We start from the raw sequence: 57,671 nt of genomic DNA on the forward strand, positions 1-57,671 counted from the left end.
CAAAATATTATATTTGTAATGAGAAAGAAATGTCCGGAAGAACGGCAGATAATAAATGTCTGCTGCTCTAAAGGAAAGCTTTGGCCTTTTCTATGCTAAATGACTAATATTAATCATAGGAGTATTTCCATTTCAACCGGGTTTATATTACGCAGGTTAACCATGCTATTAAAGTTCTCAAAAACCCACAACCAAATTTTACAAATTTCTCTATCTTCGCCTATCCCTCAGATTAGATCCCAAACTAAAACTTAATTTTATATGCATGCCGGAAAGAAATATTCTTTAAAAGAGTTTATCCTATGGACTCGTCGCGATATTTATCGTTTAACTATCCTCGCATTAATACCCACTATACTTTATCACTTCTGCAATTTTACATTTCTCTCTATTTCGTGGGTTCCCGTAGCACTTTTGGGTACTGCTGTATCATTTATAATCGGCTTTAAAAATAATGCCAGTTACTCGAGGTTGTGGGAAGCAAGGCAAATTTATGGTGGCATCATTAACGTGAGCAGGGCATTTGCAGTAATGGTTCGCGATTTCTTAGCAACAAAAGATAGAAAAACTGATGTAAAAGAAATTTTTTATCGCCATTTCGCATGGCTTACTGCTCTGCGTTTTCAGTTAAGAGAACCACGAGCCTGGGAAAATATGGATGATTGGAGAAACATCGAATACTCCAGAAATTATCATATTGCAGAAAAGATTGATAAGTTGGAAGTAGTATTGGCAAAGTATCTATCTCCGGATGAATTGAGCTACGTTTTAACGAAGAAAAATAGGGCAACTCAAATCATGGCTTTGCAATCTCAACATATCAATACATTATTTAAATCTGGAAATATTACCGATTTACAGCTTCAAAATTTACAAAATTCCATAAGCAACTTTTACGATAATCAAGGTAAGGCCGAGCGAATCAAAAATTTTCCGTATCCTCGTCACTTTTCTTCCATAGCAACCATTATGCTAAATCTGTTTGTGTTTTTAGTTCCTTATGGTTTGTTAAATGATTTCAATAAGTTAGGTAATGGAACTTTAATCGAAGGATATTCAATTTGGTTAAATATTCCTTTTGCTATTTTACTAACCTGGGTTTTTAATTCTTTAGATGTAGTCGGAGAAAGCTCTTCCAATCCTTTTGAGGGCAATGCGAACGATGTTCCGATTACGAATATCTCGAGAACCATAGAAATCGACATGAGAGATATGTTGGATGAAACCGATTTGCCACCTGCACTAACCCCAGAAAATTATATTTTGATGTAACATTTTATTATGGAAATAATGAAAACCATTCATCCTATTTTTATATTTAACTTAAAATAGTTATTCATTTAAAACTAGAATGATGAAAAAGAACATCCTTTACTTAGCGTTTGCAGCAGTACCGCTTATTTTTGCTTGCAGCCAGAACAAATCAGAGAATGCATCTAAAGAAAAACTCGATTCAGTAACAAATGAAACCTGTTATGCTGCAGCATTTGAAAAAGATAGCGCTGCAATGATTGTGAAAACGATGTCTTCAGGCAAAGTAACAGGTTCGCTCTTGGTTAAATATGGCGAAAAGCCTCAAAACAGAGGAACGATTGAAGGTAAATTTAGTGGTGATACATTATTGGTAGACTATCGCTTCAATACAGGCGCTGATACCACAAAAGCTTACACAAACCCTTTGGCGTTTTTAAAGAAAGATGGAAAGCTAGTTATGGGCGTGGGGCAAATAGAAACCACGTTAGGTAGATCGTATTTTGTTAAGGGCAAACCAATTAACTACGAAGCAGGTAAATTTACTTTTGTAGAAGTGCCTTGCAAATAATTCCTAATAGAAATAAAATTGATTGCTCGTCATTTGGAGGCACGAAGCAATCTCAATTATAATTGGTCTTAGCATGTTGCTAAGGCCTTTTTTGTTTGTTAATTATCAATCATTTCGACCCTGGGCATGGAATTCTTTGAATAATGTGAGATGTCTAATTTAAAAGGTCTCTCTGTTTCGCTGCGCTACAATCGAGATGACGATGTATAATTGATTTGTAAAGATTCTTGGCTTGCACCCCATTCACACTATTTTCTCTAAACTCAACTTTCACTGTCATTTCGAGCGCAGCCGAGAAATCTTTGAATTATAATGAAGCTTTAACGTATATGAATTGTCTGCTCCCATCAATTTTGAGCTTCAATGCTAATCGATTCATCAGAATGACAAAGTCAAGAACTGTCGTCATTGCGAGGTACGTAGTAATCTCCCTACTAGGGTTAAATAAAAGCCTTCCCATTAAGATTGCTTCGTGCCTCGCAATGACGATACGCACAATAAAAATTATTTTAAAATAAATTACTACAATTTCTATAGACTTTGTATATTTGAATAATTAATCATTTAAAAACGAGCTAATATCTTCTGGTATGATTTTAAGTAAAGTAGAAAAAGCGAACATTGAACCAAAAATTACATTAATAGGTGCTGGTCCTGGCGACCCGGATTTATTTAGTTTAAAAGGTGTTAAAGCATTAAAAACAGCTGATGTTGTTTTGTACGATGCAAATGTGAACGAAGCTTTACTGTGTTATGCGCCAGATGGTATTCCGAAAGTTTATGTAGGTAAACGTACTGATGATGAAGATTTCTCGCAAGATGCAGTTAATAAACTCATCATTGATTACGCTTTAAACTATGGTCATGTGGTGCGTTTAAAAAGTGGCGACCCGTTTTTCTTTGCTAAAGGTTACGAAGAAATAGATGCTGCAGAATCTTACAGCATTCCTACAGAAATTATTCCGGGTATTTCAAGTGCAACCGGGGCACCAAGTTTGCAGAAAATCCCAATGATTTACAAGGATTTGAGTGAGAGTTTTTGGGCAGTTACCGGAACCAATTCAAAAGGAGAAATTTCTGAAGACTTGTACATCGCTGCAAAAACAAAGGCTACAATTGTGGTTTTAAATGGCATTGAAAAAGTGAAAGAAATTGCAGCAATTTTCCAGGGAGAAAGTAAAGGCTTATTGCCGGTAGCTGTAATTCAAAATGGCTCCACACCTGATGAAAAAATCGCTGTTGGCATTGTAGATACCATTGCTGAAGTGGTTGAGGATAAAAAAATTACAGCACCAGCGCTATTGGTTTTTGGTGATGTGGTTTCTTTACATCCGCAGTTTCAACCCATCAGAGACTTTTACGAAATTATAGCTGAAGAATACTAAGGGTAATAGAATCATATATTTGTTTTGTTGTTAAAACCGCTGGTGTAATCCTGGCGGTTTTTTTTGTTTAGCTAAGTTTCCTATAGATTATACCAATATTCACAGATTATGAGCTAGGTGGCTAATTATAAATCTACCATTGTTTAATAAGCCTGATTGAAGTGGAAATATCCCGATTTCTCTTCGGGTATTGCAACGAAAAGCAGGGCCATACCCAGCCAAATGTGATGAACTTTCACTTTCTAAAAATCAGCAAACAATTACTTTTAAGTTTATTTTAATCAGCCATTAACTTATAAATCTGTACGATGCACTGACCCTAAAAATTAATATTGAATTATTTCCAAATCAGAAAACAATTACTAACTTAACAAAGTTATCTACACCAAATATTTGATGGAAATTATACATATAAGCGCCGAATGTTACCCTGTTGCGAAAGTTGGCGGTTTAGCTGACGTGGTAGGGGCCTTACCAAAATACCAAAATAAAATAGGCCACATTGCCAAAGTGGTTGTTCCTGCCTATGAAACCAAGTTTGTTCGGGAGAGTGAATTTGAGGTGGCTTACGATGCTTGGTCAAACTACGGGAATCACCATTTTTCCTATCGCGTTTTAAGAGAAAAGACCAATAAACTAGGGTTTGATTTATACATTGTTCATATTCAGGGCTTAACTGATAGACCAAATGTTTATGGCTATGCAGATGATACCGAACGTTTTGTTGCATTTCAAATTGCTACATTAGATTGGATTGCCCAGTGGGAACATCGCCCAGATGTTATTCATTGCCACGACCATCATACAGGTTTAATACCTTTTATGGTTTCTAATTGCTTAAAATATAGCGTCTTAAGTAAAGTTCCTACAGTTTTAACCATTCATAATGCACAATATCAAGGACAGTTTGGTTGGGATAAATTATATTATTTACCAGCATTTGATTTGTGGAAAGGTGGTTTGTTGGGCTGGGAAGATGCTATAAATCCACTTGCATCTGCCATAAAATGTGCTTGGAGAGTTACCACAGTATCACCAAGTTACCTGGAAGAAATGATGGATAATGCTCGTGGTTTAGAAAGCTTATTAAGGCAGGAGCGCTGGAAATCTTCTGGTATTTTAAATGGAATTGACACGGAAGTTTGGAATCCTGAAACAGATCCAATGCTTTCAAAAAGTTACAATTTAAAAACGGTTGAAGCGGGTAAACTGGCAAACAAAAAGGCGCTTTGCGATGTTTTTCAATTAGATTCATCAAAGCCACTTTTTACTTTTATAGGTAGATTGGTTGATGAAAAAGGTGCTGATTTATTGCCGGATATTTTTTACACAGCACTACAACAACATGGCGACAACATCAATGTACTGGTTTTAGGCTCGGGCGATAATTGGGTTGAAGGAAGATTAAATCAACTGAAAGATATTTTTGGTGGTAAATACAATGCTTATATCGGCTATAATGAGCAGGTTTCGCATGAGATGTATGCAGGAGCTGATTATTTGCTAATGCCATCAAGAGTGGAACCATGTGGATTGAATCAGCTTTATGCTTTGCGATACGGGACAGTTCCAATTGTGCGCAGGGTTGGGGGTTTGCGAGATACCGTAATTGATATTGGCGATGGTGGATTTGGATTATGCCATGATCAAACCAGTATTTGGGATGTTACCCATGCAATAAATAGGGCTGTAGATATATATAACGATAAAAAAACTTTTAAAGCGATACGTAAAACCATGATGAAAATTGATCATTCATGGGATAGGGCAGCGCTGAACTACATAGAATTATACCAAATATTAAAATAGCTTAACATGACTGACAAAGTTTTAGGCGTTATCCTTGGCGGTGGCCAGGGCTCTAGATTATCGCCGCTCACGCAAACACGTTCTAAACCTGCAGTTCCAATTGCAGGAAAGTACCGGTTGGTAGACATCCCAATTTCTAATTGCCTAAATTCTGGCATCCACCGTATGTTTGTGCTGACCCAGTTTAATTCGGCATCCCTAAATAAACACATTAAAAACACTTATCACTTTAGCCATTTTAGTACGGCTTTTGTTGATATTTTAGCGGCAGAGCAAACCGTACAAAATGCTGGTTGGTTTCAAGGTACGGCAGATGCGGTGCGCCAGTGTATGCACCACATTGTTTCGCATGAATTTGATTACATTTTGATTTTATCTGGCGATCAATTGTATCAGATGGATTTTAAAGATATGATCGAAAAACATATCGAAGCCAATGCCGAAATTACCATTGCAACAATACCGGTTACTGCAAAAGATGCAACCGACTTTGGTATTTTAAAAGCTGACGAAGAAAACATGATTACTTCTTTTATCGAAAAACCAAAAACAGGTTTAGAAGATTGGGTATCTGATACTGGAGCTGAAATGCAGGGAGAGGGTAGAAATTTCTTAGCATCAATGGGTATTTACGTATTCAATCGTGAATATTTAATCAACATTCTTAACGAAAATGACGATGAAAAAGATTTTGGTAAAGAAATTTTACCAAGAGCGATTACTGAAAGTCGTGTATTAAGTTATCAGTATGAAGGCTATTGGACTGATATTGGTAATATTTCATCGTTTTTTGAAGCTAATCTTGGCTTAACTGATGAAATTCCAAAGTTTAATATGTTTGATAGTAACCATACTATTTTCACTCGTGCAAGGATGTTGCCACCTTCGAAAATATCGGGAACTACATTAGAAAAGGCTATTATTGCAGAAGGCTGTATTATTCAGGCAAGCCGTATTGAACATGCTGTTCTAGGTATTCGTGCCCGTATCGGCAAACATACTGTGGTAACTAATACTTATGTAATGGGTAGCGATAGATACCAGACGCTTGAGGAAATTGAATCTGAAAATGGTAAAGGGAATTCACTTATTGGTATCGGAGACCGATGCTATATCAATAACGCCATAATCGATAAAAACTGTCGCATTGGTAACGATGTTAAGATTAATGGTGGAAACCATTTAGAAGATGGAGATTTTGATACATATGCTGTTAAAGATGGAATTGTTGTTGTGAAAAAAGGTGCCGTTTTGCCTAGTGGAACCGTAATTTAAGATTCTTTTAATTATTAAAAGGCCAGTCTGTAATCGTTCAGATTGGCTTTTTTGTTTTAACCGCTCCCTATCAAAGATTAGTGCAAGAAATTATTTTGTGCATTCCCTCCCCTAAAAGAGATGGATTTGAGTTCAGTAATTTGAACCCGAGACTAAAAGCACCAACTTTTGTTCCTCTCTTTGAGGAGAGTGATAGTAGTCATTAGCCAAATTACCTACCTTGTCAGGGAGAGGTTTTTGAAAGTGAAAGCTCAGTTATTTCATTGCCGATTGTAATCTTGCTTTCCATTGCAATTTTTTACTATTGTTATTCAAAGGCACAAGGAATCTTTTTCATCGGTTGCAGATGCATTCCTAAAACGTTAGGACGAACTCTACCATTGTCTGACAGCACATAAGATGAAGCAAAAGATTACACTCTAACCTGGCTTATTTATAAACGATCTTGCACTAAAAAAATGCTTTTCCGTTAAAATCCCGATTAATTCCAACATTTTCGGCATAGGCTTGTTAGGTTAATAAACAAATTTAAATAGCTTATGGCTGAACAGCACCTTTATCAAACAGGAATAATAGGAAACTGTGCATTTATGGCACATGTAAATAAAAATACTGATATATCATGGCTTTGCTGGCCACGTTTTGATAGCCCTTTCGTTTTTGGAAGTTTATTGGATAAGAAAAAAGGGGGAGAGTTTTCTATCTTACCTCAAGGAGAATATACTTCCATTCAATACTATATTGAAAACACCAATGTTTTAAGAACCGAAATAACTGCAGAAGATGGTGAATATCGCGTTACAGATTTTGCACCTAGATTTCATCTTTACGAACGTTATTTTAAGCCACTTATGTTCATTCGTAAAATTGAACCGTTGAAAGGTAATCCTCGTATCACCATTAAATGTGAACCTGTTTGCGAGTATGGCAAAAGTAAAATGAAATCAAGTCGTGGCAGTAATCACATTGATTATGCTGGTTGCGATGAAAATGTACGCTTAAGTACCAATATATCTATCAATTACATTCTTGATGAAAAAGCTTTTGTATTAAACGAAGCTAAATATCTGATCATGACTTATGGTCAAAATCTGGAGGCACCAGTGGTTACTACCGCCGAAAATTTTCTTCGTGATACGGTAGCTTATTGGCGAAGATGGATTAAACATTCATCTATAGCTGGATTTTACCAACCGTTTGTAATTAGATCAGCTTTGGTTTTAAAAATTCATCAATATGAAGATACGGGTGCATTTATAGCGGCGAGTACCACCAGTTTGCCAGAATCGCCGGGGAGTACCAGAAATTGGGATTACCGATATTGCTGGCTGCGTGATTCTCATTATGTATTAACTTCATTGAATCATATTGGTCATTTCGAAGAAATGGAGAAGTATTTTAGCTATTTATCAGATATTTCTCATGCGGAAGATACCCGTTATCAGCCTTTATACGGAATTGCGGGCGAAAGAGAAATCGTTGAAACGACTTTAGATCATCTTGAGGGATATTTAGGAGAACAGCCGGTCAGGATTGGAAATCAAGCTTACGAACATATTCAAAATGATATTTATGGACAGGTATTAACTTCGATGCTACCACTTTATACCGATCATCGTTTCGTGTTTTCAGAACGAAGTGATTCAATAAAATGGATTGAAAGTGTCCTATCTAAAATTGAAAGGACTATTGACGAAAAGGATGCCGGAATTTGGGAATTCAGGAATATTGCCAATATGCATTGCTACAGTAATTTGTTTCAGTGGGCGGGTGCGCAAGCAGCACTAAAAATGGCGAAAACAATTGGTAACCAAGATTTTGAAGAACGTGCACAGGTTTTGATTGAAAAGGCTGCAGCTCACATTGAAGCATGCTACGATCCTGAAAGAAAAGTTTATACAAACGCTGTTGATAGTCCGCATTTAGATGCGAGTACCTTGCAATTAATTATGATGAATTATCTTGATCCAAATTCGCAAAGAGCAAAAGATCATTTAATTGCATTAGAGAAAGAGCTTAAAACGGAAGATGGTTTATTTTATCGCTATTTGCATGCTGATGATTTTGGAAAGCCGAAAACTACATTTTTAATATGTGCTTTTTGGTATGTGGAAGCATTAGCTTGTGTAGGTAGAATTGATGAGGCTATAAAAGAATTCGAGAACATTATTAAGTATTGCAACCACTTATTGCTTTTTAGTGAGGATGTTGATGCTAAGACTGGAAGTCAGTGGGGGAATTTCCCGCAAGCTTATAGTCATGTTGGTTTAATGAATGCTGCCTACCGCATTGCAATTAAATTAGATAGACCGGTGTTTTTATAGTCAAAATCTGATTTCGGGGGAGGTTGTCACATTGAGCTTGTCGAAATGCTTTTTAAGAAGTTCTTCGACAGGCTCAGACTGACAAATCACTTAATAATTGTATATCTATTATTTATTGCGATTCATAAGAATACGAACAGATGCATTAGGCTATAGTTTGAATTACTTTTCCCACAGATTAAGATGATTTACGCTAATTGTTTCTAGCGGTTATCTTTTTAATCTGCGGGATTTTTTTGCTTTTAATATAGTTAGCAATTGATCATTCTCACTTGATTGGGAATCTTAGAGTTTAATTGAGTTAGCCCCTCTCCACGAATTCTTCCTTAACCAAACTCCAGAGTAATTTTCTTACCTCTCTAAAATCATTAAGATAATACTTCGCTTCAGATAAGTTATTTCCAACTTTTACGGTTATCGCATCATTAGGAAGTGCCTTAAAAATATCTTCATCGGTATGGTCGTCGCCAAGCGCCATGATAAAATCAGGATGTTTACCGTAAAGCCAGTTCAACGCTGCTTTTCCCTTATTCACTTCAATATTTTTAAATTCAATAACTTTATTTCCCGGCATTAGTTGTAAACCTTTATCAGCAGCTAAAATCTTCATGTGACTTACAATTTCATTTGCCCTTAAATCACCCAATCCTTCTTCCGCTTTGCGGTAATGCCACACCATCGAGTAACTTTTTTCTTCGATAAAAGAACCTGGAGTTCGATCAGTATAGGTTTCTAAAAGTGCTCTTATTTCACTTTTCCACTGGTCGGTTAATAATGGTAAACAATTCCATTTTTCGCCTTGGGTTTTCTGCCATGCACCATGTTCGGCAATTAAATCAACCTTTAAATGGCCGAACCAACTTTCTAAAGTTTCATTTCTCCGTCCACTAATAATCACAACTTTATTCGAAGAATCGAGTGTAAGGTTTTCAATCAGATCATATAATTCATCATCAGGTGAGGCATCATCGATATTGCCGGTAAAATCTACTAGCGTTCCATCATAATCTAAAAACAATACTCTATCGTTAGTATTTGCATATTGTGCGGCGATAATTTCGTTAACAGAATTTACCGCATGTTTTGTCTGTAATGATTTTTGAGAATCTTTCACTTCGTTTAATCTTAAAATAAAATTGTTTACCCAATGCTTAACATTGAATTTTTTTACAGTTGCACGCATGGCCGTCATGCGTTGTTCTTGTTCATCTAAAGGCATTTTTAAGGCTGCAACAATTGCCTCTATAATATCACCAAGGTTGTTCGGATTAACCAATAATGCATCAGTTAATTCCTTTGAAGCACCCGCCATTTCACTCAAAATGAGTACACCATCATTATTATTCCGGCTAGCCACGTACTCTTTACTTACCAGATTCATTCCATCACGCATAGGTGTAACAAGGCAAATATCAGCTGATGCGTAAAGTGCCGATAAAACTTCAATAGGGAAAGACCGGTAAAAATAATTTACAGGAATCCAGTTCATCGAACGGTAACGGGCATTTAGATTTCCAACAAATTGGTCAATCTGATCGCGGAGTTCGCTGTATTGTGGAACGGTATCTCTCGATGGAACCACAATCATAAATAGCTCGATTTTGCCAATGTATTCGGGATGAATTTGCAGCAATAATTCCAGGGCTTTTAAACGCTCTAAAATGCCTTTGCTATAATCCAATCTATCGATAGATAGAATGATTTTCATGTCTTCTTTCCCATCTCTGAAATAGGCAATCTCCTTTTTTACTTTATCTGTCGAGGTTAATGAAGAAAATTTATCATAATCAATTCCCATTGGAAAAGCTTCGATTACGATTTGCCTTTCGTTACTATTTAAAACATTTGATGATGAATTGACAGGGAGTAAACGCGTTGCCGTGCTGATGAAATGGCGAACATCATCATAGGTATGGAAACCTATTAAATCTGCGCCGATTAAGCCATTCAGCAATTCTTCCCGCCAGGGAATTAGTCTAAATATTTCGTAAGAAGGGAATGGGATATGCTGGAAAAACCCAATGGTTGATTGAGGTAGTTTTTCTCTTAAAATGCCTGGCAACAAAAGTAATTGGTAATCTTGAATCCATATTTTATCACTTCTGTTAAGCACCTTCATGGCGCTTTTGGCGAACTTTTCATTAACTGATTTATAGCAATCCCAATAATTTTGTTCGTAATGTGCATAGGTAACGAGATAGTGAAAAACGGGCCATAAAACCTCGTTTGAAAAGCCCTCGTAGTATAAATTAATTTCTTCTTGAGTAAGGAAAACTGGGTAGAGATTAAGTGCCCCAAGTTTTTGAATAACTTCTTCTTGTCGTTCTTCAGGAACTTCGATTCCTGGCCAGCCAATCCAAATGGAATTGCCGTTTTTGTACACGTCGCCTAATCCTGTAGCAAGGCCGCCCTCGCTGGGGATAAACGTGTACTCGTTATTTTCTTCGATGATTTTAACGGGTAGTCTGTTCGATATTATAACTGTCTTCATGCTTATATTTTATGTATCCACATAAATAAAAGCCATTTAAACATCTTTTGTTTGGATTTTGTTTGAAAAGAAACATTGAAATGATTAAACGAAAATATTAATCAAATGTAAAAAGGATGAATACAGAAAAGGAAAAATTGATTTTAATGTCTATTTATCTCTAAAAATCTGGTGTTAAATTAGACATAATTAAACAACAGGGAGAAGGTTGTCTGCTCATTTGGCGTTGAAATAACTTCAATGCTTCCGCGGTGCATTTTCATAATGTTGCGACTAATGGTTAAACCGATGCCCGAACCGTTTTTTCGTGTGGTGTAAAAAGGAACAAATATCTTTTCTAAATCAGCAGTTTCTATTCCCTTTCCGTTATCGGTTACATCAATGTAGAGTTTGGTATTTTCGAGGCGATAGCTTACTGAAATATGTGGGTTTTCGTTTTCTTCGACTGAATAAATGCTATTGGTGATGAGATTAATGAGCACTTGTTCAATCAATTTTAAATCCAGCTGAACAGTAATTTTGGAAGAAGTTTGCTCCACATCCAATACCACGTTTTTAACCTTTGCAAAAGGCTGCATCAACACTTTGATATGTTTAAGAATTTCGCCGATGGTGTGAGATTCCAGATTTGGCGTTGGTAATTCTGCAATTAATCGGTAATCCTTCACAAAATCCAACAAGCCTGAAGAGCGGCGTTTAATGGTTTGGAGGGCTGTTTTCAAATCTTCCATTTCATCTAAATCGAGATTTTCTTTATTGGTTACCATACTGTTAATGGTGTCGGATAGGGAACTGATCGGCGTGATTGAATTTAATATTTCGTGAGAGATTACACCTATTAACCTGTTCCATGCTTCGGTTTCCTTTTGCTCAATTTCATCTTTTATATTTTGGAAGCTGATGATGGTATAATTCTTTCCGTAAAGATTCAAAGGAATTACTTCAGTGGATAGCTGAATCAATTTATCCTGGATTTTTAATTCCAAAAAGCGCTTTCCACCCGAGGAAATCTGGTCGACTTCGCTGGCGAAATTTGGTAGGTGTTGTTGTAAACGGTGCCAGTATTTATATGCAGGAACACCCAATAAATTTGATGCCGCCTGGTTAAAAAATGCGATTTCCTCACTATCCTGGGTGGTTTTGGTGTTGTTAACTACAATAACCCCAACAGGAACTTGTTCTAAAATGGTTTTAATTAGCTGAAACATGGCTTCTTGTTCCATCCTGATTTGTTTGTGCACCTGAAGAATCTCTCCAAAAGATTCATATAGTTCAGGAAAACTTCCTTTTGTAGCTTTGTTTTTAAAATTGAGGGTATGGTCGCGGGTTTTTACTGCTAAAATAAAACGCTTAATATCCGAGCGGATTTCGTTAATGTAATAATAAAGAGAAATAATTGAACCCAATAAAATCAAGCTTACGCCAATAATCGTAAACCATAATTGGGTATTCTTAACCAAATAAAATAATAGATAGCCCAATAAGTTAATAAGGACCAACCTCGATATTAAACGAAAAGTAAAGCGTTTATAAAACATATTTTAAGGTTAAAGGTTGAGGGTTTTGAGGTTGAGGGTTTTATGCGAAATAAACCTTTCGCCCTCTACCTTTTTACCCTTTGCCTTAAATTAAATTCCGAATTTCTCGATTCTCCTGTATAGTGCTGCTCTTGTTAAACCCAATTCTGCCGCTGCTTTTGATATATTTCCTTTGTGTTTATCAATGGCTTTTTGTACCATCATTTTTTCCATATCACCAAGCGCCATTTCGTCGGGCATGGCAATATTTTGTGCAAACCGCTGCGGACTTAATTGTAAATCTTCTTCAGAAATTTCATTTCCATCACTCATAATTACAGCTCTTTCAAGAACATGTTGCAACTCACGAACGTTGCCTGGCCACTTGTAATTTAGCAGAACTTCTTCAGCTTTATAACCTAAAATTCGGGTTTCTTTATGATATTTCGAACTGAAAACCTGCATAAAATGATTGGCCAAAAGGAGAATATCTTTTCCACGTTTTCTTAATGGTGGTAATAGCAATTCAACGGTATTAATTCGGAAAAGTAAATCCTGCCTGAAAGTATTCTTGGTCACCATTTCGTTTAAAGGCATGTTGGTTGCCGTAATCAATCGAATATTAACTTTGCGCTCTTTGCTTTCGCCCAATCGGGTAACGGTTCTGTTTTGTAAAACGCTTAATAATTTCGCTTGCAGTGGCAGGGTTAGGTTTCCAATCTCATCTAAAAATATTGTTCCTCCATCTGCCAATTCAAAACGACCCGGTTTATCTTCTTTGGCATCGGTAAATGCTCCTTTTGCATAACCAAAAAGTTCACTTTCGAAAAGATTTTCATTTAGCGAACCCAAATCTACATGCATAAAAACCTGATTTTTGCGCTGCGAATTTCCATGAATTTCATAAGCAAAAACCTGCTTTCCTGTACCGTTTTCGCCCAATATTAATACATTAGCATCAGTTGGTGCAACTTTAAGTAAGGTATTTTGAAGTTGTTTTATCCCATCAGCCTCACCAACAATATGCTCGAAACCACGGGTCATGTCTTTATGGAGCGAAGTGTGGATTTTCTCTAGTTTTTTAACTTTTCTGGTCGATTCTCGAAGTTTAGAAGCCGCAGATATAGTAGCAAAAAGTTTTTCATTTTCCCAAGGTTTAAGAATAAAATCTGTAGCACCTTTCTTAATCGCTTTAACAGCAAGCTCAACATTTCCAAAGGCTGTCATTAAAATAACAACATAATCTTTATCAATCGATAAAATATGTTCCAACCAATACAAACCCTCGCGACCATCGCTTGCACCTTTCTGGTAATTCATGTCGAGCAGAATGATATCAACTTCGTTTTTGCTCAATAGAACATTAATTTCTTTGGGAGATTTGCAGGTAATTACTTGCTTAACCTGTTGTTTTAAAAACAGGCGGGCACTTAAAAGGATGTCGTCATCATCATCGATAATGAGTACTGTGGCGTCTAACATGAATTTAAATTTTAAAAAACCTCACCCTGTTAAAGGTAGAGGTATTTGTTATTTTGTGCTATCACTCTCCTTGAAGAGAGGGATTTAAAGATAAAGTACTTTGAACCTATTTGCATTTATCATTTCTTAAAAACCTCACCCTGTAAAGGTAGAAGTATTTGTTATTTTGTGCTATTCTTCACCTTTAAGAGAGGGAAGTTGCGGTAATTGCTTTGAACCTATGTGTAAAGGGGATAAAGGGGTGAGGTTCTTTCTCCAAAAATACCTAAACTGTCCACTCTCGCACATAAACTGTTCGAAAATGAACAGCTTAAAATAATAAAATATTATAATTAACTGGTAATTAGTATTTTAAATGTGTTTTGTTGGTTTGGCACAAGCTTGGTTAATAAGGAATCAAACAGTACAACCGAACAATGGACAAAAAGATAGAGAAGAAAAAATTTAGCACAAAAACCTTAATTATAATAGGTGGCGCAATTGCTTTCGTGGCGATTGTAATTTATGGCTACACTTTATCATTGAAAAAAACATATAGTGCCGATGCCGAAAAATTGACCATTAGCAAAGTAGAGTACGGCGATTTTGAAGATGTTGTGTTATTAAATGCAAGCGTGGTGCCTTTAACTTCTGTAATTGTAAGTTCATCGGAAGGTGGTACGGTGGCCGAAATCTTTACGGAGAATGGTGCTTCAGTTGTAAAAGGAACACCATTGTTAAGAATTTCCAACTCGAATGCAATGTTGAGTTACACCTCAAGCCAAACGGCAGCGACAGAGCAAATTAATCAATTGCGCAAATCCAGACTGGACCTGGAACAAAATCAAAGGGTTTTAAATCAAGATGTTTTAGATGTTGAAAATAGTTTAAGAACTGCTGCCCGTCAATACCGTTTAGATAGTTCGCTTTTTGCCAAAAAAGTAATTACGCTTCAGGAATTTAATAAATCAAGTCAGGATTACGAATATTATCAAGGTAAGCTAAAGATTGTTCGCCAGGCGGTAAAGCAAGAAAATCAAAGTAGAAAAATGCAGCTTTCACAAATCGACCAATCAATGGGGCAGATGAATGAAAGTTTGGAAATGATTCGTAAAAATATCGAAAATATGACCATTAAAGCTCCTGTTTCGGGCAAACTATCATCTTACGATCCTGTAATTGGTAAATCTTACAACTCCAACGAAATGATAGGAAAGATTGATGTATTACAGGGTTATAAATTGCAGGCTGGGGTAGATGAATATTATATCAATCGTGTTAAAGAGGGACAAACTTCTACTTGTGAGTTTAATGGTAAAACTTATAATCTAACCGTTAGCAAAGTAATTCCAGAGGTTACGGCCGGGCAGTTTCAGGTAGAATTGGTTTTCAAAGGTGCAGCTCCTGATGGTTTACGACGCGGTTTATCACTTCAAACAAAATTAACCTTATCTGATAACAGCAAATCTTTATTGCTTGCTCAAGGTCAATTTTTCCAAAGTACAGGTGGTTCGTGGGTATTTGTGGTAAACAATGGTAAAGCGATTAAGAAAAACGTCAAAATCGGAAGAAAAAATTACCTGTATTACGAAATATTAGATGGTTTACAAAAAGGTGATGAGGTAATTACATCATCATACGATCAGTTTAATCAATATGACCAAGTAGAAATCAATAAATAGAAAAATGAATAAAATTTTATTAACAACAACTTTAGTTTGTTTCTCGATTTTCGGTTATTCACAGAGCATTTTTAAGAAAGAGGCTAACTGGATGGATAGTAAAAATGGCGTGAATTATGAAATGAATATTTACAGTAAATCTGCAAAGAATACCAATGCAGCGTATGCAAAAGCGAAATTCACAGCCGTTGGAGATTTATCTCTGATTGAAAAAATTCAACTGGTTAAGGATGGAAAACTTAAGTTTAATATCACATTAAAAACCGAAACAACTGAAATACAATTACAGCCCGGCGTTTATAAATTCAAAATTTATCACAAAAAACTTGGGGAAAAGGATTTTGAAGTTGAACTAAAAAATGCGCAAATAAATAACATCAAACTAACTATCAAATAAATCGCTTCATGATAAAAATAGAAAACTTAGAAAAGGTTTACAAAACTGAAGAAGTAGAAACTACGGCATTAAACGGAATTAATCTTCATGTTAAAGCTGGCGAATTTGTTTCCATCATGGGACCATCGGGCTGCGGAAAATCAACTTTGTTAAATGTAATGGGTTTATTGGATAAGCCTGAAAGCGGAAGTTATAAATTCATCGATACAGAACTTTTAACCTTGAACGATAGAGAGCGTTCTAATTTCCGTAAAAGAAATATGGGATTCGTTTTCCAGAATTTTAACTTAATTGATGAGTTAACGGTTTTCGAAAACATCGAATTACCATTGATTTACAATAAAATTCCAACAACTGAACGCAAAAAATTGGTTAACGAAATCATCGAAAGGATGAATATCGTAAACCGAAGCGGACATTTTCCTCAACAACTGTCAGGTGGTCAGCAGCAGCGTGTTGCGGTTGCAAGAGCACTGGTTACCAAACCGAAATTGGTTTTAGCCGATGAGCCGACAGGTAACCTGGATAGCTCACACGGTAACGAGGTTATGGAATTACTTTGCGAATTGAATGAAACGGGAACCACCATCGTAATGGTAACGCACTCCAGCCACGATGCAAGTTTTTCAAACAGAATTATCAACTTGAAAGATGGTCATGTGATTTCTGAAAAGATAAATAAAAGCAGAAACGAAGAATTGATTTAATTGAGTTAAAGGTTGCGAGTTATCTGTTACAAGGCTTGGCCTTTTAAAACAATATAAATGTTTCAACCATAAAAATAGTTTTAGTTTAATGATAGCCAATCGAATCTTCCTGGATGGGAAGATTCGGATAGGGCGCTTAAAGAAGCAGATAGACTAAAGCTGAAAGATTAAAGCGATTTGAAAAATCTTGATACTAACTACTTGATACTAAATGACGATAAGATTTTAAAGCGATTTGCTAAGTCTTGATACCTGATACTAAATACTTGATACTACCATGTTTAAAATAAACTTAAAAATCGCGTTGCGAAACCTTTGGAAAAATAAAGGATTTACCATTATTAATGTTGGTGGATTGGCTATTGGTTTGGCCAGTTGCATGATTTTGCTTTTGTATGTTGCATATGAATGGAGTTATGATAAACATTATGCAAATGCTGATAAAACTTATGTAGTTTATCAGAACGCACCTGCAAACGGTAAAATTTTTAGTTGGGCATGGACACCAAATGTAATGGCGAATGAGATTGCGGCTAAAATTCCCGGTGTTAAATATGCATCGCATGCGAGCTATCCAAGTCCGAAGTTAATTACCGTAGGCGATAATAAAATAAGTGCTAAGCTAAATTTTGTAGATCCAAACTTTGTAAAAATATTCGACTATAAATTTTTAAAAGGAAATCCTGAAAAGGCTTTACAAGAGGTAAATACGATTATACTTACTGAAACTTTAGCAAAGAAACTTTTTGGGAATGAAGATCCGATAAATAAAACCGTTAAGTTAGAAAACCAAGATGTATTAAAAGTAGAGGCTATAATTGAAGATGTACCTGAAAATAGCAGCATTACTTTCGAATGTTTGGCTCCGTGGTCGTTATTTTTAAAACGCGAACAATGGGCTCGTGAAGCAAACTGGGGTAATAATATGTGCCTTACAGTGGTTCAACTTAAAGACAATAAGTTTCTGGCCGATGCAAATGCCGATATGAAAGGCATTTATAAGCGTAACCAAAAAGGCAATACTGCCGAAGCACTTTTATTTCCCTTAACCAAATGGCATCTGTATGATGATTTTCAAAACGGAAAATCGGTAGGAGGTAAAATCGAACAGCTTAGAATATTCCTCTTACTCGCTTTTTGTATTCTTTTAATTGCTTGTGTAAACTTCATGAATTTATCTACAGCTCGCTCCGAACGCCGGGCAAAAGAAGTTGGTATTCGCAAAGCAATTGGTTCTACAAGAAAATCTCTCATTGGTCAATTCCTGCTCGAATCGGTATTTGTAACCATACTTGCAGGTGTTTTTGCTTTCATTTTTGTAGAAGTTAGTTTGCCATATTTTAACAATTTGCTAAATATTAAACTACAAATCGATTACAGGAGCCTTACTTTTTGGGGAACATTATTAGGTTTGATGATTTTTACAGGTTTTATGGCTGGAAGCTACCCAGCGCTATATCTCTCATCTTTTGAACCGATAAAGGTGTTGAAAGGATTGAAAATTAAATCCGATTCATCGGTTTCCATCAGAAAAGTTTTAGTTGTGGTTCAATTTGTTTTTGCTGCTTGTTTAATTGTTTGTACATCAGTTATTTATCAACAGTTATCCTATGTTAAAAATAAACCCATCGGATATGATAAATCTAATCTGGTACAAATTGCCGTTCAGGGTAAAATGGGGAACAGCAGTAAATTAGAATTGCTTAAAGCTCAAATGTTAAAATCTGGTGCAGCAACTGGGGTAACTTTTTTTAGCAAAGACATCACAGAAAGTGGCAATAATACCACAGATGTGCATTGGCAAGGTAAATCGGAAAACGAATCAATTTTATTTAATAACAGAGGAATTGGAAACGACTTTATTGCAACCATTGGAACCGATTTGGTTGCAGGCAGAGATTTAGAAACCGTATCGAAAAGAGATAGTAACAGCATTATGCTGAACGAAGCATCTGTAAAAATGATGAATCTTAAAAATCCGATTGGTGCTAAAATTAGGTATTGGGGTGTAGAAAAAACCAATGTTGGGGTAGTAAAAGATTTTGTAGTGGAAAGTGCTTACCAAAAAGTTGCTCCAATGATTTTCTATCCAAGTTATATGGATGATGTTCAAGTAATTTTAGTTCGCCTAAATCCCAATCAAAATATCAGTACATCACTTGATGCATTGGATAACTTAATCAAACAAATAGAACCTGATTATCCGGTTAAGCGAAAATTTGTTGATGAATCTTTTGAAGTTAAATTCCAAAACGAGAAGCTTTTGGGTACACTCTCAAACTGGTTTGGTGGTTTTGCCATTTTCATTTCTTGTTTAGGTTTATTAGGATTAGCCCTTTTTATGGCCGAACAGCGCAAAAAAGAAATCAGCATCCGTAAAGTTTTAGGTGCAAGTACAACGAACATCCTTGCACTTTTAAATAAAGATTTCATCAAACTGGTGGCGATAGCAAACGTAATTGCGTTTCCTTTGGCTTATGTCATTATCAATAAATGGCTGTCAAGTTTTGAATATCGGATATCAATTTCAGCTTTACCATTTGTTATCGCCATCGGTTTATCGGTGCTAATCGCCGTTTTAACCGTCAGCATTCAATCGGTAAAAGTGGCAAAAGCAAACCCAGTTGATGCCCTTAAATATGAATAAGGTTAAAGGTTTAGGGCGTAAGTTTGATGCGCTCGAGCCCTAAATCTTTTACCCCTAAACCTTAAACCTATGTTTAAATTAAACTTAAAAATCGCATTGCGAAACCTTTGGAGAAACCGGGGTATCACTTCTTTAAATATTGGTGGTTTGGCTATTGCTTTGGCTGCTTTTATATTGGTTGCAATGTATTTCACTTACGAAACAAGCTTTGATAAAACCAATCAGAATTATAAGAATATTTATGTGTTAGGGGTTACCTATCCCGAATTTAAAACAAATTATGTAGCAGCGCCACTAGCAAAAGCTATTAAGCAAACTTATCCTGAAGTTGAAGCTATTGGTTTAGTAAAGGATGGATCTTTTGAGCTAACCATTAAAAATGGGAAAAACACCCTTTTTACCAAGAATATAATAGTAGTAGACTACAATGCGGCAAAAATTCTAAATATACAGCCAGAAAATGGTCTTACAAAACCATCAGGAGAGGTAGAGAGGCTTAATTATCTAAGTAAGGAAAGTATGAAAACGCTTTTCCCAAATAAAAAGGATAACAAGCCAGAAATGGTTAGTTATGGATCGAGTAACTCAGGGATAACCGGAATTATAGCAGGTTCGATAAAAGGCAATAAACATGTTAACCTTAAATTCGATGGGGTTTCTTTGGCTGCAGAACTTGGCGAGAAGGATAACTATGATATGAATGATTATTCCATCTATCTTCAGTTAAAACCTAATGCAGATGTAGCAAGTCTCGAGCGGAAAATTAGTGAATTATATAGATACGAATTACTAAAAAGCAATACCAACAAAAAATCAATTGACGAATTAAAAGCTATTTCTACATTTTTAGATCCACTTGCAAATTTGCATCTGCGACCTAAAGCAGGCAATGATATGCCTTATAAAACATTGGTTGCACTTTCATCACTTGGGTTTTTGATATTAGTTATTGCTTGTATCAATTTCACTAATTTAAGCATTGCACAAGCAACGAAAAGAGCAAAAGAAGTTGGTGTTAAGAAAGTTATGGGCGCTTACCGTTCACAACTCACTATTCAATTTCTTGCCGAAATATTTATACAATGTATTATAGCTACAATATTGGCTCTGATTTTAGCAGAATTACTACTTCCGAATTTTAATAATCTCTTTCAGGTCGATTTATCCATTTGGCAAGTTGGTAATGATTTGATCTGGCAATTACCAGTAATTTTGCTTCTGATAACATTTATTGCCGGCATTTATCCAGCATTGGTTTTATCTGGTTTTAAACCGGCATTGGTATTAAAGGGAAACTTTTCTACCAGTAAGCAAAGTTCCTGGCTGCGTAATGGATTATTGGTTTTCCAGTTTAGCATCGCTGTTATTTTCATTATTGGATTGTTGATTATCAACTCACAACTGAAATACATGCAAAATCAGGATTTAGGATTTAATGTCAACCAAGTGGTATACATTAAAAACTTAACCCTTTTTAACAATCCTGCAAAATTTGGGTCAGTAAGTTTTGATCCGGTGAGAGATAAGTTGCTGAAAATTCAAGGAATAAAATCTGCTACTGTTGCTAGCTTCATCCCAGGCGGGCAAAACGGAATAAATAATTATGAGGTGAATGGTATTAAAGCAAATATCGATTTTGTAAATGTTGATTTCGATTATTTTGAAACACTTGATATCAAACTGAAAGAAGGACGTTTTTTTTCAAAAACATATACAACCGATACGGTAAACGCTGCTATTATAAACGAAAGCGCAGTAGCAAAATATGGCCTAAAAAACCCTATCGGTCAAACCATTAAGGGATGTGGTATCGATTATAGAATAGTAGGTGTGATTAAGGATTTTAAAACGCAGGGTTTCGAAACTATTGTACAGCCAACTATTTATACCATAAAAGATCCTTGTGGAAGTTATAAAATTCAAATTTTATTAAAAATAGAGCAAAACAAAATGGCTAATGTTTTGGCTGCTTTGAAAACGCAATGGCCTCAAATTAATCCAAAGGATGGCGAAGATTTCAGGTACGAGTTTTTAGATGAACTGTATGGCAAACTTTTTAAAAAACAAGAACAACTGCAATCGGTATTTTTTGCAGCAGCTTTGTTAACCATTTTCATTGCAATTTTAGGTTTGTTTGCCTTCGCAAAATACATTACCAATGGAAGAATTAAGGAAATCGCCGTTCGTAAAATATTGGGTGCCAGTAATGTTCAAATATTCAGGTTAATCAACAGTTCATTTTTTTTCATGGTGCTTGTGGCTAATCTCATTTCGTGGCCAATAGCTTACATCCTTACCAAAAAATGGCTCGAAACCTTTGCCTATAGAATTGATTTGCCAGTGTTACCTTTTGTCAGCAGTGCCATAATAACCATTTTATTAACAATAATTACCGTAAGCGTTCAGGCAAATAAAGCTGTAAAAGCAAATCCTGTTGATGCTTTGAAATACGAATAATGGCTTATGGTTTAGGGTAAAAGGTGTAAGGTTAATACGCCCAAACCCTAAACCTTATGCCCTAAACCTTATACCTTATGTTCAAATTAAACTTAAAAATCGCATTGCGAAACCTTTGGAAGAATAAAACATCTTCTTTCATCAATGTAATAGGTTTGGCTATCGGCCTTGCTGCCTGTTTAATGCTTTTGCTATATGTTTCGTACGAATGGAATTTCGATAAGCAAGCCAAAAACTGGAAAAACGTTTATATGGCCATGACGAATGTTCCTGGTGAGGGAAATAAAATTGCCGCCACCTTCAATGGTACTACAACTGCTTTAGGCCCGCTTTTAAAACAAAATTTGCCCGAAGTAAAATATGTTGCCCGCATGGATTATGGTAAAAAGAGCTTAATTGCTAACGGGCAAAACAGTTACAAAAGGGATTCGAAATTTGCCGAACCTGATATACTTAAAATGTATGATTACCATTTTATTTCTGGCGATGAGAAAACAGCATTAAAAAATCCGCTTTCGGTTATTTTAACAGAAAGCACTGCAAAGGTATTATTTGGAACAACCGATGTTTTAAATAAATCGGTTCGTTATCAGGATACCGAGAACCTTACCATTACAGGCGTAATTAAAGATTTACCTGAAAACAGCTCAAACCGGTTTGATTTTTTAATGCCATGGTCGTTATATGAAATGGTTGATCAAAGTGCTAAAGATTTAAACTGGAACAATTTCAGTTTTGTAACTATGGTTAGCCTCAATACTGATGCAAATATCGATTTGGTAAATCGTAAGGTCGAGGCTTTGGTAAAGGCAAATACGCCACAAAATCCGCAATCGCAACCGCATTTTTTATATCAGGCAAGCAAGTTACATTTGTTTGGCAAGTTTGAGAATGGCCAACCTTCAGGAGGTGATATTGAGCAAATCTGGCTTTTTATGGGGCTGGCATTTGGAATATTGTTAATTGCATGCATCAACTTTATGAACATGGCAACTGCTAAATCAGAAAAGCGGGCTAAGGAAGTTGGAATTAAGAAAACAATTGGTGCCAATCGCACATCATTAATTTTGCAGTTTTTGACTGAATCAATGGTGCTCACATTGGTTTCCGTTGTAATGGCAATCGCCTTAATCGAAATTTGTCTCCCTGCATTTAACCAACTTTTAAACATTAATTTGGGGATTTCATATTTCAACACAGCAAGCTGGATTGGCATATTGGGTATTGTAATCGCCACGGGTTTAATTGCTGGCAGTTATCCCGCATTTTATCTATCATCGTTTAATCCGATTCAGACATTAAAAAGGAAAATCAAATCAAGGGGCATTTTAACCATTAGCTTGAGGCAGGTTTTGGTTATTGGTCAGTTTTGTTTTGCTATTATTCTCATCATTTCCACTTTGGTAATCTACCGCCAAATTCAATATATCAAAAATAAACCAGTTGGCTTTGATGTAAATGCGTTGGTAGAAATTCCTCAAGATGGTGAATTAAAACACAAGTTCGATTTATTCAAAACTGAAATGCTAAAATCGGGTGCTGTTACGTCCATGTACCAATCGTCGGTTAGTCTTTCTCATCATGGCCGCAACTTTATGGATATGAAGTGGGATGGAATGACGAAGCCCGAAAATACAGTGATGTTTAATCAAGTAGCCACATCTTACGATTTCATTAAAACCAATGGCATTAAATTATTGGAAGGAAGAGATTTCTCTAAAAACTTTGCATCAGATACAAGTGCGGTAATGGTTAGTGCCTCGGCAGTAAAAGTATTTGGATACAAAAATCCGATTGGAAAGAAAGTAATGGTGTTTGGTTCAAATGCTTACATAATTGGTGTATTTGATGATTATGTTTGGGATTCACCCTACAAATCAAATAATCCTCAGATTGTTTATCTAACTACAGGACAAACCGGCGCTATTACCATGCGCCTTAATAATTCCAATAATTTACAAAGTAATATTGAAACCATAAACAGAATTACAAAGGCATTTAATCCTGCATATCCTACTGAAATTACTTTTGTTAATTCGTTATATCAAGAGAAATATAAATCGGAAAAAACACTTGGCATCCTTTCAAATCTATTCGGTGGATTGGCAATTTTTGTATCGTGTTTGGGTTTATTTGGTTTAGTTGCCTATAGTGCAGAGCAAAGAACCAAAGAATTTGGTGTTCGGAAAGTGCTTGGTGCGTCGGTTACTAATTTGATGCAGTTGCTTTCACTTTCATTCATTAAAATGATTATAGCTGCCATCATTATCGCTGTGCCGATAAGCTATTTTGCCATGGGTAAATGGCTCAATAATTTCGAATTTCATACCGAAATCAGTTGGTGGATCATTCCAGTTGCCGCTGTAGGAACTCTTTTAATGGCATTAATTACGGTAAGTTTTCAAGCTTATAAAACTGCAAAGGCAAATCCTGTTGATGCACTTAAATATGAATAATTGTTCAAGTTTTAAGGTAAAAGGCGTAAGGTTAATACGCCCAAACCCTAAACCTTATGCCCTAAACCTTATACCTTATGTTCAAACTTAACTTAAAAATAGCCATTAGAAACCTTTGGAAGAACAAGGGTTTTACGCTCATAAATATCGGCGGACTTGCCATTGGAATTGCGAGCTGTATGCTCTTATTATTGTATGTATCTTATGAATTTGGCTTTGATAAGCAATTTAAAAATTATAATACTACTTATGTTGCTTATACCGACATGAAAGCTAATGGGAAGATTCACAGTTGGGCTTGGACACCTGGTTTACTAGCGCCAGAACTTAAGGCTAAATACCCGGGGGTAGTTAATGCATCAAGATCTTCTTACCCATTTGAGCAACTAATAAGTTATAATGATAAGAAAATCAAGAACAAAGGTTTATTTGCCGATCCTTCAATTTTAAAAATATTAAACTATGAATTTTTAAGTGGCAATGTGACAACACCATTAAATAATATTAACAGCGTTGTACTTACCCAAACACTCTCAAAAAAATTATTTGGTAGCGAAAACCCAATTGGTAAAACCTTAAAGCTTGATAATGAAGATTTATTAAAAGTTGAGGCAGTAATTGCAGATTTACCCGCAAATAGCAGTATTAAATTTGACTACATAATGCCTTGGAAGTTAAATGAGAAAAGGCAAAAATGGATAAAAGAGCAGGGTTGGGGTAGTAACTTTTGCCTTACTCTTGTACAGCTACGAAACAGTATTTTACTTGATGAAGTAAATACCTCTGTTAGAAATATTTATAAAATCCACGACAATAAATTGGATAACAATGAATTATTTCTTCATCCGCTGTCTAAGTGGCATTTGTATAATGAGTTTGATAACGGTAAATCTATAGGCGGTAAAATTGGGCAGTTAAGAATTTTCTTTATGCTAGCCATTTGTATACTGCTTATTGCATGCGTTAACTTTATGAATTTGTCTACAGCACGATCAGAGAAAAGAGCTAAAGAGGTTGGTGTTCGCAAAGCGATTGGATCTACTCGTAAATCAATAATGTTTCAATTCATTCTAGAGAGTACTTTATTGTCCTTGATTGGAACTGTTATCGCATTTATTTTAGTTGAGATTAGTCTCCCATATTTCAATTCAATCTTAAATATTGATCTGATTATTGAATATGATAATTGGAGATATTGGCTCGTTTTACTTAGTTTGGTCACATTTACAGGATTACTTGCAGGTAGTTATCCAGCATTTTATCTTTCATCTTTCGAACCTGTAAAAGTGCTTAAGGGATTTAGTATTAAAACTGGTTCTGCAATTTCAGTCAGAAGAGTATTGGTTGTTTTTCAATTTGTTTTCGCTTCTTGTTTGATCGTTTGCACAGCTGTGATTTTTCAGCAATTAACTTATATCAAAAATAAACCGATAGGTTACAGCCAAGGAAATTTAATTCAAATGGCTGCAATGGGTAATTTAAGGCAAACAAATAAAATTGAGCTGTTAAAAAACCAACTGTTAAAATCTGGTGCGGCAGCAAATGTTTCCTTGTTGAGTATGAATATCGATGAAGGGGGAAATAATACATCAAGTATAAATTGGCCAGGCAAAAATCCGAACGACAAAGTCTTATTTAATCAAAGAGGAATTGGTTACGATTTTGTATCAACCATTGGAGCAAAAATGATCGAGGGAAGAGAATTTAAAATGGAATTTCCCGGTGATTCAAATAAAGTACTTATTAACGAAGCTGCCGTTAAAATCATGGGACTTAAAAATCCAGTGGGTACTGTAATTGGTTATGATGGATATAAGTGTACCATTATAGGCGTAATGAAAGATTTTGTTGCAGAATCTCCTTATCAAAAGGTAGCCCCCATGATTTTTAATCGAGCATATCATGATGATGGAGGCGTAATTTTGGTGCGGTTGAACGAGGCACAAAATATCAGTACTTCGCTGGCTCAAATCGATGCCTTGGTGAAAAAAATTAATCCTGATTATCCTGTAGATAGAAAATTCGTAAGTGATTCGTTTGAAGAGAAATTTGAATCTGAAAAGTTATTAGGAACGATCTCTAACTGGTTTGGAGGCTTTGCCATCTTCATTTCGTGCCTAGGTTTGCTTGGTTTGGCTTTATTTATGGCAGAACAACGCAAAAAAGAAATTAGCATTCGAAAAGTTCTGGGTGCCAGTACAAGTAATATACTCACTTTACTCAACAAAGATTTTATAAAGTTGGTTGTAATTGCTAATCTTATCGCATTCCCTTTGGCATACATTACAATAAACAAATGGTTGTCTGCATTTGAATATCGAATTTCTATATCTGCGCTTCCATTTGTACTGGCCCTCATGGTTTCTCTAATCATTGCTATTTTAACCGTTACCATACAATCAATTAAAGTAGCTAAGGCCAATGCAGTTGATGCACTTAAATATGAATAACGCTCAAAGATTAAGCGAAAACCTTTCTTAATACTCGATACTTTATACTAAATACCCGATACTATATACTTGATACTACAATGTTCAAATTAAACTTAAAAATCGCTTGGCGGAACCTTTGGAAAAACAAGGGGTACACATTCATCAACATTCTTGGGCTTTCCATTGGGATGGCCAGTTGTATTTTGATATTTATTTTTATCCGCTATCAAATGAGTTTTGATGAGGGATTTAAAAATGAAGATAGAATTTATCGCATTACAACTAATTGGACAACTCCAGATGGTTTCGAAGAATCGCAAGGGGTACCAAAGCCGGCGCCTGCTGCACTACGAAATGATTTCAAACAACTGATTGATAGAGTCGGGGCGATCAGTCAGGATGGTGGTATTATAAAAGTTAAGGATGATGCAGGAAAAGAAAAGATTAAACTCAAAGAAGATATTTTCTACGCTGAACCAGATTTTTTTCAAATAATGAGCTTTGAGTGGCTGCAAGGAAATCCTGTTCAATCGTTAAGTGAGCCAAATACGGTTGTTTTATCAAAAGATATGGCGACAAAATTGTTTGGTAATTGGAATCAAGCAGTTGGTAAAACCATCAACTATCAAAATAGAGAAGATTTTATAGTTACAGGAATTTTACAGGAAATGCCACAGAATAGTTCTTTTCCTCTAAATATTGTGGTTTCCTATAAAACTTTAAGAAGTCATAAAAATGAAGATTTTACTAGATGGGGAAATACATCATCGAATGATGAATGTTATTTTTTACTAAAAGATGGTGTATCAATAGGTGAAGTTCGCAATGCACTTATAAAGTTTTCCGAGAAATATTTTGAAAAAGATGTAACATCAAAAGAACAAATTAGTGCACAAGCATTAAGCGATATTCATTACAATGAAAATTTAGGAAATTTTGCTAGTAAAAATATGCCAAAGAAAGAGCTTTATGGTTTGGCCATAATTGGCGCCTTTTTAATGCTAACAGCTTGTATCAACTTTATTAACCTGGCTACTGCACAAGCAGTAAGCAGAAGTAAAGAGGTTGGCGTACGTAAAGTAATGGGCAGTTTACGAAAGCAATTAATCATTCAATTTCTTACCGAAACATTCACCGTAAGCGTACTTTCCTTACTTTTTGCTTGTGTTTTAACGGAAATCGCATTACCTGGAATGAAAAGTTTGTTCTACGATGATATATCTTTCAGCATCATCAATCATCAAATCATTTTGTTATTTATGATAGCATTGGTTTTGGTTGTTAGCTTTTTGGCTGGCTTTTATCCCGCTATGGTAATGTCTGGTTTTAGTCCTGCGTTAGCAATTAAAAACAAAATTACCGCAAATGCAGGTGGATTAAGCTTGCGCAAAGTTTTGGTAGTTGTTCAGTTTTCGATTACTGTAGTTTTAATTATCGGTACGCTTGTAGTTTTAAAACAAATGAACTACATGAGGGAGAAGCCATTAGGTTTCAATCCTTCGGCCATTGCAATGGTGAGTGTACGAAATGATAGTTTAAGCTTAATAAAATATCAGATTCTGCAAGAAAGAATTTCAAAAATTCCAGGTGTTATAGCCAGCAGTTTTTGTCGTAATCCACCATCTTCAAGTAATAATAACGAAACCAATTTTAAGTATAACAGTACTGAGAAGGCGAATTTTCAGGCAAATTCTAAACTTGCCGACGAAGATTATTTTAAAACTTTCGGCTTATCTTTTGTGGCTGGCAAGGCTTTCTCTAAAAGTGATACCATACGGGAAATTGTTGTAAACGAAACACTTTTAAAGAAACTGAATATTACTGATTTCAATAGTGCTTTGGGTAAGAGAATTAAAGTTTTTGGTAAAGAAGGAACTGTAGTTGGCGTAGTTAAGGATTTCAATAACTTAAGCTTGCATGAGTCAATTTCTCCTATCATCATCACATCAATAAAAGAAAATTATCAGAATTTGGCAGTGAAAATGGATAGCAAACAAATTAGTTCCATTATGCCTCGAATAGAAAAAATCTGGAATGAAACATATCCTGAAAATTTTTATCGTTCCTCATTTGTAGACGATGATATTAGCCAATATTACGAAATGGAACGCGTTATGGGTGTTTTATTCAAAGTTTTCGCAGGCGTAATTATCTTCATTTCCTTTATCGGTTTATTCGGACTGATTTCATTTGTTGCTACGCAAAGAACCAAAGAAGTTGCCATCAGAAAAGTGTTAGGTGCATCGACCATAGAATTGGTTAAAATGCTAAATGGCTCGTTTCTGATCATGGTTTTCATTGCAAATCTTGTTGCATGGCCGTTGGCTTATTTATTTGTTTCGAAATGGCTTTCGGGTTTTGCTTATCGGATTGATATCAGCATCTGGCCGTTCGCACTGGCCATGGTTATATCAATGGCGATAACTTTAATAACCGTAAGCATTCGTTCTTACAAAGCTGCGGTGGCCAATACAATTGATGCACTTAAATATGAATAAACAACCCCACCCAGCCTCCAAAGAGGGTAGGAGCTGCAAAATGTTGAAGCAAAAAGCTCAAAGCCATTTTCAATGTCTTGATACTTGATACTAAATACTTGATACTACAATGTTCAAATTAAACTTAAAAATCGCTTGGCGAAACCTTTGGAAAAACAAGGCTTATGCCGCCATTAATATTGGTGGATTAGCACTTGGTTTAACAGCTTTTGTGTTGATGCTGTTATACATTAATCATGAAGAAAGTTACGATAGCTGGTCGCCGGATTTAAAAAGCGTTTATCAGATTCGTGAGAAACACGATTTTTTTACGCCCGATAATAAAGAGCATTGGCAAGATGCTGTAAATAGCAGAATGGCTGCATTGGTAAGAAATAATATTCCTCAGGTTCAGGCGGTTACAAAGGTAGATCAGGAATGGGATTGGAATAATGGTTATTCTTTAAAAGTGGATAATGCAAACCCAGTAATGGTTAAAAAAGTTAAGGACGCTGACAGCAGTTTCTTTAAGGTGTTCGATTATCAATTTATTCAGGGAAACCCAGAAACAGCACTGAAATCACCAAAATCCATTGTAATTAAAGAAAGCATTGCTTTGAAGTTGTTTGGAACTGATAAAGTTCTAGGAAAAACAATTAAGATCGTGATATGGAGAAGTGATCCTGGTCAGCTGATGACGATTACTGGAGTGGTTAAAGAACCGAAAACCCCACAGTCCGTAGGTTTTAATGCCATTATGAGAACGGGAGATAAGGACAAAGATCCAGAAAATATCACAAATAGTAATTATTGCCAAGTTTACGCTAAAATGAACGGCGCTATTGATACGGCATTGTTAAATGAAAGCTTGATCAAGGTTTATGTTAATGCTAAAAAGGCTTCATTTGCACAACAGAAAAGAAATTTTAACGACTATTATAAAAATGGCAAACTGCCAGGTTTAAAAGCGGTACAAATGGAAGCAGTTCATGCCAATCCATCATTACAAATAAGCTGGAAAGATAAGTTGAAACCCATTATAGGAATCTCGATTTTCTTACTTCTAGTTTCGGTAATCAATTTTGTAAACTTAGCAACTGCTCAATCAGTTCAGCGGGCAAAAGAGGTTGGAGTTAAAAAAGTTCTCGGATCATACAAGGGCCAATTGCTAATGCAATTTCTACTCGAATCTGCATTACAGAGTATTGTTTCATTGTTTTTATGTGTTATTCTCGTCGAGATGATTTTACCTTCCTTTAATCATCATTTCAATGTTAACCTAAGCTTTTGGTATAATCCGCAATTATTGATGATGATTTTTCAATTATTGGCTCTATTTGCTTTTGTAACACTAATAGCTGGATTTTACCCATCATGGATATTATCAAATTATAATCCCGTTTCGGTTTTAAAGGGAAATTACGAAAACGGATTAAAGGGAATTGCATTGAGAAATATTCTTGTTGTTTTTCAATTTGTAATATCGGTAACGTTTATCATCGCCATTGGCGTAATGTACCAGCAAACACAATATGTAAGCAATAAAGATTTAGGGTTTGAAAAAGGAAATCTTATCAATATTAAATCAAATTACGAAGAAACATTTGCTGAACGATTAAGAAAAATTCCTGGTGTAAAATACATTGCCACCACCACCCAAGTGATGGGCAACGCTTTTAATGTTCCTGAAGAAATAACCTATAAAGACAGCAAAATTCCGTTGAACACAGTTACTGTATCTATAGATGCTTTGCAAGCACTCGGGGTTAAGGTTTTGCAGGGACGAATATTCGCTAAAGAATATAAACAGGACACTGTGAATTCGATAGTGTTAAACGAAAGTGCAGCTAAATTGATAGATAAAAATGCCATTGGGAAAATGTACGATGTGAAAACAGAAAAGAATAAATATTCTTTTCAAATTGTTGGAGTTATAAAAGATTACCATAACGAAGGATTTGATAAGGCCGTTTTACCAACCATTTATAAGGTTACACATTTAGGCGGTACTTCGAACACCAACAATTTACTGGTTCGTTTTGATACTGAAAATAGTGGGAATGTGATAAAAAAAATAGAGGCCGAATGGAAAGCTTTGTACCCAGATTATCCAATGTCGTACACCACAATGAGCAATGCATTTGATAAGGTTTTGGAAGATAACAAACGTTTTATGAACATGATCATCCTTTTTAGCGTGATTTCTGTATCCTTATCTTTATTGGGTTTGTTTGCGCTTTCTACATTTGTAGCTAAACGAAGAACAAAAGAAATTGCCGTTAGAAAAGTGCTTGGTGCTTCCAACATACAAATTGTAAACCTTTTAAATAAATCTTTCCTGATATTGGTTATTGCAGCCAATTTAATCAGTTGGCCAATTGCCTACATCATTATTAAAAAATGGCTCGAAGGTTTTGCTTATCGAATTGATATGCCTGTTTTGCCTTTCATTGTGGCAACCATTGTTTCCGTAATTATAGCGGTACTAACAGTTAGCATACAAGCGAGAAAAGCCGCTGTAACCGATCCTGTAAATGCATTGAAATACGAATAAGACCGAGAGTTTTAAGTTATACGTTTTACGTAGTAAGTGTATAAGCCTGCTGCAAATTTATTCGAAACTTTAAAACTTATAACCTACAACTTATAACTTACAACTTACAACTTTTATGATAGAACTAAAAAACATAGAAAAATACTACGCTACAAAAGGTATAAAAAATTACGTTTTACGCCATGTAACCACCACCATAAAGCAAGGAGAATTTGTTTCCATTATGGGTCCATCTGGTGCGGGCAAATCTACATTGCTTAATATTTTAGGAATGTTAGAAGAGCCTACGTACGGCGTTTACGAGTTTTTGGGTGAAGATGTAACTTCCTTAAACGAGCGCAAACGAATTGAATTGTACCGTAACCATATTGGTTTTGTATTTCAGGCTTATCACTTAATTGATGAAATGACAGTCTACGAAAATATCGAAGCACCATTGCTTTATAAAAAAGTAGGCAGCTCTGAACGTGCCAGCAGAATTGCGAATTTGTTGGATCGTTTTAATATCGTAGCTAAAAAAGATTTATTTCCCAATCAACTTTCCGGCGGTCAACAACAACTGGTAGGTATCGCAAGAGCTTTAGCTGCTCAACCAAGTATTATTTTAGCCGATGAACCTACAGGAAATTTACAATCGGCACAGGCAGAAGAAATTATGCAGCTTTTTCAACAATTGAATAAAGAAGATGGTATAACCATTATTCAGGTTACGCATTCGGAGAAAAACGCAACTTACGGAAACCGGATTTTACACCTCGCAGATGGCGTTGTAAAGGATGATGTAAAAATTTGAGTCAGAGGTATTAGGTTTTAAGTCAAATTTACTACTTAAAACGTATAACTTTGATTATGCAAAAATCTTTTATCGATCAAATGGGGCGGGAGATCACCATTAACTTCCCGCCCAAACGGATTATTTCGATTGTACCCTCACAAACGGAATTACTTTTTGATTTGGGATTGGATCAGGAGATCATAGGCTTAACGAAATTTTGCATTCATCCGATAGAAAAATTTGCCGGACGAACCAAGGTTGGCGGAACGAAAAAGCTAAATATTGATTTAATAAAAGATTTGCAGCCAGATTTAATTATTGGTAATAAAGAAGAGAATACGCAAAGCGATATAGAAGAATTAGCTGGAATTTTTCCAGTTTGGATGAGTGATATTTTTAACCTGGAAGATGCAAAAAAAACCATTTCGCAGATTGGGGAGTTGGTAGATAGGATGCCAGAAGCAGATTATCTAAATCATTTAATTTCTGCTGGTTTTAATGATCTTAAAACTTTGGCATTACAAAATCACATTGATAAAAGAGTTGCCTATCTTATTTGGCGCAAACCTTATATGGTTGCAGCTAAAAATACCTTTATTGATGATATACTTTTAATCAATGGAATGACAAATGTGGTGATGGTTAATCGTTATCCTGAAATTATGCTTGAGCAACTGAAAGCGCTAAGCTGTGAGCTGATTTTGCTTTCTTCAGAACCATATCCTTTTAAAGAAAAGCATATTGAAGAAATCCGAGCAGAAATACCTACTGCAAAAGTGATGCTGGTAGATGGCGAAATGTTCAGCTGGTATGGCAGTAGGTTGGTAAAGGCTGTGCAATATTTTTTTGAGTTTCAAAAAGAACTTTATTAGGCATTTAGTGTTGATCATTTATAATAAGTTATTCAGAAATAATTATGAAAAAAATACTCATACTTTCGCTTTTCGTGGCTGTAATATCAAGCTGCGGTTCCATGAGATCTGTTGCAACTGGCGAATCTATCTCAATTGAAGGAAAAATTACTAAAATGGGAATGACCACCTATCAATACGGTACACATAGTATAAATTATGCTGGTAAGCCATTCGCTTTAAGGAGCAGCAGCTTAAACCTCGATACCTACGTAGATAAACAAGTGGTCTTAAAAGGAACTAAAGTTTCTGGATACCCTTTAGAGGGCAGACCCGAACTAATCGAAGTATCGGAAGTGGTAATGAAATAATTATAGCAAATGGTGGGTTAGGGAATGTTGAATAGATGCACTGTTAAATTTTAACTAAACCTGATTGACGCGAAAAGCTCCCGATTCTTCTATCGGGACTTGCAGCAAAAGCAGGACTGATGTAACCGATAACCACAGCAATTGCTTTTCAAAAAATAATTTTAAAACTATTCTCGTTCAAAATTAACTACTTAGCAATTTCGACGAAAAATAATTTATAATTTATGGTAGATACTTTTTGATTATTCAATCTAGTTTCTATCTTTGCAGTCCAAAATAAATCCTAATTGCGGATGTGGCGTAATTGGTAGCCGCACCAGACTTAGGATCTGGCGCTTCACGGCGTGGGGGTTCGAGTCCCTTCATCCGCACAATACATGAAGCCGTTTCGATTAACATCGAAGCGGCTTTGTTTTTTAAAACATTGATTAATAGTAATTAATAATTGGTGTGCTAATTTAATTGATTGTTATGTGCCATTTGCTTCAAATCACATTACAAGCTTCAAAGTTAATTGCACATCTTAATACTCATAGCTTAAAAAATGAATATTACACAAGAAAAAACCGGCAACTTAAATGCTGTTGTAAAAATCAAAATCGCACCTGCAGATTATAGTGCAAAAGTAGAAAAAGCAATTAAAGACCAAGCAAAAAAGGCACAATTACCTGGTTTCCGTAAAGGGATGGTTCCTGCTGCTCACATTAAAAAAATGTATGGTAAAAGTATTTTGGTAGAAGAGGTTAACAACTTGTTAAACGATACACTATCTAATTACATTGCCGAGCAAAAATTAGAAATTTTAGGTCAGCCATTGCCACAAATGGATAATGAGCGTGAATTCAGATGGGATAATACAGATGAGTTTGAATTTGATTATGAATTAGGTTTAGCGCCTGCATTTGATGTAAATATTTCTTCGAAAGATAAATTTACCCAATATGTGGTTAAGGCTGATCAAGAAACTTTAGAAAGCCGAATCAAAAATATCCGCCGCAGTTATGGCAAAATGACCAACCCAGAAGTGGCTACTGAAACCGATGTGTTATATGCCGAAATGGTGCAATTGGGTGCTGATGGTTCTGTTTTTGAAGGTGGAATCACAAATACGGCTACCATCCGTTTAGATTTAATTACAGATAAAAAAGTACTTAAATCTTTAGTGGGTTTAAAGAAAGATGATGTGGCTATAGTTGATGTTCAAAAAACTTTTGAAGATAAGGCTGCAATTGCTAAAGCACTTAATATATCTGAAGAGGATGCCGCAGATTTAAAATCGAACTTCCAATTAACTGTTAAAAACGTTAATCGTTTGGAAGAATCAGATTTAAATCAAGAGTTTTTCGATAAACTATTCGGAGAAGGCACTGTAACTGATGAGGCTGGTTTTAGAGCTAAAATTCAAGAAGAAGTAGAAAGCATGTTTACCCAAGATTCGGAACGTAAATTATCAAACGATATTTATGAAGAACTTTTAAAGAAACATTCTTTTGATTTACCAGATGAGTTTTTACGTCGTTGGTTAAAAGCTACAAATGAAAAACTAACGGACGAAGAATTGGCAGAAGGTTATGATGATTTTGCTAAAAATCTTAAATGGACTTTAATCGAAAACAAAATCATTAAGGATAACAGCATCGAAATTAAATATGAAGATGTAGTTGCTGCAGCTAAAGCGAAATTAGATGCTCAATTTAGAATGTATAGCCCAAGTCCACTTCCTGAAGATCAGTTGGCGCAATATGCAGTTCAATTTTTACAAGATAAAGAAAATGCCAACCGTACTTTTGAAGAAGTAAAAGCGGCAAAAACTTTCGAGCAAATTAAATCTATCGTTACCTTGGATCAACAGGATATTGATTATGATAAGTTTGTGGCCTTGGAGAAATAGGGGATAGCATAGGGCATGGAGCATAGTGCTTTGAATGTCTTTGTTTTGTGTAGAATCAATTTAAAATCTTATTTTGTTTGATGGCAAAGTTTAGATTTCAAGACCTTTTAATATGGCAAAGAGCCATTGTTATTGGTGATAAATTAATTGACATATCTGAGCAATTAGAAGAAATAAAAAAAATTAGATTCGCAGAGCAGCTTCGAGGGGCTGCTCTTAGCATATCTAATAATATTGCTGAAGGCTCTGGTTCTAATTCCAATCCAGATTTTAAGAGATTTCTAAATTATGCTCATCGATCTATTTTCGAAAATGCCAATATTCTATTAGTATTGAATTTAAGATCGTTGGTATCTGACAAAGATTTGTCAGATTTGTTAGAAGATTTAGATATTTTAGCAAGAATGATATCAAATTTTTCGAAGAGTTTGAAATCTTGAGTGCTATATTGTCAGTGATTATGATGTGGTATACTCTTTGACTATCCAACTATAATTGAAATATTATTTATATTTTGGTTTTTTATTATTCACGAACTATGGGGACAGGAACTTCAAGCGCTATGCCCTCTGCTAAAAACCCTTAAAATGAACATAGATCCACAAGAATTTAGAAAATTTGCCGTTAAACATCAAGGAATTGGTGGGTTACACGTAGATAAATTTATAGCACAGGCTAATCTGAATCCACAAAGCATGACGCCTTATATTATTGAAGAACGCCAGTTGAATGTTGCTCAAATGGATGTTTTTTCAAGATTAATGATGGATCGTATCATCTTTTTAGGCGATGCGATTTATGACGGAAATGCCAATATTATTCAAGCACAGTTGTTGTTCTTACAATCAACAGATGCGGATAGAGATATTCAGATTTATATTAACTCTCCAGGTGGTTCGGTGTATGCCGGTTTAGGTATTTACGATACTATGCAATACATCCAGCCAGATGTAGCTACCATTTGTACAGGTATAGCAGCATCAATGGGTGCGGTTTTATTGGTTGCTGGTGCAAAAGGTAAACGTGCCGCTTTACCACACTCAAGAGTAATGATTCACCAACCATCAGGAGGTGCACAAGGCGTGGCTTCTGATATGGAAATCAACTTGAGAGAAATGTTGAAATTGAAAAAAGAATTATACGATATAATTTCAGAGCACTCTGGCCAAACTTACGATTGGGTGGAGAAAGCTTCAGATCGCGATTACTGGATGACTGCCGATGAGGCAAAAGGATTTGGTATGGTTGATGAAGTTTTATCGAGAAACGCAAAGAAAGATGGCGAAACAAAATAAAGAATCCCGTTGCTCATTCTGCCATTCTGGCAAGCATGAAACTTTAATGTTAATTGAGGGCATGGATGCATTTATCTGCGATAAATGTGTAACCCAAGCCAATCAATTGCTTGCGCAAGAATTAGGAACCAAGAACACAAAAAATATTCAAGCGGCAATTTCTTTACTTAAACCTTTAGAAATTAAACAACACTTGGATCAGTATGTAATTGGTCAGGATGATGCAAAGAAAGTATTATCGGTAGCAGTTTACAACCATTACAAACGTTTGAATCAAAAGGTTGATAAAGACGAGATAGAGATTGAAAAATCGAATATTATGTTGGTGGGAGAAACCGGAACTGGTAAAACGCTTTTGGCTAAAACCATTGCTAAAATTTTGCATGTACCTTTTTGTATCTGCGATGCAACAGTTTTGACAGAAGCTGGTTACGTTGGTGAGGATGTTGAAAGCATTTTAACCCGTTTACTTCAAGCTGCTGACTATGATGTTGCCGCTGCAGAACGTGGTATCGTGTATATTGATGAAGTGGATAAAGTGGCCCGTAAAAGCGATAACCCCTCAATCACTCGTGATGTATCAGGTGAAGGCGTTCAGCAGGCATTGTTAAAAATTTTGGAAGGTACGGTTGTAAATGTCCCACCTCAGGGCGGGCGTAAACATCCAGATCAGAAAATGATACCAGTTAACACGAATAATATTTTATTTATTTGTGGTGGAGCATTCGATGGTATCGAACGCAAAATTGCCAACCGTTTACGCACACAGGCCGTTGGTTACAAAGTGAAGAAAGATGAGGCAATATTAGACCTTAAAAATCTTTACAAGTACATCACACCGCAAGATTTAAAGTCATTTGGTTTGATTCCAGAATTAATTGGACGTATTCCAGTTCTTTCTCACTTAAATCCGTTGGATAAAGAATCATTGCGCAACATTTTAACTGCACCAAAAAATTCGTTAATCAAGCAATATGTAAAGCTTTTTGCTTACGAGGATGTTAACTTGGTTTTTGAAGATGATGTTTTGGATTTTATTGTTGATAAAGCAATGGAGTACAAATTGGGTGCCCGTGGTTTAAGGTCGATTTGCGAAGCGATTATGTTGGATGCGATGTTTGATACACCAACGCAGACGGATGTCAAGGAGTTGCACATCAATCTTGATTATGCGATAGAAAAATTTGAAAAGGCCGACTTTAAAAAGTTACAAGCTGCATAAAAAAATCAAATCCTTCCCGCAAATCGGGAGGGATTTTTTTTAATACAATATTTATTAACGCTATGCGCCTGGCGCTATGCTCAAAGCTATTATAATGAACGAAGAAAAAGACGTAAAAAAAGACGAGGCCATTGTTGAAAAGGCCAAAAAAGTAAAAGAAGTTGAAAGTCCTGTTAAATCTGGATTAAAATCGAAAGACGAAATCGTTAAAAATTGGTTGCCAAGATACACGGGCAGACCATTGGATCAATTTGGAGACTACATTCTTTTAACCAATTTCAGTAAATATTTATCCATGTTTTCTGAATGGAATGATAACGCACCGATTATGGGCTTAGATAAGCCAATGCAAAGTGTTACCGCCAATGGAATTACGCTTATTAACTTTGGTATGGGAAGTCCGCTTGCTGCAACCATGATGGATTTATTAACTGCGATTAGACCTAAGGCTGTTTTATTTTTAGGGAAATGTGGTGGTTTAAAAAAGAAAAATCAATTGGGCGATTTAATTCTTCCAATTGCGGCCATTAGGGGAGAAGGAACATCAAACGATTACTTACCTGCAGAAGTCCCAGCATTACCGGCCTTCGCATTGCAGAAAGCAATTTCGACTACCATTCGTGATCATGGCAGAGATTACTGGACTGGAACATGTTATACCACAAACCGTAGGGTTTGGGAGCATGATAAAGAATTTAAAAAATACCTTAAAACACTGCGTGCTATGGCGGTTGATATGGAAACTGCAACCATTTTCACCACAGCGTTTGCAAATAAAATCCCTGCTGGTGCATTATTGCTTGTTTCAGATCAGCCCATGATTCCTGAAGGGGTTAAAACTGCAGAAAGTGATAGCAGTGTAACCGAGAAATATGTAGAAACGCATTTAAGAATTGGTATCGATTCGTTAAAACAATTAATTAATAATGGATTAACGGTAAAGCACTTATTGTTTTAATCGTCGGTTAATTATTAGTTAAATCAAATGCATAAATGTTCGTCCTTCCGAACTTTTTCAGGATTTTATTGCATTTATCTTACGAGGAGTAATGTGATGTTTGAAGATCGGTTTGCCGGTCTTTTTTTATGTGCTATTAGTTTAAGGGCAGGGATGAAAATGAGGGTAATCGCTTTAAGATGCCAACCTGCATGGAAATAGCCGCGTAAATGTATATATTTTTAGTTTCAACCGTCTTTGCGAGGAGGACGACGAAGCAATCTCATACTTAGTTACATTACAAAATGAGATTGCCACAGCCGAAGAAAAACCGGCTTTGCAATGACGCACAAGTTAGTGGGAGGTTAGGTAGTTGCTCCTTTACCTGAAATTTAATGCATAAAAAAGGCCGACAAATTTGTCGGCCCCTAATTATAAATGTTATATAAAAAGTATAAAGTCTTAACCTAAATATGACTTTAAGATTTTACTTCTTGATGTATGACGTAAGCGTTGTAATGCTTTGTCTTTAATCTGTCTCACACGTTCACGTGTAAGGTTAAATTTCTCGCCGATCTCCTCTAAAGAAAGTGGGTGATTAGAACCTAGACCAAAGAATAATACGATAATTTCTCTTTCTCTTTCTGTTAAAGTAGATAGAGAACGTTTAATCTCTTCAGATAATGATTCGTTGATTAATGAACTATCTGTATTTGGCTCATGGTTTTCCAATACATCCAATAATGTATTTTCTTCTCCTTGAACGAATGGGGCATCCATTGATACGTGGCGGCCAGAGTTACTTAAGGTATCAGAGATCTTATCAACAGTCGTTTCTAAAATATCTGCCAATTCTTCAGGAGACGGCTCACGCTCATATTCCTGCTCTAATTTAGAGAAGGCTTTACTGATTTTACTTAATGAACCAACCTGATTCAAAGGTAAACGTACAATACGGCTTTGCTCTGCAATAGCTTGCAAAATAGACTGACGAATCCACCAAACGGCATAAGAAATGAATTTGAAACCTTTTGTCTCATCAAAACGCTTTGCAGCTTTGATCAAACCTAAGTTACCTTCATTAATTAAATCTCCTAAAGTTAAACCTTGATTTTGATATTGTTTTGCAACAGATACTACGAAACGTAAATTGGTTTTAGTTAATCGCTCTAATGCAGCTTGATCGCCTTCACGAATCTTTCTTGCTAAAATTACCTCTTCCTCTGCTGTTATTAAATCTACTTTACCAATTTCGTGTAGGTACTTATCTAACGACTGACTTTCACGGTTGGTAATGGATTGCGTTATCTTGAGTTGTCTCATTTATACGTTTTGTGTGCTCTTTAATTGTTGAAGTGTGCAAAGTTACGAAATTGTATAGCAATCCGAAAGGATAAAATGCTGAAAATGTTGCCGTTTGCACATGTTTTTTACAGTTTTACTTACAACAAAAATCATTCCAATAAAGTTTTTGACGGTATTTATTAATATGATCTTAATTTAATTGTTATTCGGTTATTATTTATTGTAAATCAATAAATATATTTTGATTTATGATAAATATATTTTTATGTTTGTGTTGTAAAAATTAAACAAATATGACGCAAGTGATATTTTCTATTCAATAGTAATTTTTAAATCAACGCTTTTGCTATTAAAACCGAAGGTATTTCCCAATATGTAAAAAAGACAATTTTTTGTGATGACAGATAAAACTTTTAAAATCTCTAAGCAAGCAGGTATAAGCCTAATTATTATTGCGTTAACAACAATCATTAGTGGCCTTTTTACCGCTTACGGTAATTATAGAGATGGCTCTATTGCTGTAAAGTTAATGGAAGTTAATGCAAAGCAAAAAACGAAAGTTGTAGGTGTGGGCAAGTTTACAAATAGTAATGTTGGCGTGTATGAATTTAAGCCTACAATGGCACAAGCAATTATATTATCCGAAAGTGGACTCAGTGGTATGGGGGCGGCTACATTGTTTTACTTAATGTTAGGCGGAGCAATTTTAACTTTAAGTTACAAAAACTTAGGGATGCTTGAAAACATAACTGAAACTAGACTTTGGCAGGCTGTTGCATTAGGTGGAATTTTATTTTTCGCCTTAAAATTTTTGTCTAAATTTTTGATTAACAACTATGTTAGTAAATTGGTAGGGCATGAGTTTAAATACTTTCAGGATACAACCTTAGCCCTCAACTTTACCATACTTTCTTTAATTGCGGTACTAGCAATCATTTATGATTTGCTTTCTTATTCAAGAAAGCTAAAAGAAGAAAACGATTTAACAATTTAAATTTACGCCAAAACTATTCCATGCCAATAATTATAAATTTAGATGTTATGCTTGCCCGTCGTAAAATGTCGCTTACAGAGTTGAGCGAAAGGGTAAGCATTACTATGTCTAACTTATCAATACTTAAAACTGGTAAGGCTAAGGCTGTTCGTTTAGAGACCTTAGAATCTATTTGTAGTGTTCTAGATTGTCAGCCTGGCGATATTTTGGAGTTTCGCCCAGAAATGTAACCGAAGAACAATTTACTTAACTAAAATAAACCTGATAGAAGGAAAATACTTTAAATGGCTTTTAAAGTTACTAACGCTTATAGGCAATTAGCTAGTTAGCGTTAGTAACTTTGCCATTAAAAGATTGAAGTGATAGCGGGACTTTCGGTACCGAAGTACACAAAAACCTGATTTTCAAAATATTTTTACCACCTAAGAAATTTAAAGTCATTCAAGCTAAGACGTTGTAAATTTTGAAACAAAAAAACCTTCCAGTTTACACTGAAAGGTTTCTATATCTTAAGACCTCGCTTTAAGCTTTCTGCTTATTATGCTTGTTCAGCCAATACTTTAGTTACTAAATCAGCTGCTTCTTTTAAAGCAATTGCCGAGTAAACTTTAAGTCCAGATTCATCGATTAATTTCTTAGCCTCTTCTGCGTTTGTACCTTGTAAACGGCAGATAATTGGCACAGGGATATTTCCGATCTCCTGGTAAGCATCGATAACACCTTGCGCAACACGGTCGCAACGAACAATACCACCAAAAATGTTAATTAAAATAGCTTTTACGTTAGGGTCTTTCAAAATAATGTTGAAAGCAGCTTTAACTGTTTGTGCATTTGCAGTTCCACCTACGTCTAAGAAGTTGGCAGGCTCACCACCAGCCAATTTAATAATATCCATAGTTGCCATTGCCAAACCAGCACCGTTAACCATACAACCTACGTTACCATCAAGGTTAACAAAGTTTAAGTTACTTGCACTTGCTTCAACTTCCATTGGATCTTCTTCAGCAGTATCACGCATTGCTGCATAATCAGCATGACGATATAATGCGTTTTCATCGATATCAACCTTAGCATCAACAGCGATAACTTTGTCATCAGAAGTTTTTAATACTGGGTTAATTTCGAACATTGATGAATCAGTAGTATCGTAAGCTTTATACAAAGCAGTTACAAATTTTACCATTTCTTTGTGTGCAGCACCGCTTAAACCTAAGTTAAACGCTACTTTACGAGCCTGGAAACCTTGTAAACCTACTTTCGGATCAATTTCTTCTTTGAAGATTAAGTGTGGTGTATGCTCAGCAACTTCTTCGATATCCATACCGCCTTCAGTACTGTACATAATAATATTGCGACCTTTTGCACGATCTAACAATACAGAAATATAATATTCTTTAGTTTCAGAAGCACCTGGATAATAAACATCCTGAGCAACTAAAATCTTACTCACTAATTTACCTTCTGGTCCGGTTTGAGGTGTAACCAATTGCATACCAAGAATATCGGTAGCGCGTTGCTTTACTTCATCAAGGTTTTTGGCTAATTTTACGCCACCACCTTTACCGCGACCACCTGCGTGGATTTGTGCTTTAATTACAACCCAATCAGAGTTATAATCAGTTTTCAGTTGCTTAGCAGCCTCAACAGCTTGCTCTGGAGTGTCGGCAACAATTCCTTCTTGAACGTTAACACCGAAACTTTTTAATATTTGTTTACCCTGGTATTCGTGAATATTCATTTGCTACAAAATTTGCCCAAAGCTACAATTTCAAACCCTTTAAACAAATAGATATTTCCGTTTTTTTCTAGAAAATGAACGTTTTGTGTTAATCGGGAAATACATCCCTGCTAATGCTGCAATCTTTTGATTTTTGGAGTTGACAACCTTAATTGCAAATTTCTACGGAAAGTTATCAACTCCTAAAAAAAATCAAAAGTATTTCCGCGTTTATCAGGTTTATATACTAAGTATCTGGCTCCTGGCTGCTGAACAAATTATAATACCTTCTTTGCAAGTGCTTTTACTTCTTTCTTAAAAGCAGTATCGAATACGGGCTTGGCAGGTGCTCTGGTTTTTAAGTTGTATACAAAATAATCAACTTCATCTTTATCATCAAAAACCTTATCACCATTGGTATCTTTTATTAAATCCATAAAAATTAAGTCATGCTTAGTGTCAATTTTCCAGGTATACACTGCATAATTTTCTGGGGAAATTTGGGTAAAAGATTTCCCTTCCAAACTAGAGATAAACAGCTTGTGTGGATCTTTGGAAGTCAACTTTTTATCGCCATCGAAATCAGAATTAATAACCTCATAATAAATGTAACTATTTGATAATATGGAAGATTGATTTGAGTTTTGATCTGAAGAGCCAATATTAAATTTACTGATAATTAGTTTTTTATTGGTGAGTAGTTCGCTCTTTCCAGATACCACATTATGGAAAACTAAATTCCAGTAGTTTGTTTTTCCACCACGGGAATAACTCTCAAACTTTTCAGTATTTAGGTTAAGTGGATAAATAATTATATCGTTACTATTAATAATTATTGAGGAACTATATTTTATATGGGTTTCAAAACTGCTTTCGGTACTTGCCTTTTCCTCTGTAGATATACTTTTATCTGTACTTGAACATGATAATAAAAATACAGTAAGTGCAAATAAGCTAATATAAATTTTTTGTTTCATGGCGTTAACTTTTTGTGGGATTAATAATGTGGTTTGGGTGTTGCGATGTAAAATCGCATTAACTTCCCGCGATTGGCGATCCAAAAATGCCTACTGCCATTTCTGCCCAGATTAAAAACAATACAATTAAGATTACTACCAAAGCAATGGTTCGGCTTGTGCCGGTTTTCATGTTTCTGATCACCAATTCTATTGCTACTCCTGTACTTAAAAGTAATATTCCAGCCGCAACAAAGTCTGATAGTGTCCAATTTACCTCGTTAGTAAATTGCATTGCAATTAATGGAATGCATAAAATTAAGGCGATTACGGTTAAAATAATAGTTATTCTTAATTTAAAAGGGTTCATTGTTTCTTGATTTTTCATGATGTTTTTTGTTGTAATTAACTTATGAATTTTAACGATTATTTCGAATGGGTATTAAAGAATAAATAGATTAGATTATGATGTTTGGATGATTTCGGAAGATTCGAAATTAAAAGATTTATTGTCGCTCAAATTGTACAAAATCGCTTTTCCGGCAACTTTGCCAAGCTTGAATTTCATTTTTCTGAAGTATTGAAAAAAATTAAGTTTACCCGCCCTAAATAATTTTTGATGTGCAAACCAAACAACTAAACTGGTACAGATAAAAAAGCAGGAGTAAGCATTGTAGGCGATGAATTTTGAAAGATTATTTTTACTATTAAAAATGATATATAACCTTTCCTTCTGAAATGTGATGTGGGCTGCCTCATCAATTAAAATATCGGTACATATTTGTTTTAGTAAGCTACAGTTGGTAGCGTCTTTTAATGCCTGATAAAAAATTTGTGCAGCACTTTCAACAGTAATTACAGCGATAGTCCATAATTCCATATTGGTGTTGTAATATCTAATTTTTCTAAACATGGTATCGCCCCAATCTTTATTAATTCTCGGTTCATCAATTAAATCGAGATATTTCCCTAAGTTATTTCCATGCTTTTGTTCTTCTCTGATAAATAATTTTACGCTATTCGGGTATTCATGATCATTTATCTTATTGGCATATTTATTTGCTGCATGTAATAAATGTTTGCCTTCTGAAGTTTCTCCTAACTGCCAAGCCTGTAATGATTTAACAATATTGCTTTTTTCGGATTTTGTGAGCATAGGTTGTAAAGACCAATCGATGCGATTAACCGTTGCATTTTTTGTGAAATAGTTTGTCCAGTACTGTGATGAATGAGTTTTCATAAGATTTATTTTGTATGTGGTTCGTTAATCTGTATCTCAAAAATATTTTCTACAAGGTGGGCTATAACAAACCATGCTAAAGAAGCTATGGCGATAATCATAGCAATAATTTTGTGGTGCTTTTTCATTTTTTGATACCAAAATATTTTGCCATATTCCAATCCTGCAAATTCCATGAAAGCCAGCTCACCTCATTGTATCGCTCTTTAAAAGAGGTGATTCTATTATTTAATCTCTTCTGAAGTTGCCCTTCATCTGAACTGTAAAGAATTGCGTTTGCTGGAACTTTGCTGCCAAAGTTTGTACTCAATTCTTTTTTATATTTATCAATTGTTGGTAGGGTTTTATCGGATAAGGATAGCAGATAATCCGGATCGAAAGCAATGGTTTCTCTATGCGCAAAATTGTATTTCACGATAGTAACATCCCAATTGATTGTAGTAAAAGCAAGAAGCAGGATATACCAAATATTACCATTTATTCTCAAGAGATAAAAGAAGGATTTTTGCTTTGCTACCTTAATAAAAACGGTAATTAAACCCACAATACAAAGTATGGCAAAAACACATACCCCGATTCTTTTATAGGTTAAACCATACACTTCTATATAGTGCGCATCTCTGATGAAAACAGAAATAATCAGTAGAAAATTCTGAATCATCCATGCATAAGCCAATACTTTAAGTGTTTTGCTTTTCGAGTAAAAGTTTAAATTTCCTCTAAAAAAATAAACAATTATGGCCATGGCCAAAATGATGCTGAATATCAAAGAATTTGTACCATCATGTAATTCGGCAGCATAATTTGTTTCTGCAAGCTGTTTTTCATGTCCTAACCAAAGCCACCAAATATCAATTCCATTTAAAACAAGCAAGAGAAAATTTAAAGCAATAAAAGAGATTAAAGCAATAATGTATTCCGTTTTTAATGCCATTTTTTTAGAGATTACTCTTCCCATAAATATTTGAGCCATCTCGTTCCACAGTGTTTTTATCCTATTAGTGCTTTTCTTGCGATGTAAGTCTTCATCCATATTTAATTCGATTTTCTCGAAAACATGATCGTAAAATGTGATAAGTAATCCACCGGTTAAAGCTAAACCAAGACAGAAATGAATGAAGCGTTCGAAACTTAAATCATTAAATATGAATCCAAATACTTGCGTTAGTACTTTTGCAATGTTGTCTCCAAGTTCTGATGCGTATTTTTCGAAGATTGCATTGGCGCCACTGTAGATCCCGATAAAAATAAACACCATAATTAATGGGAGGATGATATATTTTAGAGGTCGTAGCAATGGCCTGACTTTGAATTTTCCGATTTGAAGATCAGATAAGCGTCTGAAAGCTGTTGCGGGTATAGCAATAATTTGCAAGCCTACAGCCATAAATGCTATCCACACAGATCTTATGCTTTGATAATGCGAGAAACCAACAAATAATAAAAAACTCACGTAGTAGGTAGCAAGCGATAGATCGGAATTGTTAACAACCACCATTACTGCAGCAAATAAGTGTGCAAGTGCATAAATTTTAAACTGATTTGTTTTAGCAACTTCACCATTTAAGAAAGTAATTGTGAGCACAAATAAACTATAAATCAATTGGTTAAGGGCCAGTCTTTCATGCCAAAAGATCACGCTAAATAGGATTCCGCCGATTGCGGTAGCCAATAAGAGAAAATTAGATTTTGTTTTCATTTTAAAAAGCGATTGTGAGTACAATGAAGAAATACAGTATTGCAATAGGAATAATAACCAACATTTTATATGCAGTTAGGATAGAGATATTTCTATTTTCGGTATAAACGAAAGAGGAGATTATTAAAGCAGAGAATACAATAAGATTAAATATTAGGGTGAACAATAAATATTTCTGCCCTAACATGATCAATATACCTGCTTTGCTAATGGAGAAAATGATCAAAAGAATTGTTCCAATGATGAATGAGTAAAAGGTGGTTTTCTTACCTATTTTAATAATTAATAGCTCTAGTGATTTCATATTTTAAAAGTGCTTTGTTTTTCAAAGTGTATGTTCAAAAAAAATGTTTTAAAGTTTATTGATCATTTTTTCTAGTGCATCTAAATGCGCTTTGAAAGCTTGTTTTCCTAAATTGGTAATGGTGTAGGTGGTACTAGTTTTTCGACCAATAAAACCTTTATGTACCTTAATAAATTCAGCCTGCTCCAAGGTGTTTAAATGTGAGGCCAAATTTCCGTCAGTTAATTCCAACATCTGTTTTAAATCGTTAAAGCTAATTTCATCGTTTACAATAAGCATCGACATTACACCCAGCCGAATCCGGCTGTCGAATATTTTATTAAGATCTGCTATTGGGTTTTTCATTTTATTGGCCTTTCTCGTATTTAAAATACATTACCAATCCATAAATAATGTGAAGTACACCAAAACCAAATGCCCAAAATATCAAACCATAACCTATATAAAACATGCAAACCAAACCTAAAATGATCTCCAGAAAGCCTAAATATCGTATATCGCTGAAAGTGTATTTGCTGGCATTGATCAATGCTAATCCATAGAAAATTAAGCAGGAAGGCGCAATAATGGCATAAGTATGAGCATGATTAATCAATAAAGCAATGATGAATAATCCACCCACTACCAATGGAATGGCCAGGTTAACCAGCAAAGATTTTGAAGTTTTATCCCAAATGGGCAAATTGTTTTTTTGGCTTTTGCGGTACGTGAACAAGATTCCACCAGCTAAAGCAATTACCAAAACAAATACACCCAGTTTAAGCAGGTTAAATTCTAAATCCATTTCTCCCTCAACACCATAACTGTAACCTCTTTTATTTATGAATTTATCAATTTCATCGTTTGCGAAGTAAGCACCCATCAAAGCAATTACACCAGCAAAAACGCCAGATAAACCACTTAATGAAATAAATCTTGATGATCTATCCATCATCTGCCTGATGTCTTTTAATGCATTTAGTTGATCTTCTGAATTACTCATTTTGAAAGTGCTTTGTTTTTCAAAGTTAAATAAGAAAATGATATTTGCAAACTTTTTTATAAAATGATTTAAAAGATATCATCCGCATGATTGTACTGGTCAAAAGATTAAGCAGATTAATTTTTGGTTGATTGGACAGATTTTTTATCAATTTTTATTATTAGCATCATGACTTATAACTTACAACCTATAACCTATAACTTGAAATAGAACTTACAACCTGTAACTTATAACTCAAAAATTAGAACTTCCTACTTAAAACTTTTAACTATTTTTACGCCATGCTAAAAGCCACAGGAATAAGAAAATCTTACGGAAACCTACAAATATTAAAAGGCGTTAATTTTGAAGTGCAAAAAGGAGAGATTGTGAGTATTATTGGTCCATCTGGAGCAGGTAAAAGTACTTTGCTGCATATTCTCGGAACATTGGATAAACCAGATGATGGGACTGTTGAGCTTAAAGGAACTATTATTAATAAATTAAGCGGAGAGTTGTTAAGTGCTTTTCGCAATCAGAATATTGGTTTTGTATTTCAGTTTCACCATTTGTTGCCAGAATTTAGCGCATTGGAGAATGTTTGTATACCAGCTTTCATTGCCAAAACCAACAAAAAGCAGGCGGAAATCAGGGCTTTAGAATTGCTCGATTTATTTGGATTGAAAGATAGGGCACATCACAAACCCAACCAGTTATCTGGAGGTGAACAACAGCGGGTGGCCATAGCTAGAGCATTAATTAATAATCCTTCCATTATTTTAGCTGATGAACCTTCAGGTAATCTTGATTCGGAAAATGCATCGGCATTACACCAACTCTTTGTTACTTTAAGAGATAACTTTCAGCAAACCTTCGTAATTGTAACGCACAATGAACATTTGGCAAAAACAAGCGACCGTGTGGTGACTATGAAAGATGGATTAATTGTATAGGACTAGCAACTAGTGCAACAATTTAACATTAAAACAATTTAACAATATAACATTTACATTGAAAATATTAATCACAGGCGGAAATAATGCCAAAGCCTTAAAATTGATGAAGGCTTTTCCAACTCATTTTGTTCTTTTAGCCGATTATGGTGAAGTTCCAGGAATTGTTACTGAACATTACGCTTTTACATCTTTGGGAGAACTAAATAAAGACAGCATTGCACATATTCTACTTAATTTTTGCATAACAGAAGGTATTGACTGCATCATCCCGTTACATGATTATGAAGTGGATCCCTTGGCAAAATCGGCGGTTTTGTTTCATGAATATGGAATTCAGGTTTTAACGCCTCCTGCTGATGTGCTTTTAAATTATATCTCTGGTGATAAAAATACCTTTCAAAATTTCGCAGTTTTTATTCATGGTGAATGCATTTTTGCAAATGGTGGAGAAATTTTTATTAAGCAAAATGAGGTGATGAATGGCGTTTTCGGTTACAATAATCCCGATGATGACTTAAAATTATTTACTGTTTAATATGGATGCCTATCAAATTGTAAAAGAAAAGCAAATCGTAATTTTCGAGCTCGATGATGTAATATATCCTCAAAAAGATTATTTGCTTCAGGTTTATTATTTATTTGCACAATTTATCGAGTACAGCGAGCAAAAAAACGCTCAGACTATTTTGGAATTTATGCGTGAAGAATTTGAGCAATTCGGAGCGGATAACCTATTTCAAAAAACAGCAACAGCGTTTAATATCGATCAGAAATACGAATACAATTTCAATTTATTGCATCTAAATGCCCGATTGCCCTTAAAACTTTTGTTGTTCAAAAACCTGCTTGAGTTTATGCAGGAGTTGGTGATAGAAAGAAAAAAAATATTTATTGTTACGGCTGGAAATCCAGAGCAGCAATTGAATAAAATCAAGCAGATAGAATGGAATGGTTTGGAAAAATACCTAACCGTTTATTTTGAGGAAGAGATGGGAATCAGTAAGGGAAATATTTTTCAGAAGATACTAAACGACAATAATTTATCTTCAAATGATGCGTTAGTTGTTGGTGCAAATAATTATGATAAACAGCAATCCAACTTAATTAATTTGCCGTATATTGTGTCACTAGAAATTTACAAATAAATATGTTAAGAAAAGTTAATGTGAAAAGAGGTGTTCTATTCTTTATGATTGGAACAGCAGGGTTTTTAGCTTCTTGTAAAAAAAACACAACAGAACCAGATGCAACATCATCTACGCCTGTTGCAGAAAAAAACACGTTGCAAACGCCAACAAACAATCGTGATTTTTTAACACGAGATTCTATTTTTCTGTATGCGAAACAAACTTATTTTTGGAATGTGGGCATGCCTGATTACGATACTTTTAACCCAAGAAAGTACGCAAGTGATAATCAAGTGTTATCTGCGTTGGCAGCTTTGCCAAGTACGGGAGGAAAAGATAAATATTCCTTTATTGATGACGGAACAGTTGCCGGTCAGTTGGGTGGCGTAAGTGGCGATTATGGTTTCTCTGCTAATTACGACGCTACTAATTTATTACGGGTTAAATCTGTTTATGCAACTTCTCCAGCTGGAGTTGCAGGCTTAAAAAGAGGTTATCAGATTACACGTGTAAATGGTAAAACTACGTTAAGAACCAGCCAAAGTGATATCGATAATTTAAATGATGGTATTTTTGGTAGTAACCCAAGCATTTCAATGACTGTTGTAAAACCTGATGGTACCTCACAAGATTTAGTGATTAACAGAGGTAGCTATAATATCAACCCAATTTTATACTCCAATACTTATACCGTTGGTGCGAAAAAAGTAGGTTACATCGTTTTCAATAGCTTCACTACAAATTCAGTTCCTCTGTTGGATGAGGCCTTTACTAAATTTACAACCAATGGAATTACTGAATTAATTGTTGATTTACGTTATAATGGAGGGGGTTCTGTTGCTACCTCTGAAGCTTTTACCAATTTGATTGCGCCTGCATCGCAAAACGGAAAAATTATGTATACCACTTATTGGACCCAAACCATGCAAGATGGTAATGCAACAATATTACAAAACCAAAAGTTTTATGCCAAAGGAAATGATGGCGTAACCCGTTTATACTCATTTTTCGATTATTCATACAAACCAACACCTGCGGCAGGAAATCAGGAAGTTTTTGCTAAACGCGGAAATTTAAACGGCTTAACCAGAGTTTACTTTTTGGTTGCCGGAGGCACAGCATCGGCTAGTGAGTTACTGATTAACAATTTAAAACCAATTATGGATGTGAAGTTAATCGGCAGAAAAACTTATGGTAAGCCAGTTGGCTTTTTCTCTATCCGAATTGATAAAAAGGACTTATACATTCCTCAATTCCAAACTAAAAATCAAGCTGGTTTTGGCGATTATTTTGATGGAATGGCAGTAGATAAGGATTTGGTTGATGATTTAACGAAAGACTTTGGTGATCCATCTGAAAAGTTATTGGCGCAAGCTTTAAATTATTCTGCAACTGGAGCCTTTACATCTTACTTAAAAGATAATGCACTAAGTAGCACTACCGGTGTATCGAGACAGGTGATCGATAGTAATAACGAAAAACTAGATCACGAATTTAAAGGAATGGTCGAAACCCGAAAACTGAAGTTTAAATAAACAATACTTTACACAAGCCTCGATGAGAATCGAGGCTTTTATTTTTATCTTAATATTACATAAAATGATTCTTTATGGTTGTTTTTCTTCTAAAATTTTAATAAGCTTGTTTAACATTAATCGTTAAAAAGAAGCTATGCCAATAGAAATTGTAGAAAAGGAACATATAGGCTATTTAAATATCATCAATGCTAAAGAAGATCACACAGCAGAATTAAAAAGTAAACTCGATGAGGCTCAAAGACTTGGTAATGAGTTTAAATCTAAAGCAGTCATCACTTTTAACACTACAATTGGTCCAAAACGTGTAGATACTACAGTTTGGGCAGTTACAGAGAAATACATTCAACTCAAAAATAATATACATATCCCAATCAAAAGTTTGATCGATATAGATTTTTAGGTTGTTTTTTTAAGGAAATAAATCATCCCGCATTTATTAACCTTAGCCTAAAAATAAATGAGTACGCTCCACAAAATCGCTTTAACTTTTATAAAATCCATTGGTCCGGTAAATGCCAAAAACTTGCTGGCCTATTGTGGCAGTGCAGAAGCCATTTTTTCGGCTACAAAAAATCAACTGCTACAAATTCCGGGAATTGGAGAAAAAACTGTAGATGCAATACTAAATACCGACGCCTTGAAAAGGGCAGAGGAAGAGCTTAAATTTATTGAAAAACATGGTATAGAAGTGCTATTCTTTTCTGATGAAAACTATCCTAAAAGATTAAAGAACTGCTTCGATTCTCCTATTTTACTTTATTTTAAAGGTAAAGCAGATTTAAATCATCCGCGTATCATTAGCATTGTTGGAACACGTAATGCAACCGAATACGGTAAAATATTATGCAAACAACTTTGTGAAGTTTTGGCACCTTACAATGTTTTAATAATAAGTGGTTTGGCTTATGGTATTGATGTTACGACACACAAGGAGTGCATCGCCAACGATATTCCAACAGTTGGTGTTTTAGGGCATGGGTTAGATAGGTTATATCCGCAGATTCATAAACCTGTATCTCGAAAAATGGTTTTAAATGGAGGTTTGCTTACCGATTTCCCAACTTTAACAAATCCCGACAGACAAAATTTTCCGCAACGAAATCGAATTATTGCGGGCATTGCCGATGCTACAATTGTGGTGGAGGCATCAATTAAAGGTGGCGCATTAATCACTGCTGAAATTGCAAACTCATACAATAAAGATGTTTATGCTTTTCCCGGTAGAACCAATGATGTGTTTTCAGAAGGTTGTAATTTTCTTATTAAAACCAATAGAGCAGCGTTAATAAATACTGCAAATGATTTAATTTATTATCTCGGTTGGGACGATAAAGTGAAAGAGAAGAAAAAACAGGCACAAACCACTTTGCAGCTCAATTTAACTGCTAATGAGCAAAAGGTTGTTGATGCTTTATACAAAGGTCAGCTTTCTATAGATGAACTTTGCATCACCTTAAATATTCAGCAAAGCAAATTGGCTATTGTAATCCTTACCTTAGAAATGCAGGGGATAATCGTTTCCTTGCCGGGTAAAGTTTATAAGTTGGCTTAGGTTAGCCACAGATTCGCAGATTTCAGAAGGCCGTCAACCTAAATTTATTTCAGAGTCTTAACTGTTGAGATGCTGATGTTGAGATGCTGAAATAATTTAATAAAGACAATATTAATAATCTCTTTTGGTACAATACGTAAAACCCATATTGCATTTTGCCCAATTATCAATCTATAATGCCTATCATAATTGTAGATTATGCAATATAATTCTATTAAATTTTGATTTTCGAAATTATGTTTCAAATAAAATATAGATTATAAAATACTTAATGCCTTTGCTTAATTTTGCACCATGTGGTACAATAATATTTTAGAAACCATTGGCAATACGCCATTGGTAAAATTAAATACAATTACAAAAGGCGTCCCAGGAACAATCTTGGCAAAAATAGAAACAACTAATCCGGGTAACTCGATTAAAGACCGTATGGCGGTTAAAATGATTGAAGATGCAGAGAAAAGTGGCAAATTAAAACCTGGTGGAACCATTATTGAAGGCACATCAGGAAATACTGGAATGGGCTTAGCAATGGCTGCCATTATTAAAGGTTATAAATGTATTTTCACCACAACTGATAAACAATCAAAAGAAAAAGTTGATGCTTTACGTGCTTTTGGCGCAGAGGTTATTGTTTGTCCTACAAATGTTGAGCCTGAAGATCCACGTTCTTATTATTCAGTTTCTTCTCGCCTGGAGCGTGAAGTTCCTAATTCATGGAAACCAAATCAATACGATAATTTAGCAAATACCGCTGCACACTACGAACAAACTGGTCCTGAAATTTGGGAACAAACTGAAGGAAAGATTACTCATTTGGTGGTTGGCGTGGGTACTGGCGGAACAATCTCTGGAACAGGTAAATATTTGAAAGAAAAAAATCCAAATATCCAGGTTTGGGGAATCGATACTTATGGTTCGGTTTTCAAAAAATATAAAGAAACAGGAATTTTCGATAAGGATGAAATTTATCCATACATCACGGAAGGTATTGGAGAAGATTTCTTACCTGCAAATGTAAACTTCGATGTGATTGATTTATTCGAAAAAGTTACCGATAAAGATGCTGCTTTAATGACCCGCGATATTGCCCGCAAAGAGGGAATCTTTGTAGGAAATTCGGCAGGTGCTGCAATTGGCGGTTTAATTCAGTTGAAAGATAAATTAAAACCAGAAGATGTTGTTGTGGTTATCTTCCACGATCATGGAAGCCGTTACATGGGTAAAATGTATAATGAAGATTGGTTGCGTGAACGTGGATTTTTACAAGATGAAAAACTAACTGCAAAATCAATTTTGTCTAAAAAGGAAGCAACAGAAATTGTTACACTTGATGCGACAAAATCCGTTTTGGAAGCCATTAATACCATCAAATCGATGAATATTTCTCAAATTCCGGTAACGCAGCAAGGAATGATTGTGGGTAAAATTGCCGAAAGTGATATTCTAAATGCACTATTGGAAAATCCAGGTTTAAAATCTGCGCCTATTTCTGAAATCATGACGGCTACTTTTCCATTTGTTGATTTAAATACTTCAATTGATAAAATTTCATCATTAATCAATAAAGAGAACTCTGCTGTTTTGGTTGAAGATGAATCAGGAAAAATTGAAATTATTACGCAGTATGATATTATAAACGCGATATCGGGGTAAGGATGGAAGATGTGAGAGGGAAGATGGATGATGAGAAATAGGGAATGGGGAATTGTGAATTGGGAAGAAGCAAGAGATTATTTCCACTATTGATTTACATCATTCCTGAGGCGGTCGTCATTGCGAGGTACGAAGCAATCTCCTTTAACGGTCGCTATTTTTAACTCAAAGCTTTAGATTGCTTTCCCGAAAATTCGAAACAAGCTGTTCCTTGCAACGACGAGAAGCCATAAAAAAAACGCCCAAGTAAGAATTACTCGGGCGTTTTTGCATTACGCTATTTTTTCTTTAGTCTTTCAGCTCTAAGCTTTCAGCATTAGCATTTCAACCTTCAACTTTTAACTTTTTACTTTCAACCTAATGGCTTGGCGCATCAGCATTCACTCGCTTAATCTGAGCACCTAAAGCACGTAAACGCGTATCAATATCCTGGTAACCACGTTCAATCTGCTCAATGTTATAAATGGTCGATTTTCCTTCTGCAGAAAGCGCAGCGATCAATAATGAAACACCCGCTCTGATATCTGGAGAAGTCATGCTGATCCCGCGAAGTTTATATTTTTTATCGATACCATTAACCGTTGCACGGTGTGGGTCGCAAAGAATAATTTGAGCGCCCATATCAATCAATTTATCTACGAAGAATAAACGACTCTCGAACATTTTCTGGTGAATTAAAACATTTCCCTTTGCTTGTGTAGCCACAACCAAAACAATACTTAATAAATCAGGCGTAAAACCTGGCCATGGAGAATCGGCAATGGTTAAAATTGAACCATCAATAAAAGTATCAATTTCATAATGCTTTTGCGATGGCACATAAATGTCATCACCTCTGCGCTCTAGCTTAATCCCTAACTTTTTGAAAACTTCTGGTATTACCCCAAGTTCATCATAACAAACGTTTTTAATCGTAATTTCCGATTCAGTCATTGCAGCCAAACCAATGAAAGAACCAATCTCGATCATATCAGGCAACATTCTGTGTTCCGTTCCACCTAAAACTTTAACCCCCTCAATGGTTAATAAATTAGAGCCAATGCCAGAAATTTTTGCGCCCATGCGGTTCAGCATTTTACAAAGTTGCTGTAAATAAGGTTCGCAGGCAGCATTGTAAATGGTAGTGGTTCCTTTAGCCAAAACAGCAGCCATCACAATGTTCGCCGTTCCGGTAACTGAAGCTTCATCTAACAAAATATAAGCACCTTGTAAGTTTGTTGCATCTACATTAAAGAAAGCTTTTTTGCTATCGTAAACAAATTTTGCACCTAATTTTTCGAAACCGATAAAATGCGTGTCCAATCTTCTTCGACCGATTTTATCGCCACCTGGTTTTGGAATTGCAGCTTTACCGAAACGTGCCAACAATGGCCCAACAATCATAATCGAACCACGCAAACCACCGCCTTTAGCTTTAAAAGTATCAGATTCAAAGAAATTTAAATTGATATTTTTAGCCTCGAAAGTATATGTGTCTTTGTTGATGCGTTCAACTATAACGCCCAAATCGCCTAGTAGCTCAATCAGTTTATTTACATCCTTAATATCAGGAATATTGCTGATGGTTACTTTCTTTTCGGTAAGCAAAACAGCCGATAAAATCTGTAAAGCCTCATTTTTGGCGCCTTGAGGAGTAATTTCGCCTTTTAATTTAATTCCGCCTGTTATTTCAAATGCGTTCATATATCTTTTAGTATTTAGTATTTGGTAAATGGTATTAAGTATTTAGTATCAAGTATCAAGATTGGGCACTCAATCAAATTTTGGCTCAAACTTCTACTTTCCGATTTTAACTTTCACCTTTTACCTTTCCTTTAATATTTAGGTTTGTTATTATTATTTGGCCTGCGATTATTGTTGTTATTATTATTCTGACGGTTTTTACCGTTATTGTTATTATTCGTTCTTCCGCGGTTATTATTGTTGTTGTTCTGACGAGGATTTTGCGCTCTGAACTCAACTTTAGCCAGGTTTACGCCCTCATCAAGAGATAACAATCCGCCAGAAAGATATTTCAAATCTTTAATAATGGTATCATCACTCACATTATCCTTATTCCAGGTAACATAAGCCATTTTCATAAAGTTTGCAATGCCCTGAACCATTACTTTTTTATTTTCAGGGTTTTCTTCACGCATGGCCTTTTCAATCAGATTCTCAACCGTTTTGCCATAATGTTTGTAGGTAATTCTTTGTTGAGGATAGGGAAGTGGCTCGGGTTTTTTAAAAGCATTCTCTGGTAATGGCTTTGGATACGGACTTTCCACATCAATCTGATAACCAGAAATAATGTGTAAATGGTCCCAAAGCTTATGCTTAAAATCGGCAACATCACGTAAATGTGGTTGCAAAAATCCCATCAAGTCGATAACCGCCTGGGCATATTTATTACGTTCTTCAATAGTTGGTAATTCGCAAATATACTTCACCA

At 35.3% G+C, this 57,671-nt stretch carries 47 protein-coding genes and 1 tRNA gene (1 of these 48 running past the window's edge); 33 read left to right on the plus strand and 15 right to left on the minus strand.

The window, feature by feature from the left end:
• The first annotated feature begins 261 nt into the window (after positions 1-261).
• From LUA91_RS00005 to LUA91_RS00030, 6 genes are all read left to right on the plus strand, one after another.
• The gene (locus LUA91_RS00005) at positions 262-1,272 is read left to right on the plus strand and encodes a bestrophin family protein (protein WP_231423902.1); all 1,011 of its coding nucleotides are present in this window, start codon (positions 262-264) and stop codon (positions 1,270-1,272) included.
• An 82-nt stretch (positions 1,273-1,354) separates the two neighbouring features.
• Positions 1,355-1,822: a hypothetical protein gene (locus tag LUA91_RS00010; RefSeq protein ID WP_231423903.1), complete on the plus strand. Its 468-nt coding sequence runs from the start codon at positions 1,355-1,357 to the stop codon at positions 1,820-1,822.
• A 590-nt stretch (positions 1,823-2,412) separates the two neighbouring features.
• Entirely contained in the window at positions 2,413-3,207 is a 795-nt protein-coding gene (gene cobA / locus LUA91_RS00015) for a uroporphyrinogen-III C-methyltransferase (protein ID WP_231423904.1), read from the plus strand.
• Positions 3,208-3,603: 396 nt separating this feature from the next.
• Entirely contained in the window at positions 3,604-5,016 is a 1,413-nt protein-coding gene (locus tag LUA91_RS00020) for a glycogen synthase (protein WP_231423905.1), read from the plus strand.
• A gap of 6 nt (positions 5,017-5,022) precedes the next feature.
• Positions 5,023-6,291 (plus strand): glucose-1-phosphate adenylyltransferase, encoded by a 1,269-nt coding sequence (locus LUA91_RS00025; protein ID WP_231423906.1) that lies wholly within the window; start codon positions 5,023-5,025, stop codon positions 6,289-6,291.
• A gap of 539 nt (positions 6,292-6,830) precedes the next feature.
• Positions 6,831-8,615, plus strand: coding sequence for a glycoside hydrolase family 15 protein (locus LUA91_RS00030; RefSeq protein ID WP_231423907.1), 1,785 nt, complete (start codon positions 6,831-6,833; stop codon positions 8,613-8,615).
• 301 nt (positions 8,616-8,916) lie between these two features.
• Here LUA91_RS00030 and LUA91_RS00035 read toward each other — a convergent pair whose 3' ends face one another.
• The 3 genes from LUA91_RS00035 to LUA91_RS00045 form a co-directional block, all read right to left on the minus strand.
• Positions 8,917-11,106: a bifunctional alpha,alpha-trehalose-phosphate synthase (UDP-forming)/trehalose-phosphatase gene (locus tag LUA91_RS00035; RefSeq protein WP_231423908.1), complete on the minus strand. Its 2,190-nt coding sequence runs from the start codon at positions 11,104-11,106 to the stop codon at positions 8,917-8,919.
• A gap of 179 nt (positions 11,107-11,285) precedes the next feature.
• On the minus strand, positions 11,286-12,566 hold the full coding sequence (locus LUA91_RS00040; RefSeq protein ID WP_231423909.1) for a PAS domain-containing sensor histidine kinase: 1,281 nt from the start codon (positions 12,564-12,566) through the stop codon (positions 11,286-11,288).
• Between the two features lie 168 nt (positions 12,567-12,734).
• The gene (locus LUA91_RS00045) at positions 12,735-14,105 is read right to left on the minus strand and encodes a sigma-54 dependent transcriptional regulator (RefSeq protein ID WP_231423910.1); all 1,371 of its coding nucleotides are present in this window, start codon (positions 14,103-14,105) and stop codon (positions 12,735-12,737) included.
• A 416-nt stretch (positions 14,106-14,521) separates the two neighbouring features.
• Here LUA91_RS00045 and LUA91_RS00050 point away from each other — a divergent pair, with 416 nt between their 5' ends.
• From LUA91_RS00050 to LUA91_RS00135, 18 genes are all read left to right on the plus strand, one after another.
• Entirely contained in the window at positions 14,522-15,766 is a 1,245-nt protein-coding gene (locus tag LUA91_RS00050) for an efflux RND transporter periplasmic adaptor subunit (protein WP_231423911.1), read from the plus strand.
• A 4-nt stretch (positions 15,767-15,770) separates the two neighbouring features.
• Positions 15,771-16,163, plus strand: a complete 393-nt coding sequence (locus LUA91_RS00055; RefSeq protein ID WP_231423912.1) for a hypothetical protein — start codon at positions 15,771-15,773, stop codon at positions 16,161-16,163.
• 8 nt (positions 16,164-16,171) lie between these two features.
• Positions 16,172-16,870: an ABC transporter ATP-binding protein gene (locus LUA91_RS00060; RefSeq protein ID WP_231423913.1), complete on the plus strand. Its 699-nt coding sequence runs from the start codon at positions 16,172-16,174 to the stop codon at positions 16,868-16,870.
• Positions 16,871-17,147: 277 nt separating this feature from the next.
• Positions 17,148-19,517, plus strand: coding sequence for an ABC transporter permease (locus LUA91_RS00065; protein WP_231423914.1), 2,370 nt, complete (start codon positions 17,148-17,150; stop codon positions 19,515-19,517).
• Between the two features lie 69 nt (positions 19,518-19,586).
• Entirely contained in the window at positions 19,587-21,974 is a 2,388-nt protein-coding gene (locus tag LUA91_RS00070; protein WP_231423915.1) for an ABC transporter permease, read from the plus strand.
• 77 nt (positions 21,975-22,051) lie between these two features.
• Complete coding sequence (locus LUA91_RS00075; RefSeq protein WP_231423916.1) at positions 22,052-24,430, plus strand: ABC transporter permease; 2,379 nt, start codon at positions 22,052-22,054, stop codon at positions 24,428-24,430.
• Between the two features lie 77 nt (positions 24,431-24,507).
• Positions 24,508-26,880 (plus strand): ABC transporter permease, encoded by a 2,373-nt coding sequence (locus LUA91_RS00080; protein ID WP_231423917.1) that lies wholly within the window; start codon positions 24,508-24,510, stop codon positions 26,878-26,880.
• 80 nt (positions 26,881-26,960) lie between these two features.
• A complete protein-coding gene (locus LUA91_RS00085; RefSeq protein ID WP_231423918.1) occupies positions 26,961-29,360 on the plus strand; it encodes an ABC transporter permease in 2,400 nt (799 codons plus the stop codon).
• Between the two features lie 109 nt (positions 29,361-29,469).
• Positions 29,470-31,893, plus strand: a complete 2,424-nt coding sequence (locus tag LUA91_RS00090) for an ABC transporter permease (RefSeq protein WP_231423919.1) — start codon at positions 29,470-29,472, stop codon at positions 31,891-31,893.
• A gap of 115 nt (positions 31,894-32,008) precedes the next feature.
• Positions 32,009-32,686 carry an ABC transporter ATP-binding protein gene (locus LUA91_RS00095; RefSeq protein WP_231423920.1) on the plus strand — a complete coding sequence of 226 codons (678 nt, stop codon included), beginning with the start codon at positions 32,009-32,011 and terminating at the stop codon, positions 32,684-32,686.
• Between the two features lie 56 nt (positions 32,687-32,742).
• On the plus strand, positions 32,743-33,540 hold the full coding sequence (locus LUA91_RS00100) for a helical backbone metal receptor (RefSeq protein WP_231423921.1): 798 nt from the start codon (positions 32,743-32,745) through the stop codon (positions 33,538-33,540).
• 44 nt (positions 33,541-33,584) lie between these two features.
• A complete protein-coding gene (locus LUA91_RS00105) occupies positions 33,585-33,890 on the plus strand; it encodes a hypothetical protein (RefSeq protein WP_231423922.1) in 306 nt (101 codons plus the stop codon).
• Between the two features lie 289 nt (positions 33,891-34,179).
• Positions 34,180-34,261, plus strand: a tRNA-Leu gene (locus LUA91_RS00110).
• 173 nt (positions 34,262-34,434) lie between these two features.
• Positions 34,435-35,781 carry a trigger factor gene (gene tig, locus LUA91_RS00115; protein ID WP_231423923.1) on the plus strand — a complete coding sequence of 449 codons (1,347 nt, stop codon included), beginning with the start codon at positions 34,435-34,437 and terminating at the stop codon, positions 35,779-35,781.
• Between the two features lie 80 nt (positions 35,782-35,861).
• Positions 35,862-36,221, plus strand: coding sequence for a four helix bundle protein (locus LUA91_RS00120; RefSeq protein WP_231423924.1), 360 nt, complete (start codon positions 35,862-35,864; stop codon positions 36,219-36,221).
• A gap of 147 nt (positions 36,222-36,368) precedes the next feature.
• Positions 36,369-37,076 carry an ATP-dependent Clp endopeptidase proteolytic subunit ClpP gene (clpP, locus tag LUA91_RS00125; protein WP_231423925.1) on the plus strand — a complete coding sequence of 236 codons (708 nt, stop codon included), beginning with the start codon at positions 36,369-36,371 and terminating at the stop codon, positions 37,074-37,076.
• Positions 37,030-38,298, plus strand: a complete 1,269-nt coding sequence (gene clpX, locus LUA91_RS00130; RefSeq protein WP_370633583.1) for an ATP-dependent Clp protease ATP-binding subunit ClpX — start codon at positions 37,030-37,032, stop codon at positions 38,296-38,298. Before clpP ends, clpX begins: the two co-directional genes overlap by 47 nt.
• A gap of 94 nt (positions 38,299-38,392) precedes the next feature.
• On the plus strand, positions 38,393-39,256 hold the full coding sequence (locus LUA91_RS00135; RefSeq protein ID WP_231423927.1) for an AMP nucleosidase: 864 nt from the start codon (positions 38,393-38,395) through the stop codon (positions 39,254-39,256).
• Between the two features lie 441 nt (positions 39,257-39,697).
• Here LUA91_RS00135 and LUA91_RS00140 read toward each other — a convergent pair whose 3' ends face one another.
• A complete protein-coding gene (locus LUA91_RS00140; protein WP_010601359.1) occupies positions 39,698-40,558 on the minus strand; it encodes an RNA polymerase sigma factor RpoD/SigA in 861 nt (286 codons plus the stop codon).
• Positions 40,559-40,937: 379 nt separating this feature from the next.
• On the opposite strand from LUA91_RS00140, the gene LUA91_RS00145 reads away from it, so the two are divergent.
• Both LUA91_RS00145 and LUA91_RS00150 read left to right on the plus strand, forming a co-directional pair.
• Positions 40,938-41,534 (plus strand): hypothetical protein, encoded by a 597-nt coding sequence (locus LUA91_RS00145; RefSeq protein WP_231423928.1) that lies wholly within the window; start codon positions 40,938-40,940, stop codon positions 41,532-41,534.
• 20 nt (positions 41,535-41,554) lie between these two features.
• Positions 41,555-41,764, plus strand: a complete 210-nt coding sequence (locus tag LUA91_RS00150; protein WP_231423929.1) for a helix-turn-helix transcriptional regulator — start codon at positions 41,555-41,557, stop codon at positions 41,762-41,764.
• A 308-nt stretch (positions 41,765-42,072) separates the two neighbouring features.
• Here LUA91_RS00150 and sucC read toward each other — a convergent pair whose 3' ends face one another.
• The 9 genes from sucC to LUA91_RS00190 form a co-directional block, all read right to left on the minus strand.
• Complete coding sequence (gene sucC / locus LUA91_RS00155) at positions 42,073-43,272, minus strand: ADP-forming succinate--CoA ligase subunit beta (protein WP_231423930.1); 1,200 nt, start codon at positions 43,270-43,272, stop codon at positions 42,073-42,075.
• 257 nt (positions 43,273-43,529) lie between these two features.
• Positions 43,530-44,228, minus strand: coding sequence for a hypothetical protein (locus LUA91_RS00160; RefSeq protein WP_231423931.1), 699 nt, complete (start codon positions 44,226-44,228; stop codon positions 43,530-43,532).
• Positions 44,229-44,286: 58 nt separating this feature from the next.
• Positions 44,287-44,595: a hypothetical protein gene (locus LUA91_RS00165; protein ID WP_231423932.1), complete on the minus strand. Its 309-nt coding sequence runs from the start codon at positions 44,593-44,595 to the stop codon at positions 44,287-44,289.
• 75 nt (positions 44,596-44,670) lie between these two features.
• Complete coding sequence (locus tag LUA91_RS00170; protein WP_231423933.1) at positions 44,671-45,447, minus strand: ferritin-like domain-containing protein; 777 nt, start codon at positions 45,445-45,447, stop codon at positions 44,671-44,673.
• A gap of 5 nt (positions 45,448-45,452) precedes the next feature.
• Positions 45,453-45,575 (minus strand): hypothetical protein, encoded by a 123-nt coding sequence (locus LUA91_RS20640; RefSeq protein WP_255717730.1) that lies wholly within the window; start codon positions 45,573-45,575, stop codon positions 45,453-45,455.
• A complete protein-coding gene (locus LUA91_RS00175) occupies positions 45,572-47,146 on the minus strand; it encodes a DUF4173 domain-containing protein (RefSeq protein ID WP_231423934.1) in 1,575 nt (524 codons plus the stop codon). Before LUA91_RS00175 ends, LUA91_RS20640 begins: the two co-directional genes overlap by 4 nt.
• Before the next feature lies 1 nt (position 47,147).
• Positions 47,148-47,450, minus strand: a complete 303-nt coding sequence (locus LUA91_RS00180; RefSeq protein ID WP_231423935.1) for a hypothetical protein — start codon at positions 47,448-47,450, stop codon at positions 47,148-47,150.
• Between the two features lie 48 nt (positions 47,451-47,498).
• Positions 47,499-47,795: a transcriptional regulator gene (locus LUA91_RS00185; protein WP_231423936.1), complete on the minus strand. Its 297-nt coding sequence runs from the start codon at positions 47,793-47,795 to the stop codon at positions 47,499-47,501.
• 1 nt (position 47,796) lies between these two features.
• Positions 47,797-48,432 carry a hypothetical protein gene (locus tag LUA91_RS00190; RefSeq protein ID WP_231423937.1) on the minus strand — a complete coding sequence of 212 codons (636 nt, stop codon included), beginning with the start codon at positions 48,430-48,432 and terminating at the stop codon, positions 47,797-47,799.
• Positions 48,433-48,713: 281 nt separating this feature from the next.
• Between LUA91_RS00190 and LUA91_RS00195 the strand changes: the two genes are divergently transcribed.
• From LUA91_RS00195 to LUA91_RS00225, 7 genes are all read left to right on the plus strand, one after another.
• Entirely contained in the window at positions 48,714-49,364 is a 651-nt protein-coding gene (locus LUA91_RS00195; RefSeq protein WP_231423938.1) for an ABC transporter ATP-binding protein, read from the plus strand.
• 58 nt (positions 49,365-49,422) lie between these two features.
• Complete coding sequence (locus tag LUA91_RS00200) at positions 49,423-49,902, plus strand: hypothetical protein (protein WP_231423939.1); 480 nt, start codon at positions 49,423-49,425, stop codon at positions 49,900-49,902.
• Position 49,903: 1 nt separating this feature from the next.
• Entirely contained in the window at positions 49,904-50,512 is a 609-nt protein-coding gene (locus tag LUA91_RS00205) for an HAD hydrolase-like protein (protein ID WP_231423940.1), read from the plus strand.
• A 2-nt stretch (positions 50,513-50,514) separates the two neighbouring features.
• On the plus strand, positions 50,515-52,029 hold the full coding sequence (locus LUA91_RS00210; protein ID WP_231423941.1) for a S41 family peptidase: 1,515 nt from the start codon (positions 50,515-50,517) through the stop codon (positions 52,027-52,029).
• 136 nt (positions 52,030-52,165) lie between these two features.
• On the plus strand, positions 52,166-52,432 hold the full coding sequence (locus LUA91_RS00215) for a hypothetical protein (protein ID WP_231423942.1): 267 nt from the start codon (positions 52,166-52,168) through the stop codon (positions 52,430-52,432).
• A 57-nt stretch (positions 52,433-52,489) separates the two neighbouring features.
• On the plus strand, positions 52,490-53,584 hold the full coding sequence (dprA, locus tag LUA91_RS00220) for a DNA-processing protein DprA (RefSeq protein ID WP_231423943.1): 1,095 nt from the start codon (positions 52,490-52,492) through the stop codon (positions 53,582-53,584).
• A 294-nt stretch (positions 53,585-53,878) separates the two neighbouring features.
• Positions 53,879-55,240, plus strand: coding sequence for a pyridoxal-phosphate dependent enzyme (locus tag LUA91_RS00225; RefSeq protein ID WP_231423944.1), 1,362 nt, complete (start codon positions 53,879-53,881; stop codon positions 55,238-55,240).
• 357 nt (positions 55,241-55,597) lie between these two features.
• On the opposite strand, the gene murA is transcribed toward LUA91_RS00225, so the two are convergent.
• Positions 55,598-56,923 (minus strand): UDP-N-acetylglucosamine 1-carboxyvinyltransferase, encoded by a 1,326-nt coding sequence (gene murA, locus LUA91_RS00230; RefSeq protein ID WP_231423945.1) that lies wholly within the window; start codon positions 56,921-56,923, stop codon positions 55,598-55,600.
• A gap of 131 nt (positions 56,924-57,054) precedes the next feature.
• Positions 57,055-57,671, minus strand: the 3' portion of a protein-coding gene (locus tag LUA91_RS00235) for a DUF4290 domain-containing protein (protein ID WP_231423946.1). The gene runs 70 nt beyond the window's last position; the window shows 617 of its 687 coding nt (coding positions 71-687); its start codon lies off the right edge, out of view — the gene reads right to left on this strand; its stop codon occupies positions 57,055-57,057.

The sequence above is a fragment of the Pedobacter sp. Leaf250 genome (assembly GCF_920984735.1).
Lineage (GTDB): Bacteria > Bacteroidota > Bacteroidia > Sphingobacteriales > Sphingobacteriaceae > Pedobacter.

Excerpts from the sequence above, each read along its gene's own strand:
- LUA91_RS00005 (WP_231423902.1), top strand. The coding sequence starts at position 262 with ATGCATGCCGGAAAGAAATATTCTTTAAAAGAGTTTATCCTATGGACT.
- LUA91_RS00010 (WP_231423903.1), top strand. The coding sequence starts at position 1,355 with ATGAAAAAGAACATCCTTTACTTAGCGTTTGCAGCAGTACCGCTTATT.
- cobA (WP_231423904.1), top strand. The coding sequence starts at position 2,413 with ATGATTTTAAGTAAAGTAGAAAAAGCGAACATTGAACCAAAAATTACA.
- LUA91_RS00020 (WP_231423905.1), top strand. The coding sequence starts at position 3,604 with ATGGAAATTATACATATAAGCGCCGAATGTTACCCTGTTGCGAAAGTT.
- LUA91_RS00025 (WP_231423906.1), top strand. The coding sequence starts at position 5,023 with ATGACTGACAAAGTTTTAGGCGTTATCCTTGGCGGTGGCCAGGGCTCT.
- LUA91_RS00030 (WP_231423907.1), top strand. The coding sequence starts at position 6,831 with ATGGCTGAACAGCACCTTTATCAAACAGGAATAATAGGAAACTGTGCA.
- LUA91_RS00035 (WP_231423908.1), bottom strand. The coding sequence starts at position 11,106 with ATGAAGACAGTTATAATATCGAACAGACTACCCGTTAAAATCATCGAA.
- LUA91_RS00045 (WP_231423910.1), bottom strand. The coding sequence starts at position 14,105 with ATGTTAGACGCCACAGTACTCATTATCGATGATGATGACGACATCCTT.
- LUA91_RS00050 (WP_231423911.1), top strand. The coding sequence starts at position 14,522 with ATGGACAAAAAGATAGAGAAGAAAAAATTTAGCACAAAAACCTTAATT.
- LUA91_RS00055 (WP_231423912.1), top strand. The coding sequence starts at position 15,771 with ATGAATAAAATTTTATTAACAACAACTTTAGTTTGTTTCTCGATTTTC.
- LUA91_RS00060 (WP_231423913.1), top strand. The coding sequence starts at position 16,172 with ATGATAAAAATAGAAAACTTAGAAAAGGTTTACAAAACTGAAGAAGTA.
- LUA91_RS00065 (WP_231423914.1), top strand. The coding sequence starts at position 17,148 with ATGTTTAAAATAAACTTAAAAATCGCGTTGCGAAACCTTTGGAAAAAT.
- LUA91_RS00070 (WP_231423915.1), top strand. The coding sequence starts at position 19,587 with ATGTTTAAATTAAACTTAAAAATCGCATTGCGAAACCTTTGGAGAAAC.
- LUA91_RS00075 (WP_231423916.1), top strand. The coding sequence starts at position 22,052 with ATGTTCAAATTAAACTTAAAAATCGCATTGCGAAACCTTTGGAAGAAT.
- LUA91_RS00080 (WP_231423917.1), top strand. The coding sequence starts at position 24,508 with ATGTTCAAACTTAACTTAAAAATAGCCATTAGAAACCTTTGGAAGAAC.
- LUA91_RS00085 (WP_231423918.1), top strand. The coding sequence starts at position 26,961 with ATGTTCAAATTAAACTTAAAAATCGCTTGGCGGAACCTTTGGAAAAAC.
- LUA91_RS00090 (WP_231423919.1), top strand. The coding sequence starts at position 29,470 with ATGTTCAAATTAAACTTAAAAATCGCTTGGCGAAACCTTTGGAAAAAC.
- LUA91_RS00095 (WP_231423920.1), top strand. The coding sequence starts at position 32,009 with ATGATAGAACTAAAAAACATAGAAAAATACTACGCTACAAAAGGTATA.
- LUA91_RS00100 (WP_231423921.1), top strand. The coding sequence starts at position 32,743 with ATGCAAAAATCTTTTATCGATCAAATGGGGCGGGAGATCACCATTAAC.
- LUA91_RS00105 (WP_231423922.1), top strand. The coding sequence starts at position 33,585 with ATGAAAAAAATACTCATACTTTCGCTTTTCGTGGCTGTAATATCAAGC.
- tig (WP_231423923.1), top strand. The coding sequence starts at position 34,435 with ATGAATATTACACAAGAAAAAACCGGCAACTTAAATGCTGTTGTAAAA.
- LUA91_RS00120 (WP_231423924.1), top strand. The coding sequence starts at position 35,862 with ATGGCAAAGTTTAGATTTCAAGACCTTTTAATATGGCAAAGAGCCATT.
- clpP (WP_231423925.1), top strand. The coding sequence starts at position 36,369 with ATGAACATAGATCCACAAGAATTTAGAAAATTTGCCGTTAAACATCAA.
- clpX (WP_370633583.1), top strand. The coding sequence starts at position 37,030 with ATGAAGTTTTATCGAGAAACGCAAAGAAAGATGGCGAAACAAAATAAA.
- LUA91_RS00135 (WP_231423927.1), top strand. The coding sequence starts at position 38,393 with ATGAACGAAGAAAAAGACGTAAAAAAAGACGAGGCCATTGTTGAAAAG.
- LUA91_RS00140 (WP_010601359.1), bottom strand. The coding sequence starts at position 40,558 with ATGAGACAACTCAAGATAACGCAATCCATTACCAACCGTGAAAGTCAG.
- LUA91_RS00145 (WP_231423928.1), top strand. The coding sequence starts at position 40,938 with ATGACAGATAAAACTTTTAAAATCTCTAAGCAAGCAGGTATAAGCCTA.
- LUA91_RS00150 (WP_231423929.1), top strand. The coding sequence starts at position 41,555 with ATGCCAATAATTATAAATTTAGATGTTATGCTTGCCCGTCGTAAAATG.
- sucC (WP_231423930.1), bottom strand. The coding sequence starts at position 43,272 with ATGAATATTCACGAATACCAGGGTAAACAAATATTAAAAAGTTTCGGT.
- LUA91_RS00160 (WP_231423931.1), bottom strand. The coding sequence starts at position 44,228 with ATGAAACAAAAAATTTATATTAGCTTATTTGCACTTACTGTATTTTTA.
- LUA91_RS00165 (WP_231423932.1), bottom strand. The coding sequence starts at position 44,595 with ATGAAAAATCAAGAAACAATGAACCCTTTTAAATTAAGAATAACTATT.
- LUA91_RS00170 (WP_231423933.1), bottom strand. The coding sequence starts at position 45,447 with ATGAAAACTCATTCATCACAGTACTGGACAAACTATTTCACAAAAAAT.
- LUA91_RS20640 (WP_255717730.1), bottom strand. The coding sequence starts at position 45,575 with ATGAAAAAGCACCACAAAATTATTGCTATGATTATCGCCATAGCTTCT.
- LUA91_RS00175 (WP_231423934.1), bottom strand. The coding sequence starts at position 47,146 with ATGAAAACAAAATCTAATTTTCTCTTATTGGCTACCGCAATCGGCGGA.
- LUA91_RS00180 (WP_231423935.1), bottom strand. The coding sequence starts at position 47,450 with ATGAAATCACTAGAGCTATTAATTATTAAAATAGGTAAGAAAACCACC.
- LUA91_RS00185 (WP_231423936.1), bottom strand. The coding sequence starts at position 47,795 with ATGAAAAACCCAATAGCAGATCTTAATAAAATATTCGACAGCCGGATT.
- LUA91_RS00190 (WP_231423937.1), bottom strand. The coding sequence starts at position 48,432 with ATGAGTAATTCAGAAGATCAACTAAATGCATTAAAAGACATCAGGCAG.
- LUA91_RS00195 (WP_231423938.1), top strand. The coding sequence starts at position 48,714 with ATGCTAAAAGCCACAGGAATAAGAAAATCTTACGGAAACCTACAAATA.
- LUA91_RS00205 (WP_231423940.1), top strand. The coding sequence starts at position 49,904 with ATGGATGCCTATCAAATTGTAAAAGAAAAGCAAATCGTAATTTTCGAG.
- LUA91_RS00210 (WP_231423941.1), top strand. The coding sequence starts at position 50,515 with ATGTTAAGAAAAGTTAATGTGAAAAGAGGTGTTCTATTCTTTATGATT.
- LUA91_RS00215 (WP_231423942.1), top strand. The coding sequence starts at position 52,166 with ATGCCAATAGAAATTGTAGAAAAGGAACATATAGGCTATTTAAATATC.
- dprA (WP_231423943.1), top strand. The coding sequence starts at position 52,490 with ATGAGTACGCTCCACAAAATCGCTTTAACTTTTATAAAATCCATTGGT.
- LUA91_RS00225 (WP_231423944.1), top strand. The coding sequence starts at position 53,879 with ATGTGGTACAATAATATTTTAGAAACCATTGGCAATACGCCATTGGTA.
- murA (WP_231423945.1), bottom strand. The coding sequence starts at position 56,923 with ATGAACGCATTTGAAATAACAGGCGGAATTAAATTAAAAGGCGAAATT.